Origin of the sequence: Photorhabdus heterorhabditis (genome assembly GCF_018448905.1) — a bacterium.
Taxonomy (GTDB): domain Bacteria; phylum Pseudomonadota; class Gammaproteobacteria; order Enterobacterales; family Enterobacteriaceae; genus Photorhabdus; species Photorhabdus heterorhabditis.
This window is the reverse complement of the sequence record NZ_RCWA01000015.1, coordinates 57,672-109,067: the sequence shown is the minus strand read 5'-3', so window position 1 is coordinate 109,067 and position 51,396 is coordinate 57,672. Positions and strand designations below refer to the sequence as shown.

General features: G+C 44.6%; 47 protein-coding genes (1 of these 47 cut by a window edge). 15 read left to right on the top strand and 32 right to left on the bottom strand.

Annotated elements, in window-relative coordinates:
• Positions 1-191: 191 nt before the first annotated feature.
• The 8 genes from lpdA to EAE89_RS11700 all read right to left on the bottom strand — a co-directional run bounded on the left by lpdA (position 192) and on the right by EAE89_RS11700 (position 9,582).
• A complete protein-coding gene (gene lpdA, locus EAE89_RS11735; RefSeq protein ID WP_054479257.1) occupies positions 192-1,619 on the bottom strand; it encodes a dihydrolipoyl dehydrogenase in 1,428 nt (475 codons plus the stop codon).
• 204 nt (positions 1,620-1,823) lie between these two features.
• Entirely contained in the window at positions 1,824-3,410 is a 1,587-nt protein-coding gene (aceF, locus tag EAE89_RS11730; RefSeq protein ID WP_054479255.1) for a dihydrolipoyllysine-residue acetyltransferase, read from the bottom strand.
• A gap of 14 nt (positions 3,411-3,424) precedes the next feature.
• A complete protein-coding gene (gene aceE / locus EAE89_RS11725) occupies positions 3,425-6,088 on the bottom strand; it encodes a pyruvate dehydrogenase (acetyl-transferring), homodimeric type (protein WP_054479253.1) in 2,664 nt (887 codons plus the stop codon).
• A gap of 186 nt (positions 6,089-6,274) precedes the next feature.
• Complete coding sequence (pdhR, locus tag EAE89_RS11720) at positions 6,275-7,039, bottom strand: pyruvate dehydrogenase complex transcriptional repressor PdhR (protein ID WP_054479251.1); 765 nt, start codon at positions 7,037-7,039, stop codon at positions 6,275-6,277.
• A gap of 718 nt (positions 7,040-7,757) precedes the next feature.
• Positions 7,758-8,126 carry a hypothetical protein gene (locus EAE89_RS11715; protein ID WP_054479248.1) on the bottom strand — a complete coding sequence of 123 codons (369 nt, stop codon included), beginning with the start codon at positions 8,124-8,126 and terminating at the stop codon, positions 7,758-7,760.
• 38 nt (positions 8,127-8,164) lie between these two features.
• On the bottom strand, positions 8,165-8,437 hold the full coding sequence (locus EAE89_RS11710; protein ID WP_244866379.1) for a hypothetical protein: 273 nt from the start codon (positions 8,435-8,437) through the stop codon (positions 8,165-8,167).
• A 336-nt stretch (positions 8,438-8,773) separates the two neighbouring features.
• Positions 8,774-8,995 carry a helix-turn-helix domain-containing protein gene (locus EAE89_RS11705; RefSeq protein ID WP_054479246.1) on the bottom strand — a complete coding sequence of 74 codons (222 nt, stop codon included), beginning with the start codon at positions 8,993-8,995 and terminating at the stop codon, positions 8,774-8,776.
• Positions 8,996-9,003: 8 nt separating this feature from the next.
• On the bottom strand, positions 9,004-9,582 hold the full coding sequence (locus tag EAE89_RS11700) for a hypothetical protein (RefSeq protein WP_054479244.1): 579 nt from the start codon (positions 9,580-9,582) through the stop codon (positions 9,004-9,006).
• A 1,020-nt stretch (positions 9,583-10,602) separates the two neighbouring features.
• Here EAE89_RS11700 and EAE89_RS11695 point away from each other — a divergent pair.
• The 7 genes from EAE89_RS11695 (at position 10,603) to EAE89_RS11665 (ending at position 18,182) form a co-directional block, all read left to right on the top strand.
• Positions 10,603-11,169, top strand: coding sequence for a fimbrial protein (locus EAE89_RS11695; protein ID WP_214085884.1), 567 nt, complete (start codon positions 10,603-10,605; stop codon positions 11,167-11,169).
• 128 nt (positions 11,170-11,297) lie between these two features.
• Positions 11,298-12,005 carry a fimbrial biogenesis chaperone gene (locus tag EAE89_RS11690; RefSeq protein ID WP_244866377.1) on the top strand — a complete coding sequence of 236 codons (708 nt, stop codon included), beginning with the start codon at positions 11,298-11,300 and terminating at the stop codon, positions 12,003-12,005.
• Positions 12,005-12,577: a fimbrial protein gene (locus tag EAE89_RS11685; RefSeq protein WP_054479238.1), complete on the top strand. Its 573-nt coding sequence runs from the start codon at positions 12,005-12,007 to the stop codon at positions 12,575-12,577. The genes EAE89_RS11690 and EAE89_RS11685 overlap by 1 nt, the downstream gene beginning before the upstream one ends.
• Positions 12,578-12,610: 33 nt before the next feature.
• The gene (locus tag EAE89_RS11680; RefSeq protein ID WP_214085883.1) at positions 12,611-13,345 is read left to right on the top strand and encodes a fimbrial biogenesis chaperone; all 735 of its coding nucleotides are present in this window, start codon (positions 12,611-12,613) and stop codon (positions 13,343-13,345) included.
• Positions 13,346-13,375: 30 nt separating this feature from the next.
• On the top strand, positions 13,376-14,158 hold the full coding sequence (locus EAE89_RS11675) for a fimbrial biogenesis chaperone (RefSeq protein WP_214085882.1): 783 nt from the start codon (positions 13,376-13,378) through the stop codon (positions 14,156-14,158).
• An 82-nt stretch (positions 14,159-14,240) separates the two neighbouring features.
• Entirely contained in the window at positions 14,241-16,883 is a 2,643-nt protein-coding gene (locus EAE89_RS11670) for a fimbria/pilus outer membrane usher protein (protein ID WP_214085881.1), read from the top strand.
• 147 nt (positions 16,884-17,030) lie between these two features.
• The gene (locus EAE89_RS11665; RefSeq protein WP_214085880.1) at positions 17,031-18,182 is read left to right on the top strand and encodes a hypothetical protein; all 1,152 of its coding nucleotides are present in this window, start codon (positions 17,031-17,033) and stop codon (positions 18,180-18,182) included.
• Positions 18,183-18,311: 129 nt separating this feature from the next.
• Here the strand turns inward: EAE89_RS11665 and ampE are convergent, their stop codons facing one another.
• On the bottom strand, positions 18,312-19,166 hold the full coding sequence (ampE, locus tag EAE89_RS11660) for a beta-lactamase regulator AmpE (protein ID WP_054479230.1): 855 nt from the start codon (positions 19,164-19,166) through the stop codon (positions 18,312-18,314).
• Positions 19,163-19,285, bottom strand: coding sequence for a hypothetical protein (locus tag EAE89_RS11655; protein ID WP_422615511.1), 123 nt, complete (start codon positions 19,283-19,285; stop codon positions 19,163-19,165). The genes ampE and EAE89_RS11655 overlap by 4 nt, the downstream gene beginning before the upstream one ends.
• Before the next feature lie 683 nt (positions 19,286-19,968).
• On the opposite strand from EAE89_RS11655, the gene nadC reads away from it, so the two are divergent.
• From nadC to yacG, 7 genes are all read left to right on the top strand, one after another.
• The gene (nadC, locus tag EAE89_RS11650; RefSeq protein WP_054479228.1) at positions 19,969-20,859 is read left to right on the top strand and encodes a carboxylating nicotinate-nucleotide diphosphorylase; all 891 of its coding nucleotides are present in this window, start codon (positions 19,969-19,971) and stop codon (positions 20,857-20,859) included.
• Between the two features lie 201 nt (positions 20,860-21,060).
• Entirely contained in the window at positions 21,061-21,486 is a 426-nt protein-coding gene (ppdD, locus tag EAE89_RS11645; RefSeq protein ID WP_054479226.1) for a prepilin peptidase-dependent pilin, read from the top strand.
• Between the two features lie 198 nt (positions 21,487-21,684).
• Positions 21,685-23,130, top strand: a complete 1,446-nt coding sequence (gene gspE / locus EAE89_RS11640; protein WP_054479224.1) for a type II secretion system protein GspE — start codon at positions 21,685-21,687, stop codon at positions 23,128-23,130.
• Positions 23,130-24,329 (top strand): protein transport protein HofC, encoded by a 1,200-nt coding sequence (gene hofC, locus EAE89_RS11635; RefSeq protein ID WP_214085879.1) that lies wholly within the window; start codon positions 23,130-23,132, stop codon positions 24,327-24,329. Before gspE ends, hofC begins: the two co-directional genes overlap by 1 nt.
• 91 nt (positions 24,330-24,420) lie before the next feature.
• Positions 24,421-25,044: a dephospho-CoA kinase gene (coaE, locus tag EAE89_RS11630; protein ID WP_054479220.1), complete on the top strand. Its 624-nt coding sequence runs from the start codon at positions 24,421-24,423 to the stop codon at positions 25,042-25,044.
• Positions 25,037-25,789: a cell division protein ZapD gene (zapD, locus tag EAE89_RS11625; protein WP_054479218.1), complete on the top strand. Its 753-nt coding sequence runs from the start codon at positions 25,037-25,039 to the stop codon at positions 25,787-25,789. Before coaE ends, zapD begins: the two co-directional genes overlap by 8 nt.
• 30 nt (positions 25,790-25,819) lie before the next feature.
• A complete protein-coding gene (yacG, locus tag EAE89_RS11620; protein ID WP_054479217.1) occupies positions 25,820-26,017 on the top strand; it encodes a DNA gyrase inhibitor YacG in 198 nt (65 codons plus the stop codon).
• 42 nt (positions 26,018-26,059) lie between these two features.
• Here the strand turns inward: yacG and mutT are convergent, their stop codons facing one another.
• From mutT to secM, 3 genes are all read right to left on the bottom strand, one after another.
• Positions 26,060-26,452, bottom strand: a complete 393-nt coding sequence (gene mutT / locus EAE89_RS11615) for an 8-oxo-dGTP diphosphatase MutT (protein WP_054479263.1) — start codon at positions 26,450-26,452, stop codon at positions 26,060-26,062.
• A 116-nt stretch (positions 26,453-26,568) separates the two neighbouring features.
• Entirely contained in the window at positions 26,569-29,280 is a 2,712-nt protein-coding gene (gene secA / locus EAE89_RS11610) for a preprotein translocase subunit SecA (protein ID WP_054479215.1), read from the bottom strand.
• A gap of 80 nt (positions 29,281-29,360) precedes the next feature.
• Entirely contained in the window at positions 29,361-29,888 is a 528-nt protein-coding gene (secM, locus tag EAE89_RS11605; protein WP_149616265.1) for a secA translation cis-regulator SecM, read from the bottom strand.
• A gap of 31 nt (positions 29,889-29,919) precedes the next feature.
• On the opposite strand from secM, the gene EAE89_RS11600 reads away from it, so the two are divergent.
• Entirely contained in the window at positions 29,920-30,444 is a 525-nt protein-coding gene (locus EAE89_RS11600) for a DUF721 domain-containing protein (protein WP_054479213.1), read from the top strand.
• 88 nt (positions 30,445-30,532) lie between these two features.
• Here the strand turns inward: EAE89_RS11600 and lpxC are convergent, their stop codons facing one another.
• The 19 genes from lpxC to ilvI form a co-directional block, all read right to left on the bottom strand.
• Complete coding sequence (gene lpxC, locus EAE89_RS11595) at positions 30,533-31,450, bottom strand: UDP-3-O-acyl-N-acetylglucosamine deacetylase (protein ID WP_054479211.1); 918 nt, start codon at positions 31,448-31,450, stop codon at positions 30,533-30,535.
• 98 nt (positions 31,451-31,548) lie between these two features.
• Positions 31,549-32,709, bottom strand: coding sequence for a cell division protein FtsZ (gene ftsZ, locus EAE89_RS11590; RefSeq protein ID WP_054479209.1), 1,161 nt, complete (start codon positions 32,707-32,709; stop codon positions 31,549-31,551).
• 63 nt (positions 32,710-32,772) lie between these two features.
• Positions 32,773-34,029, bottom strand: coding sequence for a cell division protein FtsA (gene ftsA / locus EAE89_RS11585; protein ID WP_054479207.1), 1,257 nt, complete (start codon positions 34,027-34,029; stop codon positions 32,773-32,775).
• A gap of 42 nt (positions 34,030-34,071) precedes the next feature.
• The gene (gene ftsQ, locus EAE89_RS11580) at positions 34,072-34,875 is read right to left on the bottom strand and encodes a cell division protein FtsQ (RefSeq protein WP_214085878.1); all 804 of its coding nucleotides are present in this window, start codon (positions 34,873-34,875) and stop codon (positions 34,072-34,074) included.
• Between the two features lies 1 nt (position 34,876).
• Positions 34,877-35,797: a D-alanine--D-alanine ligase gene (locus EAE89_RS11575; RefSeq protein ID WP_054479205.1), complete on the bottom strand. Its 921-nt coding sequence runs from the start codon at positions 35,795-35,797 to the stop codon at positions 34,877-34,879.
• A complete protein-coding gene (gene murC / locus EAE89_RS11570; protein ID WP_054479260.1) occupies positions 35,790-37,265 on the bottom strand; it encodes a UDP-N-acetylmuramate--L-alanine ligase in 1,476 nt (491 codons plus the stop codon). Before murC ends, EAE89_RS11575 begins: the two co-directional genes overlap by 8 nt.
• A 55-nt stretch (positions 37,266-37,320) precedes the next feature.
• Positions 37,321-38,388 carry an undecaprenyldiphospho-muramoylpentapeptide beta-N-acetylglucosaminyltransferase gene (murG, locus tag EAE89_RS11565; protein ID WP_054479204.1) on the bottom strand — a complete coding sequence of 356 codons (1,068 nt, stop codon included), beginning with the start codon at positions 38,386-38,388 and terminating at the stop codon, positions 37,321-37,323.
• Positions 38,385-39,578 carry a cell division protein FtsW gene (gene ftsW, locus EAE89_RS11560; protein ID WP_054479203.1) on the bottom strand — a complete coding sequence of 398 codons (1,194 nt, stop codon included), beginning with the start codon at positions 39,576-39,578 and terminating at the stop codon, positions 38,385-38,387. Before ftsW ends, murG begins: the two co-directional genes overlap by 4 nt.
• Positions 39,578-40,888 carry a UDP-N-acetylmuramoyl-L-alanine--D-glutamate ligase gene (murD, locus tag EAE89_RS11555; protein WP_214085877.1) on the bottom strand — a complete coding sequence of 437 codons (1,311 nt, stop codon included), beginning with the start codon at positions 40,886-40,888 and terminating at the stop codon, positions 39,578-39,580. The genes ftsW and murD overlap by 1 nt, the downstream gene beginning before the upstream one ends.
• A gap of 2 nt (positions 40,889-40,890) precedes the next feature.
• A complete protein-coding gene (mraY, locus tag EAE89_RS11550; RefSeq protein WP_054479200.1) occupies positions 40,891-41,973 on the bottom strand; it encodes a phospho-N-acetylmuramoyl-pentapeptide-transferase in 1,083 nt (360 codons plus the stop codon).
• Complete coding sequence (gene murF, locus EAE89_RS11545; protein WP_214085876.1) at positions 41,967-43,346, bottom strand: UDP-N-acetylmuramoyl-tripeptide--D-alanyl-D-alanine ligase; 1,380 nt, start codon at positions 43,344-43,346, stop codon at positions 41,967-41,969. Before murF ends, mraY begins: the two co-directional genes overlap by 7 nt.
• The gene (gene murE, locus EAE89_RS11540) at positions 43,343-44,830 is read right to left on the bottom strand and encodes a UDP-N-acetylmuramoyl-L-alanyl-D-glutamate--2,6-diaminopimelate ligase (protein ID WP_214085875.1); all 1,488 of its coding nucleotides are present in this window, start codon (positions 44,828-44,830) and stop codon (positions 43,343-43,345) included. Before murE ends, murF begins: the two co-directional genes overlap by 4 nt.
• Positions 44,817-46,583: a peptidoglycan glycosyltransferase FtsI gene (locus EAE89_RS11535; protein ID WP_054479195.1), complete on the bottom strand. Its 1,767-nt coding sequence runs from the start codon at positions 46,581-46,583 to the stop codon at positions 44,817-44,819. Before EAE89_RS11535 ends, murE begins: the two co-directional genes overlap by 14 nt.
• 29 nt (positions 46,584-46,612) lie before the next feature.
• Positions 46,613-46,933 carry a cell division protein FtsL gene (ftsL, locus tag EAE89_RS11530; protein WP_072161878.1) on the bottom strand — a complete coding sequence of 107 codons (321 nt, stop codon included), beginning with the start codon at positions 46,931-46,933 and terminating at the stop codon, positions 46,613-46,615.
• Positions 46,930-47,874, bottom strand: a complete 945-nt coding sequence (gene rsmH / locus EAE89_RS11525) for a 16S rRNA (cytosine(1402)-N(4))-methyltransferase RsmH (protein ID WP_054479192.1) — start codon at positions 47,872-47,874, stop codon at positions 46,930-46,932. Before rsmH ends, ftsL begins: the two co-directional genes overlap by 4 nt.
• A 2-nt stretch (positions 47,875-47,876) precedes the next feature.
• Positions 47,877-48,335, bottom strand: a complete 459-nt coding sequence (mraZ, locus tag EAE89_RS11520; protein WP_054479189.1) for a division/cell wall cluster transcriptional repressor MraZ — start codon at positions 48,333-48,335, stop codon at positions 47,877-47,879.
• 583 nt (positions 48,336-48,918) lie between these two features.
• Positions 48,919-49,926 (bottom strand): catabolite repressor/activator, encoded by a 1,008-nt coding sequence (cra, locus tag EAE89_RS11515; RefSeq protein ID WP_054479188.1) that lies wholly within the window; start codon positions 49,924-49,926, stop codon positions 48,919-48,921.
• An 86-nt stretch (positions 49,927-50,012) separates the two neighbouring features.
• A complete protein-coding gene (gene ilvN / locus EAE89_RS11510) occupies positions 50,013-50,504 on the bottom strand; it encodes an acetolactate synthase small subunit (RefSeq protein ID WP_054479187.1) in 492 nt (163 codons plus the stop codon).
• Between the two features lie 2 nt (positions 50,505-50,506).
• On the bottom strand, positions 50,507-51,396 hold the 3' portion of the coding sequence (ilvI, locus tag EAE89_RS11505) for an acetolactate synthase 3 large subunit (protein ID WP_054479186.1). It continues 838 nt past the right edge of the window; the window shows 890 of its 1,728 coding nt (coding positions 839-1,728); its start codon lies beyond the right edge, outside the window; it ends in the stop codon at positions 50,507-50,509.

The window sequence follows — 51,396 nt, the reverse complement described above, 5'->3', positions numbered from 1 at the left end:
CCTTGCCGTTCAGCTAACACTTCCCCTCACCGGGTGTGTGGAGGACTTTCACCTCTTAGTCGCTCTTTGGCCACCACAGCTAAAGAACAGCGCCTGTCACGGCGCTACGCGCCATGCCCGGCGCACATATAAAAAAACGGCTCCCATAAATGAAAGCCGCCTCGTCAAATTACATCGGTCGATTTAAGAAATTATTTCTTTTTCTTCGCTTTAGCATTTGGCAAATCAGTAATACTACCTTCAAAGATTTCAGCCGCCAGACCAACAGATTCATGCAGCGTTGGATGAGCGTGGATAGTCAACGCGATATCTTCTGCATCACAACCCATTTCAATTGCCAGACCGATTTCACCTAGTAGTTCACCACCGTTAGTACCCACAATAGCACCACCGATAATACGGTTACTTTCTTTATCGAAAATCAGTTTGGTCATACCATCAGCACAATCAGAGGCGATTGCACGACCAGAAGCAGCCCATGGGAAGGTTGCTGTTTCATAGCTGATGCCTTTCTCTTTCGCTTCTTTCTCCGTCAAGCCAACCCATGCAACTTCTGGTTCAGTGTAAGCAATGGATGGAATAACTTTTGGATCAAAGTAGTGTTTCTTACCGGAAATAACTTCAGCCGCAACGTGGCCTTCGTGAACACCTTTATGAGCCAGCATTGGTTGACCAACAATGTCACCAATCGCAAAGATGTGCGGTACATTAGTACGCATTTGCTTATCAACATGGATAAAGCCACGGTCATCAACTTCAACACCCGCTTTACCCGCATCCAGCATTTTACCGTTAGGTACACGGCCAATAGCAACCAGAACCGCGTCATAACGCTGTGGTTCTGCCGGTGCGTTTTTGCCTTCCATCGTGACGTAGATACCATCTTCTTTGGCTTCTACTACAGTCACTTTCGTTTCCAGCATCAGATTGAATTGCTTGCTGATACGTTTGGTAAATACTTTCACCACATCTTTATCAGCCGCAGGAATAACCTGATCCAACATTTCAACAACATCGATCTGAGAACCCAAAGCGTGGTAAACGGTTCCCATTTCCAGACCGATAATACCACCGCCCATCACCAGTAGACGCCCAGGAACCGTTGTCAGAGCCAGTGCATCTGTAGAATCCCATACGCGAGGATCATCATGAGGGATGAATGGCAATTGGATAGGACGGGAGCCAGCGGCAATAATGGCGTTATCAAAATTAATCGTTGTTGCGCCACCTTCACCTTCAACAACCAATGTGTTAGCACCCGTAAATTTACCAATGCCATTGACAACTTTAACTTTGCGGCCTTTAGCCATACCAGCCAGACCACCGGTCAGCTGATTGATAACTTTTTCTTTCCAAACACGGACTTTTTCAATATCAGTCTTTGGCTCACCAAAAACGATACCGTGATTTGCCAAAGCTTTAGCTTCTTCAATAACTTTTGCTACGTGAAGCAATGCCTTAGAAGGGATACAACCAACGTTAAGACAAACACCACCTAAGGTAGAGTAACGTTCCACCAGGACGGTTTCCAAACCTAAATCCGCGCAACGAAAAGCAGCAGAATACCCTGCTGGGCCTGCCCCAAGCACCACAACCTGGGTTTTAATTTCAGTACTCATCATGACCTCTTAATTGTTTGTCCGGCGGGTCAGACGCCAAAAAACGATATATTCCACCGGGACCTACATACCGCGAGCAGTTTACAGAATTGTTAATAACCTGAAAAGCGCGTTAACGTGACAGAACTCGCAACAAACCAACCAGATGCAAGCTACCCTGCCACAGCAATAACAATCAGGCCGGCATATGGCCGGCCTTTAAGATTACATCACCAGACGGCGGATATCGCTCATTGCATGATTAATAAATGTAATGAAACGTGCACCATCAGCACCATCGATCACACGATGATCGAAGGAAAGTGACAGAGGCAGCATCAGGCGTGGTACAAATTCTTTACCATTCCAAACAGGCTTCATCGACGAGCGAGATACACCCAAAATAGCCACTTCCGGCGCATTGACGATTGGCGTAAATGCAGTACCACCAATACCACCCAGACTTGAGATAGTGAAGCATCCACCCTGCATATCAGATGCAGTCAGTTTGCCGGAACGCGCTTTCTTAGACATCTCAGTCAACTCGCGGGACAATTCGATGATGCCTTTCTTATTAACGTCACGGAACACTGGAACCACCAGGCCATTAGGTGTATCAACTGCTACACCAATGTTGATGTATTTTTTCAGCGTCAGTTTCTGACCATCTTCCGAGATAGAACTGTTAAAACGCGGCATCTCTTCCAACGCTTTTGCTACCGCTTTCAGGATGAACACCAGTGGGGTGATCTTCACACCAAGCTGTTTCTTTTCAGCTTCCTGATTCTGTTGTTTACGGAAGTTTTCAACTTCAGTGATATCCGTTTCATCGAACTGCGTAACATGCGGGATCATCACCCAGTTACGGCTCAGGTTAGCACCAGAAATTTTCTGGATACGACCCAGTTCAACCTCTTCGATTTCACCAAACTTGCTAAAATCAACTTTCGGCCAAGGCAACATACCCGGCAGACCACCACCAGCTGATGCAGGGGCGGATTCGGCACGCTTAACCGCGTCTTTCACGTAAGCCTGAACGTCTTCACGCAGAATACGGCCTTTACGACCCGTACCTTTCACTTTAGCCAGGTTAACACCAAATTCACGAGCCAAACGACGGATTACCGGTGTTGCGTGAACATAAGCATTATTTTCAGTGAAGTCGTTTTTATCTTCTTCTACGAAACTTCTGCTCTCTATAACTGGCACCACTTTCTCTGGTTCAGCCGCTGGCGCAGAAGCCACAGGTGCAGGCGCTGCTCCCACGACTTCAAATACCATGATCATAGAATCGGTTTTTACTTTATCACCGACCTTGATTTTAATGTCTTTAACGATACCGGCGAATGGTGCAGGCACTTCCATCGAAGCTTTATCACCTTCTACGGTGATCAGTGACTGCTCCGCTGTAACCGTGTCGCCTACTTGAACCATCACTTCGGTCACTTCAACTTCATCACCGCCGATATCCGGTACATGAACATCCATGGCCGCAGAAACCACTGACTCCGGCTCTGCCATACGAGAGGACAGTGTCATAGCTGCCGATTCTTCAGCTGGTGCTGCTTCTACAGCACCATCAGCCGAATCAAAAATCATAATCAGTTTGCCAGTTTCAACTTTATTACCAACTGCAACTTTGATCTCTTTAACAACACCCGCTTGAGGAGACGGGACTTCCATCGAAGCCTTATCACCTTCCACTGTGATTAGCGATTGTTCAGCTTCCACTGTATCGCCAACTTTCACCATGATTTCGGTGACTTCAACTTCATCTGCACCGATATCCGGTACCTTAATTTCGATAGCCATTGGTTCTTTACCTCTTATGCCAGACGCGGGTTAACTTTCTCTGGGTTAATGTTGTATTTATTAATCGCTTCTTCCACAACATTCACGTCGATTTCGCCGCGTTTAGCCAATTCACCCAGAGCAGCAATTACCACGTAGGAAGCATCAACTTCAAAGTGATGACGCAAGTTTTCACGGCTGTCGGAACGACCGAAACCGTCAGTACCTAATACGCGGAATTCGCTTGCCGGGATGAAGTTACGAATTTGTTCTGCGAACAGTTTCATATAGTCAGTAGAAGCAACTGCTGGTGCTTCATTCATAATCTGAGCAACATAAGGTACGCGTGGAGTTTCTGTTGGATGCAACATATTCCAGCGCTCACAATCCTGACCATCACGCGCCAGTTCAGTGAATGAAGTTACGCTGTATACATCAGAACCCACACCATAATCGTTAGCCAGAATCTGCGCAGCTTCGCGAACATGACGCAAGATAGAGCCAGAACCTAACAACTGAACTTTACCTTTGCTACCTTCCAGACTTTCCAGTTTGTAGATACCTTTACGGATACCTTCTTCTGCGCCTTGTGGCATTGCTGGCATATGGTAGTTTTCGTTCAGCGTGGTGATGTAGTAGTAAATGTTTTCTTGTTTCTCACCATACATACGCTCCAGGCCATCATGCATAATCACAGCAACTTCATAAGCAAATGCTGGATCATAAGAGATACAGTTAGGAATAGTCAGAGACTGAATATGGCTGTGACCATCTTCGTGTTGCAAACCTTCACCGTTCAGTGTGGTACGACCTGAAGTACCGCCAATCAAGAAGCCACGCGCCTGTTGGTCACCTGCTGCCCAGCACAGATCACCAATACGCTGGAACCCGAACATAGAGTAGTAAATGTAAAACGGAATCATCGGCAAGTTGTTAGTGCTGTAAGACGTTGCCGCCGCCAGCCATGATGAACCGGCACCTAGCTCATTGATGCCTTCTTGCAGGATCTGGCCTTTCGCATCTTCTTTATAGTAAGCAACCTGCTCACGGTCCTGCGGGGTATACTGCTGGCCGTTAGGGCTGTAGATGCCGATCTGACGGAACAGACCTTCCATACCAAAAGTACGCGCTTCATCAGCAATGATTGGCACCAGACGATCTTTGATTGATTTGTTCTTCAACATCACGTTCAAAGCACGAACAAAAGCGATAGTGGTAGAAATTTCTTTGTTTTGTTCTTCTAGCAACGCACCAAAATCTTCCAGCGTTGGCAGTTCCAGCTTCTCTTCAAAATGAGTACGACGGCTTGGCAGATAACCACCCAATGCCGCGCGACGCTCATGCAAATATTTGTACTCTTCAGAATCTTTATCGAAAGTCACATACGGCAGGTTTTCGATTTGGTCATCTGCAACAGGTACATTGAAACGATTACGGAAATGACGAACCCCTTCCATATTCATTTTCTTAACCTGATGAGCGATATTTTTACCTTCCGCAGTATCACCCATACCGTAACCTTTGACAGTCTGAGCCAAGATGACGGTTGGTTTACCGGTAGTTTCCTGCGCTTTTTTCAGTGCAGCAAATACTTTCTTCGGATCGTGACCACCACGGTTCAATGCCCAAATCTGGTCATCAGTCATGTCTTTGACTAATTCTGTCGTTTCTGGGTAACGACCGAAGAAATGCTGACGGACATAAGCACCATCTTTGGATTTGAACGTCTGGTAATCACCGTCCAGTGTTTCGTTCATCAGTTGGATCAATTTACCGCTGGTATCTTTACGCAGCAGTTCATCCCAACGCTCACCCCAAAGAACTTTAATAACCTGCCAACCTGCACCACTGAAAATACCTTCCAGCTCGTTAACGATTTTACCATTACCCGTAACTGGCCCGTCCAGACGTTGCAGGTTACAGTTGATAACAAATACTAGGTTATCCAGTTTCTCACGAGTTGCGATCGTGATCGCACCTTTAGATTCTGGCTCATCCATCTCTCCGTCACCCAAGAATGCGTAAACGGTTTGTTTGGATGTATCTTTCAAACCACGGTGTTCCAAATATTTCAGGAACTTAGCCTGATAAATAGCACCGATTGGCCCCAGTCCCATTGAAACAGTTGGGAACTGCCAGAATTCAGGCATCAATTTTGGATGCGGGTAAGAAGACAGGCCGTTACCATCAATTTCCTGACGGAAATTATTCATTTGCTCTTCAGTCAGACGACCTTCAAGGAAAGCACGAGCATAAACGCCCGGCGAAATGTGGCCCTGGAAATAAACCAAGTCACCGCCATCATTTTCATTGCGGGCACGGAAGAAGTGGTTAAAACAAACTTCATACATGGTTGCTGAAGACTGGAATGAAGCCATGTGACCACCTAATTCCAGATCTTTTTTGGATGCCCGTAAAACAGTCATCACAGCATTCCAACGAATAGCAGAGCGAATACGGCGCTCCAAATCCAGATTGCCAGGGTAAGCAGGCTCATCCTCAACAGCAATGGTATTGATATAATCGCGGTTAGCAGCACCAGCCGCAACATTCACGCCACCTTTACGTGCTTCGTTCAGTACCTGATCAATCAAGAACTGGGCACGATCAACACCCTCTTCACGGATGACCGATTCGATCGCCTGTAACCAGTCGCGAGTTTCGATCGGGTCCACGTCATTTTTCAAAATGTCTGACATGGTGTATTCCTTATCTGTTATCTGTTTCTAATGGTTATTTGGAGCCTATCTTCCGGTCATACCTTTGACGTTCACCCGGTCATGACCGGAAGATAGGCCCTCACTGTTGTTGCCGCTAGCGCCCTCAGTCAAGGGACTCGACTAGCCATGCAGACGCAGCAAACTTCAGGATCTGCACAGCTAATTTTATTGTGGATGTTGTTGGAGACGCCGTAATGATCGCTCGCAGCGGGTATGCTCACGGCTGAGATCCAATAAAACATCTTCAATAAAAGCTAAATGGCGATGGGAAGCTTCGCGGGCTTTCTCCGGTTGTCTTGCCATTATAGCTTCAAAAATTTTTGCCCGATGATCACTGACAGCCATCAGCATTTCTCTACGGGTATAAAGAAACTCAAAATTCTGCCGGATATTTTGTTCCAGCATAGGTGCCATACAACGCAATAAATGAAGGAGAACCACATTATGGGCAGCTTCAGTGACAACGAGTTGATATTGCAGAACAGCATCAGATTCAGCATTGACATCACCACTTTGCTGAGCTTGTTGAATAACAAGGTGATGTCCCCGAATACGCTCAAAATCTTCGTCAGTCCCACGCAATGCTGCGTAATAGGCTGCAATACCTTCCAAAGCATGGCGAGTTTCAAGGAGATCAAACTGAGATTCTGGATGGCCTGCCAACAATTGTGCCAATGGATCGCTGAAACTTTGCCAGAGATTATTCTGAACAAATGTTCCACCACCTTGACGGCGAAAGAGAAAGCCTTTAGCTTCCAACCGCTGAATAGCTTCGCGCAATGAAGGCCGTGACACATCAAATTGTTTCGCCAACTCACGTTCAGGTGGCAACTTCTCTCCTGGACGCAAAGACCCTTCAAGGATGAGATGCTCAAGACGCTGCTCAATGACATCTGATAATTTTGGTTGGCGGATTTTGCTATAAGCCATATTTACTATAAGCCAGTTAGAACCTATCTCATTAGGCTATTTTATTTGTCAAATTTGAACCTAGGATGGAACTCACACAAAAACACTCACTTTTGAATGCATTTTAATGCGACCCGAAGGATGAATGAAGCGAGTCATCCTCACACACTATTTTTGCATACTCCAGTTTTATATGCTCCGGGTTTTGTGTGCTGTCCATGTTCAAACTGCCTGCATCAATACTTCCTACTATCAAGATAGGCAATTAATGGGTAAACATTGTTTCGGCCTATGCCGGAGTCAATTGGTAATACCAATTTAAACCACAGGTCCCTAAAAGTAACAAAGTATTCACCAACTGTCCATAAAGACCTTGTGCTAAATCATAAAAACCTGCAAATTTTAACAATTTTTTTTAAAAATTAGTAAAATTTGATAACCAACAGGCTAAAAAACTCGCTACAACAATATTTAACTTAACCTTTTTTAAAGGTATAAATAGACATATTGAATCGTTACAGCAATAAAATAATAGAATATTCATGCTAACATTATAAATATTTAATCATCTATTATTAACTTCAAACACAGCTATTATCTCATTAGGTTATAAATGTATCTCAAATCAGGAAAACCGAGTGGCTAAAAACGGCGATTAGAAAGGAATAATTACAAATATGTGAGGAACCACCAGCAACAGCTCCATAGAACTGCTGTCGGTGGAAAAAAATGCGCGCCACTAAAACCAATAACGTGTTTCTTCATGCCACCCTTTTTCATACATACAGGAAGAAATCACCCAACGCCTTGCAGATTCATTCTTATCCCAGCGTTCAACTTCCGCTTTTGGCACAGTGATATAATGCCCGCAAGATTTGTCTTTTTTCCCGTCCTTATCTTCACAAGGGAAATGTTTCGTCTCAAAAGAATGAACAACTTTGCTGTCCCAGTCTGGTGGAAAGCGAAAATAACCCTGCTCCTTACATTCAGAATAATCTCTGTCTCTATCAAACTGAGTTGATCCCGGTTTTTCCCAAGACGTACAACCACTTAATAAAGTAAATAAAATAGATAAAAGGATAACAACTATTCTTTTTGTAAAATTCATACAAAAATTCCTACAAACAAATAAAATAACTAATAAAATTAAAAACCAATGGACATTCCAACACTATAACTTTCTTTTTCAAAAGCTGGCCGTTCACCTGATTGGATAACTTGTCTATCCTGGATTGGTGTGTGTTCATCAAAATTAGGGGGGGAATTCTTAGTATTTACTTTAATTTTGGCACCTGAAATTATATCCTTAACATTACATTCAGAATAACCACATGCTGAAACATAACTACTATTAAGCGTTGGCCTGGAACATCCGGTAATAATAAAGACTAATAATGAAATGATGAACAATTTATTCATTGTTAATATCCTTGAATTGCTGTATAAGTTAAAAAAATTAATATAAATAAGAACCATGTATAAATAAAGACTATTTCTTACGGTCTATTAAATAATATCTACATATGCATTTTATCTTTCTGGCACCCCATGGAATATCAGAACAATATCTCCCCATGGAAAAAAACATCCCTTCATCACAGGGAGAAACCTTTTTTATTAATGCTCCATTGACACCCAGGAATAACAAGCCAGATAAAAAACATGAAATAAGTGATATTTTCATGCAATTAAAATGAGTTAATTAATGTTAAGTTCCATCTCTAACAAGATATCAAAAGACACACAGTAATTTTATCAGCTGTTATCCTCTTGATCTTCCACATACTCTAGTATATCTCCAGGTTGGCATTGCAAATATTTACAAATCTTTTCTAATGTATCAATACGAATACCTTTTATTTTACCATTTTTCAGCAATGATAAATTTTGCTCAGTAATACCGATAATTGCAGCTAACTCTTTAGACTTTACTTTCCTTTTTGCTAAGATCACATCCAATCTTATTATAATACTCATGATGATTCTCAGATAAAATAACGTTGCTCATCGCTTATCTTCTTAGACTCACGCATAATTAAGCTAAATATCAGGAGGAATACACCAAACATAATAATAAACAGAGATTCTGAATTAACACCAAGCGAGAAACTAAATACCCGTTGTCCTTTTCCTAAATCTATAGATAAGGCCATTCCCTGTAATGTATCAATCACTGGATAAAGAAGTTGTTCTAGAATCATCAGGAAACCAATAATAAATGAACCAAAGATATTACGATCACTCCATATTTCACCTTTAGCAAACCGGAAAAATAGAATTCCGATTAATAGATAAGAAGCGGTTGATATGATTCGTGGTATCGTATCCAGCGATATGTAAAGTATCTGACTTAATAAAGACTGCTTAAATCCCTTTTCAATCAATGCGGGCATAAGATCACTATATGCCTGAAGGACGGCCTGACGAGTGGTATCATGCCATAACGACCAAGAAACGATATGGAACCCCATATCAGCAATTGCCATAACGGAAGCAATAATAATAGCCAGAAAGCTGAGTAGCCTGATCCTGGGATTAGTTACAAACTCCTGTTTATCACACATCTTATGTCATTCCATTACATGCTCAACTAAACTGTCGTTAAATTACTTTAAAAGTTATCGTATGACAATAATTTTTTATCACTAAATAGACAGAACACGATTCAACATAATAGATAAATCATAGTGATAATCATTGAAAACTGTCATTAATTTATTGATAAAAAGGAAAAAGTAATCATTTACCTGAGTATGCAGACCTTCCCTCCCAAAGCGGCTTATCCGCCACAGCAGTAAATGCCGCTAGTGATTATTTATCATCCCGCATCACATAGCTTACAGCGATAGTTTGTTGTGAAGATTAAATAACAGACACAGTGCCGTTTACGCCGGGCACCTTTTCAAAGCGCAGCGTATCTGAACAACGCCAGTCAATTTCAATACCGAGTGCATGGAGGATGATCTTAAAACAAACCTAATATCAGGCTTAGTCAATCCCCCCTAAATACCGAAAAATTTATAAGCGTGATTAATACATTTTTTTGGAACGTTCAGAGATCTTGGTTTTTGGACAATACCAGAGAGACATAAATGTAGGGAAAGTACTGTCTAAAGCGGCGAGGTTGTTTTCGATGAAGTCAGTTTTTGATGTAAGGTAAAAAACCGAACATTTAGAGTTATTTTGTTCGGTTATTTTCAACCGCCGGGGCGGTATACGGAAAATTTCATCACTTAAAAGATATTTTTTGTGTTTTTTTGTAAAAAATTACTTAATTTTTTGATTTCAAATAGAAATTATTTCTTGCATTACGGATATTACGGCTTGTTAAGAGATCATTTATTGAGCGATTTGATATTCATTTTCTCATCCTAAAGGCAAAATTCCTCAAACCAAATGGTATAAGCCGGAAGTGGTTTCATTTGGTTAATATTTTTATTGATATATTTCATTAAGTTAACAACTGAACAAAATAACTCTAAATGACCAGTAAACGCACCGCCTTGGCGGCCCAGCTGTTTAATCTGTCATGGTGTTGTTTTAGACAAAATGTATTAAGTAGATATAGATAAGGAATAGATGAAATGAAAAAGCAAATTTTGAAAACCAGCGTATTAGCCTCAGTACTCCTGAGTATGGGGATGGGAATGGCACATGCTGCTGATATTGGTAAAAGTGCGAATGTGAACGTGTCAGGTTCTGTAGCAGCGCCAACTTGTGCACTCAACATTGACAAGACCGACATCAACCTAGGCACTGCTGCAAAAGCCGACTTTATTGCCACAAACACTTTAGTCAAGCCTCAGGATTTCACTATTTCACTAACAGGCTGTGATGCTGAAATCAACCAAGCAGACAACAAGATGAAGCGAAACGTTGATTTGAAAATTACAGGAACACAGACCTTAGATGGGGATGGTTATTTTGGTGATTCTAGTGCCGCTGTCGGTAGCCTGGCAGTAGGTCTGGTGGAAAAGAGTAAAACAGTGCTTCTGGCAAACAACAGTAAGATTAACTTTGCTGACCAAAATACTTTAAGTACAGCTGCTACCAAAACCTTTAGCGTGGGGCTGGTTGCCAAGAATCCTTCGGCTGTTACAGCGGGGACAAGTGTCAGTGCACCACTGACTTTTCAACTTGTTACTCGATAATCAAATTTATAGCTAATCAACGCCGTTAGGCACCAGGAACACATAGCAGTGGAATTGGACAGGGAGGTCCAATTCTTGCCTACGCAATACCAAAACAGATATTTTCAGGTGACTCAGTGAAAAGATTGATGACAACGATAATAGTGGCCGGTCTGCTAGGCTCATCGGTCACCGCCACAGGGGCTGGGGGAGTGAGTATTGATACTACCCGCATTATCTACCCGGCTGACAGCCATGCGGCGGCAACCTCGGTACGCAATAGCAGTCAAGAGGCCGTTTATCTGATGCAGATGACAGTCAGTACCACCCCTAAGGGGGATAAAGCCGCTCCATTTCTCGTAACGCCGCCCCTGTTTCTCATGGAACCCGGCGGCCAGAATCAGGTTCGCATTATCAAAACAGGCCAGGCCCTGCCAGCTGACCGGGAATCCCTATTCTGGTTTACCGCGCAGGCCATCCCGTTAAGCCTCAAACCTGACAATCCCTCCGGTAAGCAGGTCACCGGGGGCGTACAAATTGCTACGGCCAACACAATTAAGCTGATGTATCGCCCGTCAGGGTTGCCGGTTTTGCCAGAGCAAGGATTTGGTTCACTACGCTTCAAACCGACAGTCTCAGGGATAACGGTCACGAATCCGTCACCTTATTACATTACCTTCACCTCCCTGAAAGTGGGCGGACAGGAACTGATGACGCAGCAGCAGAAAGAGGACATGGTCTCTCCGTTCTCGGTTCTGTTTTTCTCCCTCAAAGGGATACATTACCCGGCCAAAGTCAGCTGGACGGTGATTAATGACCTCGGCGGAAAATCATCCTATCAAGGGGAGATACCGTAATGCGAAAATCGTGGTCTCTTATCAGACGGACAACACTGGCCAGTCTGCTTTGTACTGCCTCCCTGCCCGGAGGAGCAAGTTCAAACACGGCAGAACTGACGCTGGCATTAACGCTGGAACAGCCAACCTGTGAACTCAATGTACAGACATCCCATGTCGAGTTTTCATCCATACCGCTTAATGAAGTACAGCGTAGTGCGGAACATATCGAAGCGGCAGACAACAAGCCTATTACGCTGGCGTTGTCAGGCTGTGCGGGATCAGCCAGAGCGGGCCGTACCCCGGCCATTAAAATAGCCGGCCCCACGCCGGAAAACCACCCGACGTTATTTCGGGATAAGGCTTCCACTGTGGCGGGAAATGTGGGATTTGGCCTGCGCTATCAATCACCGGGAGGCGAGCTGGGGAGCTACCTGAAAAATGGCGATTATGTGGATTTAGCGTCACCGGGTAACGCTGTTAAAGACAGTCAAATCACCTTCCAGATGGATATGCGACATGAATCCGGCACGGCTGTACCCACCCCCGGTGAACTGACCGCGCATATTCAATTTCAATTTAACTATCACTGAGTGTCTCTCAGGTAACAGGTTTCAGGAGGCGTTGTGGAAACAGGTCGGGTACGCACAACGCGATACAGACTGATGTCACTGTTGTTCTGGCTGGGGCTGAGCATGACCGGCACAGTACCCTGTCAGGCAGCCGGTATCAGCCTGAATAAAACCCGGGTGATTTTTACCCAAGGGGAGCGGGCGCAGACACTAACGGTAGTCAATACCACGCCTCAAGCGTGGCTGGTTCAGGTGAGAATCACTGAAAATCAGGAGAAAACCGCACCAGCGTTTGTGGTGACACCGCCGCTGTTCAGGCTGGAAGCCAATAGTCAGAACAGCCTGCGTATTTTGCCGACTTTTAATCTGTCGCCCTTTCCGGTGGATCGGGAATCGCTGGGGTATGTACAGATAAATACTATCCCCACCTCCCATCAGATGGCGAATGAGCACATTCGGGATCAGGCGTCGATGAGCGTGGGAATGCGAATTAAGTTTTTCTGGCGACCGCATGGCCTGCCGATGTTGCCGGAAGAGGCGTACGGACAGCTCCGCTTTCAGTCGCAACCGGATGGCATTAAGGCGTGCAATCCCACGCCGTATTTCCTGTCGCTGGACAGCCTCACGCTGGACGGACAGGCGCTCGATCTGAATCGCTATCCCTCCATGATAGCGCCGCAGGATTGTGTGACCTATGTCGGACAGAAAGGCAAAAAATCGGTGAGCTGGTCGATGATTAATGATTACGGCGGGGCTTCAAACCTATTTACCGCCAAAGTGGTGAGTTAAATTCGCCCTTGTTTTATCCAGAGGTGGAAAGTGAAGAGAGTCAGTAACGGGAATGGGCGAGAACACGGTGGATCAATGATTTACCCCTTCTGTCTTGCCCTGCTGCTAGGCGGCCTATTAAAAGCGCAGGCGGCGGAGAATCAGGGGTTATCGTTCTCCCCGATGCAGTTATCGTATGTCGCCAAAGACAGCCCGGGCGGAGTGACCCTTAGTATGACCAATCATACGGCGCAGGGCTATCTGGTACAGGGTTTTGTCAGCCCGATGGACCCCGATACCGGGCGCTTTGACACCCAAACCGGGCTAGCTCCTCCTTTTGTTGTCCTGCCGCCGTTAAAACGGGTCGAAGCTGGCGGGAAATTTTTGTTCCGTATTCGCCAGCTTGGGGGGCAGTTACCGCCGGATCGGGAATCGGCCTTTGTGGTCTCGCTGCGGGCTATTCCCGGCGTTGCCGTACCGGACACTAGCACACCTGAGCGCCAAACTGGCAAGAACCCGCAAGTGCAAGTCGCCTTACAGATGAATATTCGGCTGTTTTATCGTCCTCAGGGAGTCCCCGCTCGGGATAACGCCACGGTGGCTAAACAGGTGAAATTTTCCCTTCAGGGAACGCAGTTGCGGGTAGAAAATCCTACACCTTATTTTCTGACCTTCTCTGTCCTGAAAGTAGGAACACAGCATGCGGATGACCACACACGCCAAACGATGGTACCCCCGAAAGGCATACAAACCTATTCGTTTACCGCCGGGACGCCGGACCTCTTGGTCTGGCGTTTTCCCGGCGACAGTCAGGATCGCCACACCCCGTTATAAACCCGCCACATCGGCGGACAATGTACCGGCAGAGTGACCTCAAGATTAACAGCATAAGCTTAATTAGAAGCAGAGATGAGCTATGGCAATAAACACTTTATTTCCGTCTGCACTGCGGACGGGTAACCAACGTGCGCCCGGTCAACCGGGCGGTTTCCGGCCCCGTCCGGTATACATATGTCTGCTGTGTTCACTGACGGCAACGGCCTTGCCCGCTTCGGCGCGGGAATACTTTAATCCCGCATTCCTGATGGGCGCTAACGGTGAACACAGTCATGTTGATCTCTCGGCGTATGAAAACGCGGGGTATGTCGCGCCGGGACGCTATCTGGTCGATGTCTACATGAACCAGAATAAGGTTGACAACCGAGAGATTGAATTTAGGCTGGTTAACGGCCATCTCCAACCGGTATTAACCGTCGCACAACTGGAAGAATATGGGGTCAATACCCGCAGATTACCGGCTTTTCAGGGTAAAGCGGACGACAGCCTCATCACGGATCTGACGAAACAGATCCCGCACGCCCGCTCAACACTGGATTTCGCCCGTTTGCGCCTGGATCTCAGTGTCCCACAGGTCGCCATGCAGCCCCATTATTCCGGGATGGTTGACCCGTCACTGTGGGATAACGGGATACCGGCCTTTTTGATGAATTACACCGTCAACGGCTCGGAAGGGCGTTATGACGGTCAGAGAAACTGGGGAGGATCACGTTCTCGTAATCTGTTTGCCTCTTTTCGTAACGGATTGAATCTGGGGCCGTGGCGTCTGCGCAGCACGCAAACTTACAGTTACAATCGTCAGCGCAACGAGGGCGCCTCCCGTTTTTCTCCATCCGCGCAGACCCAATGGCAGGTGAGTAATACCTACCTGCAACGTGACATACCAGCACTGCGCAGTGAGTTCACGGCGGGTGAAACTTATACCGGCGGCGACATTTTTGACAGTATCCCATTTCGTGGCATGAAACTGGCCTCTGAGGAGGCCATGTTACCCGACAGTCAGCGCGGTTTTGCCCCGGAGATAACCGGTGTGGCAAACTCCAATGCGCAGGTGACCGTATCCCAGAATGGCAATATCGTATATCAAACCACAGTGGCGCCGGGGCCGTTTCGTTTCACCGACCTCTATACCACAGGGAGTGCTGGCGACCTGACGGTGACTATCAAAGAGGAAAATGGCCGCACCCGCGTCTCTACAATAGCCTCATCGTCCCTGCCGGTGATGCAACGTCCCGGAGGCATTAAATATGAATTGACGACCGGTCAATATCATGGCGGCAACCTTACCGATGGTAGCCGTTCCCCGGTCTTTGCTATGGGCACATTGGTCTATGGTTTACCCAACAGTATCACCCTGTACGGCGGGGGACTGTTCGCCGGCAACTACCAATCGGGTGTATTAGGTTCGGGGGTTTCGTTGGGTGCATTCGGCGCGCTGTCTGCGGATGTGACGCTGGCCCGTGCACAGTTGCAGGGGCGCAAGGATCAGGAAGAAAGCGGGCAATTCGGCCAATCTTATCGCGTGAAATACTCCAAGAACTTGCTCAGTACCGGTACCGGCATTGATCTGGCCGCCTACCGCTATTCCACTCAGCATTACTACAGTTTCAGTGATGCTAACAGCATGGGGTACAGCCTGAATGAATATCAGGTGCCGTGGGCGCTTGACCGGCGTCAGAACACCTGGCAGGTGAACCTGCGTCAGACACTGGGACGTTGGGGCAGTCTTTACGCCTCCGGGACACGTAATAATTATTGGAATGGCCGTACCGACAACAACCTAAGTCTGGGTTACAACGCGATGCTGATGGGGATCAGCTATAACCTGAGTTATAACATTTCTCGTATAAAGGGCGAAGGCCACTGGCCGGAAAACCGTCAGGTATCATTCAATATGCAGATCCCGCTGAGTCTCTTTGGATCATCGTCGGCGTTACGGGGCGTTTACACCCGCTATACGGCCTCGCGCGACTCGCAGGGTAACCTCTCTCAACAGACCGGCATCAGTGGCATGTTATGGGATAACCGCCTGAGTTATAACCTCCAGCAAGGCTGGAGGCACAACGGCCAGCAAAACAGCCGGACCCTGTCGCTGGGTTATCAGGGCAGTCAGGGGAGCGTTAATCTGGGTTACAATGACAACGCAGACAGCCGGCACGTCACCTATGGCATGTCCGGCGCCCTTCTAATCCATCCTTACGGGATAACGCTGTCACGTTCGCTGGGAGATACTGCGGTATTAGTCCGCGCGCCCGGAGCGAAAGGGGTGACGGTTAGCAACGGCAACGTACAGACCGACTGGCGTGGCTACGCCGTATTGCCAGGCGGATCGGTCTACCACAAAAACACCATCAACCTAGATCCGTCCACCCTGCCGGAAGGGGTCGATATTGACCAGACTAGCCGCAACGTTTACCCGACCAAAGGTGCAGTGACGCTGGTCAATTATCAGGTTCGGCTGGGCAGCCAGTTGCTACTGACCCTGACACATCATGGCAAACCCGTGCCCTTTGGCGCCACCGCAACGCTGGAAGGAAACGCAACCCAAGTCGGCAACGGCATTGTAGGCGATAACGGCCGAGTTTATCTGAGCGGCATGCCGTCCGCCGGTCATGTGAAAGTTAAATGGGGAAACGGGGCAGATCAACAATGTACCACCCGTTATCAGGTGTCGTCCGATACCCTAGGGAAACTGGTGCAGGCCGATGCCGTGTGTCTATAAGCGTGACCCTCATATGGGCAGCCTAACCGGGGTGCCCATATGAGATATCACCGGTATCGCTTTTACGTCCGGGACACCACCAAAAGCGAGGTTAGCCCCGGCAGCGAAAGAGCAATGTAAACAGATAAGTAATTTGGAGAGAGAAGGATGTTAGACACTGAACGTTTGTGGGGCAGTCATGCAGCAAACCCCATCCCAACCATCATGGGGCTGGGGGCGTCACTGTTCTTTTTATTGACCGCATTACCACTCCAAGCGGCAGAAATTTATCAGAACTGCGAGACTGAACTGGTGAATAAAGTTAGCAATGTTACCGTAACCGGCTATGCCATGATGCCGAACAACAAAGATAAGCGTGATTATTCACGGGATGAAATAGTGGGTTATACCACCAGTGGCCCTCTTGATTGGTCGACAACCTGCCGCGTCCCCGCCGGGACGCAGCTGATGACTTACACCGTGGGATCGGGAACAGGCTCATCGATCTCTTCGTCGTCACCGAGTAGCGTCCGGGTAGGAAAGGCTGGTGACTTTATGGTTGATATTGGGCAATCTTCACTCTCTTGCCAGACGCATGGTTCACCCAATACCTATCAATCAACCAGTCTGGTCAAAGGGAATACCAGCGTTAACATTCCCTGCGTCCCGGATGCCAACGGTCTGGTTGATATCAGTGTCCGCTCGGTAACCGGGGCAATTTACCCGGACAGTGACGGCAATTTCAATGCGAAACCGGGGGGAAGTCATTTGTCAGTAGGCTCGATCAGTTGGGTTCCAGCGGCAATATCGGGTTCTAACGGCATGCTGAACCCCCTGTGGACCACAGTCATCCTTTCATCCGTTAAAAAACCGTCCACCTGTGCCGTTGTCCTTACCCCGTCATCGGTGGATTGGGGAACAGTGAAAAGAGCAGGTAAACAGGTGGGAGATACACTGGAATCAGCGAGACAAATAGGGATAAGCAGCACCTGTTCCGGCGATGATGATGTATTTCAAAATTCACACTTACTCTACCGGATCGATGGGCCATTTGTGCCGGGGAAACCGAATGCCCTAGCCTCTTCAATAGAGGATGTCGCCTTCATGTTTACTGATGCGGCCAACAAACCCTTATCACTCAGTACCGGCCACCGAGGTGAAGGAGAGAACTCAAGATACCTTAAACAAGGGAACGATAACTATACGGCATCAACGCAAGTGTCTGTGGTACCGGTTCTGTTGAAGACTGACGGCGCCGGAGGGCTAGCCAGAGCCGTCGCGGTTATTTCCGTGTGGTCTGATGTTCAACCATCTGCTTAGTTGTTGCGGCGATTGTTGCAGCGCCAGTCGGCGCTGCATAAACCGGCTCTAATAGCTAAAGGTAAGTCAAACAATTCCATACACGGGATAAATAAAACCCAAATTGGTCAGAGTCATTAAGCCAACGACTCAAACCAACGCCCCATAAATTGTCAGTAAGGCAACAACTACAATGATAGAAAAAGTCACCTTTTTCGCCAGTATCACCGCTGCAACAGGTGTTTGAATTGAATCAAGATGTGGTTCACGGCTTAATGAAAACTGCGCAAGCTGACACACTACTTTATATTGCGTAGTTCTCAAATCACTAAGAGAAGCAACCCACGCGGGTAAAGCTCGCTCACCATGCCCTAACAAAGCATAAGCAACTCCTGCCAACCGAGCCGGAATCCAGTCCAACCAGTGCAACAGGCTATCAACGCCAGACTGTGCACGCTGAATTGGCGTACCATATTGTGCTAACCAGCCTTGATAAGCTCTTAAGAAACAATATCCCATCAAAGCAACCGGCCCTAATTTACCGGCAACGATTAACCAAAAAATCGGTGCCAAGTAATAGCGAAAATTTATCCATAGAAGAGCATTCTGCATCTCTCGCAATTTATTTTCTTTACTAGCATCAGAGGGCAAACCATGAATGACGACAAGACGAGCAAGATATTCTCTTCGTTGCTCTCTGTCATCCTGATGAACAGCACGAAAATATTCACGATAATCAAGCCGTAAACGCCCCGCACCTATACACAGCAAACAAATGAACACCCATAAAATCAGTTCAAGAATTCCAAACATAAAATCATCAAGTATTACAATGAATAGCCATGTAAGCAGCATCACAGCTAATGTCATCAATAAGCTTTTCCATAATGAAAAAGACTTTATGTTGGTAAAAATTGGTTCAAGACGGTGATCCAATTGCCAATGGTCACCTAATTTAAATAACCTTTCCCACGCCAGCACTAACAACAGTATAAAGAGGGTCATTCTTTCTGCTCCTGCAACAATTGCTGATAATGTGTCCAATCGAAATAAGGTTCTGGATCTGTCTTTCTTCCCGAAGCAATATCATGGCGGCCAGTGATATGCTCTTTTATACCCGTCATCTTTCAAGTTGTCTCTTTGTTGGCTGCACTCACTCACCCCGGTCACATAGTTGGCTATGCTCCCGGGGATTCGCTCCCTTGCCGTCGCGATACATCTTGAAATCCATTGGGTATATATCCATATCCGAATACGCCTGCATAATCCATTGTGTCAGCACAACAAGGTTCATATGTATCAGGTAAGTGACTAAATATATGCCCCCTCCAGTTCTACCCCATGGAGAAATCATTGCACTTTTCCCATCCTTTTCCCCACCCTATATAGCAGGACATGTCAGCATGCCATGACCGCCTATTAAATGGAATATGCCAGACAATTTCACTATCACAACGGATAGGGTAACAACAATAAGCAGAAACTCTCAACCCTGCCACTTCCTTGAAAAAAACGTCATCTTCTACGTTCCATGTCCCAGTACAGAGCTGCTCAATGTAAAGGCTATCAAACTTCCCTTGAAGTGAACTCATTTATGAATAACGAGCAGTAATGGTAGCTCACCTCGAAGACGCAAATCACGATGAGGTGAAAGAATCTTTCTAACTCTATCAGTCCAACCCTTATATAACCGCATTTTGTCATCCTTAAATCTGATGACAAAACCAAGATAGTAGTCGTTCACTGCACAACAAGGTAGCATGCTAAAACCATCAATATTGTTATCAATCACTTATGGAGCTTTTCAATGACGACACGAAATTACGATGCAGATCAACGCCGGGCTATTCTGATAAAACGCTTGCAGAATGACATTCCGGCCAGTGTCACCCTTGCCTTAAAAGAAGATTTGGGCGGAAACACAGATTTAGCATCTGACATTACTGGTCAGTTAATTCCAGCAGATAAACAAGCCACCGCAATAATTATTACTCGGGAAGATGGCATTTTCTGTGGTCAGCAATGGCTGAAAGAAGTCTTCACTCAATTGGGCGATCAAACCTCCGTTGAATGGCTGGTAAAAGATGGCGATTCAATTATAGCCAACCAAAAACTCTGTGTATTACAAGGCTCAGCACCTGTATTACTGACCGGCGAACGCACTGCTCTTAACTTTATTCAGACGCTCTCTGGTGTCGCAACAGAAGTCAGTCATTATGTTCGCCTTCTTACCGGTTTAAAAACCCAATTACTTGATACGCGTAAAACGCTACCGGGATTACGCACAGCCCTAAAATATGCCGTACTTTGCGGAGGTGGTAATAATCACCGCCTTGGATTATTCGACGCTTTCCTCATCAAAGAAAACCATATTATTGCCAATGGCTCTATTAAACAGGCAGTAGATAAAGCTCGTTATTCTCACCCTGATGTTCCTGTTGAAGTCGAAGTAGAAACTCTGGATGAGTTGATCCTGGCTCTGAAAGCTAATGTTGATATTATTATGCTGGACAATTTTACTATTCCAATGATGAAAGAAGCCGTCGCTATTACATCAGGTAAAGTCGCTTTAGAAGTATCAGGTAATATCACCCTAAATACCCTGCGCAGCTATGCTGAAACAGGTATTGACTTCATTTCTGTTGGAGCACTCACCAAACATATTAAAGCATTAGATCTCTCAATGCGCTTTCAGTAATTAACAATAATGATATTGATGGTGGTGTAAATTAGCAATGGGTAGCTAGAAAATTTGCGAACACCACCGTAAATATTTTTGCAAACCTTGCAATTAAGAAATCTTTTTTCGAGTCAATTCCATAACCTTCATACATCTTGTTTCATTTTTTTCTCTTTCCTTCATTCTCTATATCGCAATACCACAATACGGAGGAAAAATATGAGACAACAACAAGGATTTACTTTAATGGAGATCATGGTTGCTATTGCTATCATTTCCATCTTAAGTGCCATTGGCATTCCCAGTTACCAGGGATATATTCAAAAAGCAGCTTTAACAGATATGTTACAAGCTATTGTACCTTATAAATCAAGTATAGAGCTTTGCAGTTTTGAAACTGAAGATTTTAAAGGCTGTAATTCAGGAGCAACTTCAATTCCTAATAGTCACAATAGCAGATATATTGGAAATATTTCAGTTAAAGAGGGAGAAATTACTATTAATGGACAACAGAGCCTTAAAGATCTTAACGTTATATTGATTCCAATGAAAAATCCACAGACAGATACAATTAAATGGATTTATAAATGCGAATCTGCAAGTAAATCATTAAAGAATCGTTGTCAGGAAATATTCAAATTCTAGAGCCAAATAGATGTATACCCAATGAATTTCAAGATGGATCGCGACGGCAAGGGAGCGAATCCCCGGGAGCATAGATAACTCTGTGACCGGGGTGAGTGAGTGCAGCCAACAAAGAAACAACTTAAAAGATAACGGGTATAATAGAATAGACAGTTAATTTATCGTCCTTATAAATATATATTGACTCAGGAAAAAATAATGAATCCACTTTCAGCAGCAGAAAACACATTGATGGAAAGAGAAATTCATGATATTTGTCAGCGACATCAATCTGTTGTGATAAAAAAAGAAGATAATACGATAACAATTGCAAGCAGTGAATTACCCAATGATGATCTATTAGCGGCATTACGCTTTATTTCCGGGCGTATCGTTAATGTAGAAATTTGGCCGCTGGCACGAATTGAATCAATATTACACCAAAACATTTCGCTAAGTCATTTACCAGAGGAAGAATCACCTTTATTACCACCTACGACTGATATTAATGCAGATGAAAATGATGTACCAGTCATTCAGCTTATTAATCAAACTTTATTAACTGCAATTCAACGGCGTGCATCTGATATTCATTTTGAACCATTTCAACAAGGTTATCGTATTCGTATCCGAGTTGATGGAGCATTACACCTCTTATCATCTCCATCTCCTCAAATGAATGCCAGCATTGCCGCACGCCTTAAGATCATGGCGAAATTGAATATTGCCGAAAAACGCTTACCTCAAGATGGACAATTTGATTGGTATGACGCACAACATAACTATGCTATCCGTATGGCCACCTTACCAACAATACACGGAGAAAAAGTTGTACTCAGAATATTAAATACAATGCGGCAACTGTCACTGGATCAGTTAGGTATCCCTGATCAGTTATTAAATCAACTACGACAAAAATTAGCATTACCACAAGGGATGATTTTAGTGACAGGCCCAACAGGTAGCGGAAAAACCGTAACTTTATATAGCTGTTTACAATATCTGAATCAGAATAAAAAGAATATTTGCAGTGTAGAAGACCCTGTTGAAATCCCGCTCAATGGTATTAATCAGACACAAATTAACAGTAAAATTGATCTCAATTTTGCCAAAGTATTACGAGCATTATTACGACAAGATCCAGATGTTATTATGGTAGGAGAAATACGTGATAGTGAAACAGCCGAAATCTCAGTAAAAGCAGCACAAACGGGTCATCTGGTTCTTTCTACACTGCACACCAATTCAACTGTAGATACATTATCTCGCCTACAAAATCTGGGTATTTCAGGTTATATGTCTGCGTCTTGTATCAAATTAATTATCGCCCAACGACTTGTCAGGAAATTATGCCCTCATTGCCGTAATCAGCAAACGGATGAAACAGTGATTAATATTGGAAGTAATTCTGTATTTATCAGGCAATGGCTAGCAGTTGGTTGCAAGCATTGTTTCTCTGGTTATTATGGCCGAACTGCTATTTATGATTTTTTGGAAATAACACATGAACTCCAGCAAGTATTATCACAGCAAGCTCCTCAAGATTTACAAAGAATTATTATTTCTCAAAGAAAAGAGACCTTATTTTCATCCGGCATTCTATTAGTAGAACAAGGAATCACTACACTGGAAGAAATTTATCAAGTTACAGGACAAGAAGAATAATGAAAATCCATTATATTTATCATTGGCAAGCAATTAATAATAAAGGTGAAATATCAAAAGGAAAATCACTATGTGATAACCGAAAAACTTTATACCAACAGCTTATCCATGTTGGATTGCAACCTTATAATATAAAATGTGACAAATGGATATTTTACCACCATCAACAAATTGCCTACCGGATAAATTTCATTCGTCAATTGGCAACACTATTATCATCAGGAATGCCATTACTCAATTGCCTGAATATTCTTATTCGAGAGTGTGTTAATCCATTATGGCATTGCGTATTGTCAGATATTAGCAAAAACATTACCTGCGGAGAATCACTCTCCGCTTCATTAAAAAATTACCCACTTCTATTTCCAACTCTATTTTATCAACTCATTGCTATTGGTGAGTTAACTGGGCAATTAGAGAACTGCTGCCAATTATTGGTTAAACAACAGGAACAACAAGACAAGTTACAGAAAAAAATAGCCAAAGCATTGCGTTATCCTCTGATTATTACCGTTGTTGCCAGCATCATTATTTTATTAATGCTGATTTTTGTCTTACCTGAATTTGAACACATTTATCGTTCATTTGATGCACAACTCCCTTTGCTGACCCATAGTTTATTAATAACTTCCAACTGGCTTATTCAATATGGTGGCTATGGTGCTATTGGATTAATAGTACTACTCCTATCTTATCTACAGTTACGCCAACGCCACATAATATGGGTTGTCCGTGAGAAAAATCTGATATTACGTTTACCGATTATTGCGAAATTAATTAGCTGCCAACAATTAGGGCAACTTTTCCATATCCTATTTATGACACAAAAAGCTGGCCTGACACTCACAGCCGGGTTAGACAGTGCTATTGCATCAATAAATCATCCGGTATTTTTGAAAGCAACGAAATTCTTACGAACCCAAATTAATCAAGGAATACCAATGAGCGAAGCACTGAAACAACAACCTTGTTTTCCTGCACTGTGCCAACAATTCATCAGTGTTGGCGAAGAGTCTGGCAATTTAGAACTGTTATTGGAGAATCTAGCCGAGTGGTATCAACAACAGGCCCTGGAAATTTCCGAGAATATGGCTCAGCTACTGGAACCAATACTTATGGTTATAATCGCTATTATTGTTGGCATACTATTACTCGCAATGTATTTGCCAATCTTTCAGCTAGGTACAATACTCACTTGAAATAAAAACAATTCCATAGTTTTGCTCTAGGTCATCTGCCTCCCTTTCGGTTACAATCCCAAAATACTATCAAGTAATGTTAAGGGATAGGATGACTTATATTATTGCACTCACAGGTGGGATTGGCAGCGGTAAAACCACTATAGCCAATGCTTTTGCAGCTCTTGGTGTTCCTCTTGTTGATGCAGATATTATCGCCAGAGAAGTCGTAGCTCCTGGAACTCCTGCGTTACAAGCCATCAAAGAACACTTTGGATATGAAATACTAACGCCAAATGGTAGCCTGAACCGAACACTGTTACGCCAGAAAATTTTCACAAATCAACAAGAAAAACAATGGATTAACCAACTCCTTCACCCTCTAATATATAAAGAAACCAGACGCCAATTAGAGCAGATAACTGCACCTTATGTGATTTGGGTTATTCCATTATTAGTCGAAAATAATTTGGGACATCTGGCAGATCGGATTCTAGTCGTTGACGTTTCACCTGAATTACAAATCAACCGAGTAGCCACTCGTGATGGTATTAGCAACCAACAGGTTGAAAATATTTTGACTGCACAGGTATCCCGTAGCGAGAGGCTGGCTTATGCCGATGACATTATCTCAAATCATGATAACGTACAGGCAATTGCTCCTCGTGTTGCCGAACTACATCAACAATATTTAAGATTAGCTGGATCAGCCAGACAGGATAATCATGATGAGTGACCCAACTTCTACAATTATTTTTGAACACCCATTGAATGAAAAAATGCGATCATGGTTGCGAATTGAATCTTCTCTGCAACAGCTCACCAGTCAACGCCATTTAAACTCATTGGCAAGTAGCCTTGCCTTTTTCCGTACTGTTGCTGAACTCCTTGAAGTTTTAGAACGAGGTGAAGTACGTTCAGAACTATTAAAAGAATTAGAACGCCAACAAGCGAAATTAAAACAATGGGCCGAGATACCTGATGTTGATATTAATATCGTCAATAATTTCAGATTAAAATTAAAAGAACGAGCTGTTGCACTAAGCAAAGCACCACGGCTAGGGCAATCCCTTAAAGAAGATAAAATCATTAGTATGGTACGCCAGCGCCTCAGCATTCCAAGCGGCTGCTGTGGTTTTGATCTACCCACCCTGCATCTATGGCTTCACTTGCCACAATCAGAAAGAGATAAAATGGTTTCATTCTGGATTGATAGCTTGTTGCCACTCCAACAAGCCCTGGAAAGTATTTTAGAACTAATACGCCAGTCTGCTACCTTCCGTTCAGAAGTCAGTAAAAACGGTTTTCACCAAGATACAGCAGAAGGTTCAGATTTACTAAGATTACGGTTACCATTAAAACCTTTATTGTTCCCTCAAATCTCTGGTCATAAGACCCGCTTTGCTATCCGTTTTTTACCTCTGGATAGTGAAAAAGGCTCTATACCTGCTCATTTGCCATTTGAACTGGCATGCTGCTAAGATTACAAACTCATTATCCGGAGAGAGATTATGTCTGAGTTATTAACCATTGAATGTCCAATATGTGGTAAAAGTGTGGTTTGGGGAGAAATAAGCCCATACCGACCATTTTGCAGTAAACGCTGTCAGTTGATTGACTTAGGCGAGTGGGCAAATGAAGAAAAACGGATATCAAGCCAAAGTGAAGACTCCGATAGCGACGATTGGAGTGAACAACCTGAGCAATAATAAATAGCCGCGTTATTCATTATTAATGCGGCTATTAACAATTCAAGTAGTCAATAATGCGACAATGCTGCGATTAGCAGGTGGGAATTCATCTGCAATTAAATCTTTCTGTAATACCCACCGAGAAAGCTGACCCTCTTTGCCAAAAGGCTCATTTTCCCATTCACCTACCAAGAAAAAATAAAGGGTAATTAGTCTATCAGGAAAATCATGTTCAACCGTTTTTACCAACTCATAATGAGTAACAGTAATACCGATTTCTTCCTGTAGTTCACGAACCAAAGCCTGTTCAGGTGTTTCCCCTTTTTCGACCTTCCCACCAGGAAACTCCCAGAATCCCCCCATATGAGTATCAGCATGACGCTGAGTAATAAAAATTTCATATTGTGAGTTTCTAATAATTCCAGCAGCTATATGCAGGTGTTTCTTTTCCATATCACTATTATCTTCATCTATTTTTTGGCTGCTTAAACAACCAATAGTCAAATATCGTTTCCAAAGGAGGTAGATTAAGGCTGACAGTAAAAAGGCGGTTTCCCGCCTTTTCATCATTACTGCAAACGCCCATGGCAATGTTTATATTTCTTACCTGAACCACAAGGACAAAAATCATTACGGCCTACTTTACGAACACCACTGGCAATCTGAGCCTCTGTTTCAGACATCAAAGCACCTTTTTCAACTTCATGGCTTAATTGCTGTTGTTTTGCCAGACGTTCAGCTTCCATACGACGTTGCTGTTCTAATGCCTCAACCTCTTCCGGCATTCTCACCTGAACTTTGCTTAATGTACTAATCACTTCATATTTCAGTGATTCCAACATGTTTGCAAACATGGCGAAAGATTCACGTTTGTACTCCTGTTTTGGATCTTTCTGAGCATAACCACGTAGATGGATACCCTGACGCAGATAATCCATTGCAGCCAGATGTTCTTTCCACAACATATCCAGAGTCTGCAACATGATACCTTTTTCAAAGTTACGCATCATTTCAGTGCTAACAATCTCTTCTTTACGTTTATGGACTTCAATAGCCCGTTCAAGAATACGCTCACGCAAAGTTTCTTCATGTAGTTCAGGCTCTTTATCCAACCACTCTTTGATCGGTAGCTCCAAATCAAAATCAGCAATTAAACGCTGCTGCAAACCTTCTATATCCCACATCTCTTCCAGAGATTGAGGGGGAATATAAGCATCAATGGTTGCTTTAAATACATCTTCACGAATGCTACTAATAGTTTCGCTAACATCACTGACATCCAGCAAATCATTGCGTTGTGTATAGATAGCACGACGCTGATCATTAGCAACATCATCATATTCCAGCAATTGCTTACGTATGTCGAAGTTACGGCTTTCTACTTTACGCTGAGCATTGGCAATAGCTTTAGTTACCCAAGGGTGTTCAATCGCCTCACCAGGTTTCATACCAAGTTTACGCATCATACCCGTAACACGATCAGATGCAAAAATACGCATCAGTGAGTCTTCCATTGATAAATAGAAACGAGATGATCCAGCATCCCCTTGACGACCGGAACGCCCACGTAACTGATTATCAATACGGCGGGATTCATGACGCTCCGTACCGATAATATGCAAACCACCCGCAACCAGAACAATATCATGGCGCTCCTGCCATGCAGCTTTAATCTCTTCAATCTGCACTTCTGTTGGTTCTTCCAGTTTAGCAATTTCTGCCTGCCAGCTACCTCCCAGCACAATATCGGTACCACGACCAGCCATATTAGTCGCAATAGTTACTGCACTCGCCTGACCAGCCTGCGCAATAATATCTGCTTCCATTGCATGGAATTTAGCGTTAAGCACGTTGTGCTCGATACCCGCTTTAGTCAATTCATGGGAAACCAGTTCAGATTTTTCAATAGAAATAGTTCCCACCAATACCGGCTGCCCTTTACCGGTACGTTCGCGGATATCTTCAATGATAGCTTCAATTTTTTCAGCTTCAGTCATATAAACCAGATCCGGCAAATCATTACGGATCATTGGTCGGTTTGTTGGCACCACAATGGTATCAAGCTTATAAATAGAACTAAATTCAAATGCTTCTGTATCTGCCGTACCGGTCATACCCGCCAGTTTTTCATACAGACGGAAGTAATTTTGGAAAGTAATCGAAGCAAGAGTTTGGTTTTCGTTTTGAATTTCTACGCCTTCTTTGGCTTCAACAGCCTGATGTAGCCCATCAGACCAACGACGCCCTTGCATAGTACGGCCAGTATGCTCATCAACAATAATGACTTCACCATCTTTCACGATGTAATCAACATCACGGGTAAATAAAGCATGAGCACGTAACGCAGCGGTAACATGGTGCATCAACATAATGTTAGTGGGTGAATACAGGGATTCACCTTCTTCCATCAATTTGGCATCCACCAGTAATTGTTCAATCAGAACCAAACCGCGTTCTGTCAAGTTAACCTGGCGAGACTTCTCATCAACAGAAAAGTGCCCCTCTCCCTGGAAAGTATCTGAATCTTCTTTTTCCTGACGGATCAGTTTAGGAATCAGCTTATTAACTTTAATATAAAGCTCAGAGCTATCTTCAGCAGGGCCGGAAATAATCAATGGAGTACGGGCTTCATCAATCAGAATGGAATCAACTTCATCCACCAGAGCATAATGCAGTTTACGTTGAACACGTTCTTCTGGACTAAATGCCATGTTGTCACGAAGATAGTCAAAACCATATTCATTGTTAGTGCCGTAAGTAATATCCGCTGCATATGCCTGACGTTTAACGGGTGCAGGCATACCTGGCAGGTTGACACCAACACTCAACCCCAGAAATTCAAACAGTGGACGGTTATTTTCAGCGTCACGTTGTGCCAAATAATCATTCACCGTAACTACGTGAACACCACGGCCAGTCAATGCGTTCAAATAAGCAGGCAAAGTAGCTGTCAATGTCTTACCTTCACCGGTACGCATCTCAGCAATACAACGCTCATTCAAAACCATACCACCCAGTAACTGAACGTCGAAATGACGCATAGCAAACACACGCTTACTTGCTTCACGTACTGTCGCAAATGCTTCAGGTAACAGATTCTCCAGCGATTCGCCTTTTTCCAAACGAGCACGAAATTCAACCGTTTTACCTTTTAATTCGTCATCAGATAGCTTTTCAAATTCTGACTCCATACAGTTGATTACATCAACTACCTTACGCATACGACGCAATGTACGATCATTACGACTACCAAAAACCTTAGTTAATAATTTAATCAGCATAATTAGTTACATCTCAGATAAGGCCGTTATCTCGCAGCCAACAAATAGTTATTTATTAGAAACTTGTAAAAAAATGAAGATCAAAGGTAAGCAGAAGGACCTGCCCGAATACCCTGGGCTTTTGCAATCCAAAACACCGTTGTATGAGAAGATTGTGATGCGGTAATCAGGAACTGTGTATCTGAAACCGGTTCAGGTAGCTGGGGCTCCCGAGTTAACAGTGCATTCAGCGTTTCCAGCACAAGCTGCTGAATATTGGAAGAACTTAACCGAATACTTTGTTTTGCTGTTTCATCGTTCATAGGTTGGGAAACAAAAAAAGCAAAAGAAAGCTGCCGGATCATATTACGTACAGCATGTTGTTGCCAGTAATTAGCACCATTATTGGCAGGCTGACGCTGAACATTTTGCTGTGAGAATAGGTTATCAAAAGCCGATAAAGCCTGATTTTGCCAACGCTGACTGGATGATATATTGGCTTGTAAGATATTATCCGTAACACCCACTAAGATGGTAGGAACACCAATACTTGCCGCGACCATCCCTAATAACAGATGTGGCCAGAAATAACGTCTACCAAATTGTCGCCAAAGATTTAGAATACCCATTAATCCTTCGTTATATCGGAACTACTTTTATATGCGCGACAGTCGCCCACAATCATTAGATGTTCTTTTTGAAGACGCTTCTACCGTTGAGAAAAGCCCGCTTCAGGTTATCCAGCAACGTGCTGTCGCTTTATTAAAACTAAATCGGGCAGTTATTAGCCTACTCCCCGCACAATTACATCCGTGGTGCCGGGTCGCCAATTATCGCAAACAAATTCTGGTACTGGAAGCAGGAAACGCCAGTTGGATGACCAGATTACGTTACGAGTTGCCAACGCTGCTCTCTACATTAAGAAGTGAAATTCTACCATCATTGTCATCGATCGACATCAGGATTAACCCATCACTAATGGTTAAGCATGACAATAATGCGCAGAGCCTCGCAAAAACAATGAGTATCAGTCACAAAACCTCACCGATACGTCGGTTAAGTCAAGAGAGTGCTAAGGAATTAATAGTATTGGCGAACCGTAGTCCGAAAAAATTAAAGGAAAGATTGGAACGATTGGCTGCACTAGCCGGAGAGGGTGCCAGCACAGCCAACAAGAAGCGCTAACGCTGAGTAAAAAACGTCAGCGAAAACAAAATCACAGATAGCATAACCCACTGATGTATCATTGAGTTATCTCTTGCATACCCAAGAGTTATGCCATTACAGTTGATGGAGTACGAAAAGCCTGTGGCATTTCAGCTTCATCTTCGAAAGTGATCAGTTCCCATGCACTTTCTTGCGCCAAAACTGCCTGCAACAGTTTATTGTTCAATGCATGACCAGATTTGAACGCAGTAAATGCGCCTATGATGTTATAGCCACACATAAATAAATCACCAATTGCATCTAGCATTTTATGGCGAACAAATTCGTCTTCAAAACGCAAACCATCTTCATTAAGCACACGATAGTCATCAACAACAATCGCACAATCAAAACTACCGCCTAAACACAAGCCTTTAGATTGTAAGTACTCAATATCACGCATAAAGCCGAAAGTGCGTGCACGACTGATTTGGCGAACAAACGCGTCTGCTGAAAAATCCAGGCAGTAACGTTGAGAACTTGAATCAATCGCAGGATGATTGAAATCAATAGTGAAATCCAGACTGAAACCATTATAAGGTGTCATCTCTGCCCACTTATCGCCATCTCCCACACGAACAGCTTCTTTAATACGCAGGAATTTTTTAGATGTGTTCAATTCTTCAATACCAGCATCCAGCAGCAAGAAGACAAACGGGCTGGCACTGCCATCCATAATAGGAATTTCTGGCGCATCAACTTCGATAACAATATTATCGATACCCAACCCTGCAAGTGCTGCGTTCAGGTGCTCAACTGTTGAGATTCGCACATCATGCTCATTTACCAGGCAAGTACAGAGCATAGTATCACGCACAGATTTTGCATCTGCCGGAAAATCAACCGGTGGATTCAAGTCAGTGCGACGATAGATGACCCCGGTATTAGCCGGTGCTGGGCGCATTGTCAGCGTGACCTTCTTACCGGTGTGCAAACCGACGCCAGTCGCCTGAACAATACGTTTAAGTGTCCTTTGTTTGATCATCGTTTTATCTCGCAATGTTATCCATCCTGCCAACCACTATACACTATGGTTGGCGGGGGAGTTTAGCACAAAAAGCGGAGAATCCAATCTTTTAGCTATTAATCGGCCTGTTTACGTAAAAATGCAGGAATATCCAGATAATCTGGTTCCTTGTTTGTTTGTGCGTTTTGGTCATTCACCACTTTTGCCGCAGGTTTATTCTCTTCAGACAATGAGGACAGACCACCAGACAACTGCTGATGGCGGTGCTCCATTGCACTTGATTGAGATACCTTGTTGGTAACTAGCGTAATTTCAGGACGCTTATCCATGCCAATACCAGTAGCAACCACAGTCACACGCAACTCATCATTCATGTCTGGGTCCAAAGAAGTACCGATAACGACAGTTGCATTATCAGACGCGAATGCCCGAATAGTGTTACCCACAGTTTCGAACTCATCCAAACGCAGATCAAAGCCAGCAGTAATGTTAACCAAAACACCACGAGCACCAGACAAGTCGATATCTTCTAGTAACGGGCTGGAAATTGCCATTTCAGCGGCCTCTTCTGCACGATCTTCACCCTGAGCAATACCAGAACCCATCATCGCGTAGCCCATTTCGGACATCACGGTGCGCACGTCAGCAAAGTCAACATTCATCAAGCCTGGACGTGTTATCAGTTCGGCAATACCCTGAACTGCACCTTTCAAGACGTCATTAGCTGCACCAAAAGCATCCAGTAGTGAAATACCACGGCCAAGAACTTTCAACAACTTGTCGTTAGGGATAGTAATCAATGAATCCACATGTTTGGACAGTTCAGTGATCCCTTGTTCAGCAAATGCCATACGTTTCTTACCTTCAAAATTAAAAGGTTTAGTCACAACGGCAACTGTCAAAATCCCAAGTTCTTTTGCAATTTCAGCGACCACAGGTGCTGCGCCAGTACCGGTACCGCCTCCCATACCGGCAGCGATAAATACCATATCCGCACCATCAAGAGCAGTACGCAATGAATCACGATCTTCTTGTGCAGCCGTACGACCAACTTCTGGGTTTGCACCAGCCCCCAAGCCTTTAGTAATACCATTACCAATCTGAATAGTCTGGCCGACAGCAGTTTTACGCAATGCCTGAGCATCCGTATTTACTGCGAAGAATTCAACACCTTCGATGCGCTCGCGCACCATGTGCTCAACAGCATTACCGCCGCCACCGCCGACGCCGATGACTTTAATCACCGCGTCATTGGTTAATTCTATTGGTTCAAACATAGTTTCTCTCCGCTTTGTGCCTTTATATCGAGACCAAAAAACAGATGTAGTCTCTGTATAAAATTAAAACTCTTTTTTCAGCCAGCTACTGACTTTCTTAAACCAGCGACTCACTGAAATATGTTTTTCAATATCCGCATCACCATTAAGGTGAGAGGCTTTTCCGTAATGCAACAACCCTACTGCTGTTGAATAATAGGGTTCCTGCGCATAGTCCGTCAGGCCAGTAATATTAAGAGGTTGACCAATACGCACTTGAGCGTGGAATACACGCTGAGCACATTCAGCCAAACCATCAATCTGGGCACCACCACCGGTTAAGACAATACCCGCAGCCAAATGGTGTTTAACACCTTGCTGACGTAACTGTTCCTGCAATCGCAGGATTTCATCATTCACTAAATTCAGTAATTCGATGTAACGTGGCTCAATCACTTCAGCCAGCGTTTGGCGCTGTAAGCTACGCGGTGGGCGCCCACCGACACTCGGTACCTCCACACTTTCATCCTTGCTAACCAACGAACCCAGCGCACAACCGTGACGTACTTTTATCGCTTCGGCATCGCTTGGTGGTGTACCAAAGGCATAAGCAATATCGCTGGTAACGACGTTCCCAGCGTAAGGGATTACTTTGGTATGACGTAGCGCTCCGCCGGTATACACCGCAATATCCATCGTCCCACCGCCAATATCTACCACACAAACGCCTAGTTCACGCTCATCCTCAGTCAAAACCGCATAGCTGGCAGCCAAACCGGAAAAAATAAGCTGATCGACTTTCAAACCACAGCGCTCAACGGCTTTTGCGATATTTTTCGCCATATCGTTATGGCAGGTAATCAGATGAACTTTCGCCTGCATACGCACTCCGGAAAGCCCTACCGGATTTTTGATGCCTTCCTGATAATCGATCGCATACTCTTGAGGAATAACATGGAGTATCCGGTATTCATCGCGTACACGAACCGATTTGGCAGTATGAACGACATTGTCTACATCTTCCTGGGTGACTTCCTCTTCAGAAATGGGAACCATCCCAATCTCATTCTGACAACTGATATGTTTTCCAGATAACGCCAGATAAACAGAAGAAATTTGACAATCCGCCATCAATTCAGCCTGATCGATAGCCCGCTGTACACATTTAACAACCGACTCCAGATCGTTGACACCACCTTTATCCATGCCGCGGGATGGACAGCTTCCCACCCCGATAATATTAACCATACCATCGGGCAGAATTTCACCAACAAGGGCAGATACCTTTGCTGTGCCAATCTCAAGGCCAACTACTAATTTTCTGTCCGTCGATTTGATCATTGTTATTCTGCCTGCCTCTATATTATTGCCAGTAACTGTTTATTACCCATTGACCGGAGCATCAGGAGCACCAATTAGTAAAGGAGCCCAACCTACCGCGGCACCACTGTCATAACGTAAATCCACATAATCCACTCTTTTCTCTGTGTTCTGCTGTAATAGTGGATAAAGCTCGATAAAACGTTTAATACGACCTGTTGTATTCATTCTTCCCAGCTTTAGTCGGATATCATTATCCAGTGTCAATTGCCAAGAACGACGATCAGTCATTGCCGCAGCTTTTAATTTCAATTTATTGGCAGCGAGAAGTTTAGCCATTGCCCGGTAGCTATCAAGCACCTCTTTCTCACTACCTTGTGGGCCATAAAGCATCGGGAAATGACCTTTAGCTTCCCATTCAACCGGTATACTGAACACCAGCCCTTCGGCATCCAGCATTTGTGTATCATTCCAACGCACATAAGGAACATATTCTACCAGATGAATTCTCAGCTCATCAGGCCACTGTTTACGGACAGTGACTTGCCTTATCCATGGCATTCGTTCAATCTGTTGCTGAATGATATTCACATCTTGCGTCATGAAAGTTCCCGGCTGCCCTAATGACAAAATTGCCTGCCGAATATCATCGTTGGTGGTGTAATGACGTTCACCCGTTACCACCAGCTTTGAAATAGGCAATCTGTTAGCATCTTTCATCCAGTTAAGAACTGCCCCCCCCCCCCAAATAATGATCCCAAGTACCATCAGGAAGAAGATAAGTCCTGCCAGATAAGAGCCGTTACTAGGGCGGGAACGACTATTTTCACTATCCCGCCCTTTTACTTTCAGGGCCGCCTGAGACATATCAATCAGCCAACTCCAAAATCTTTACTACCAATTGTGAGAAATTTAACCCTGCTTGACGTGCTGCCATTGGTACCAAGCTATGGTTGGTCATCCCCGGAGATGTATTCACTTCTAACAGATAGAAACCACCATCAGTGTCCATCATGACATCTACCCGCCCCCAGCCACTGCATCCAACCGATTTGTAGGCTTTTAGTGCTAGTTCTGCCAGTTGTTGCTCTTTTTCATCACTTAAGCCACTCGGACAAAAGTACTTCGTTTCCTCAGACCAATATTTTGCATCATAGTCATAAAAAACAGCAGCGGGCTGAATACGGATAGAAGGTAAAGCCGTCTCATCAAGAATAGCGACAGTGTATTCTGGGCCGTACAACCATTTTTCTACCAACAAGTCAGTGTCATAACGAAATGCTATTTCCAGTGCGCCACGCAACTCTGAAATCTCATTAACCTTAGTCATACCCACACTGGAACCTTCCAGACTTGGCTTAACAATTAATGGTAAACCTAAATCTGCTACATATTCTTGGAGTTGCGAATCAGTAAATTGTTCAAACTGCTGAAAATTAATTGCAACATATGGCGAGACAATTAACCCTATCCCTTGCCATAACTGCTTTGTACGCAATTTATCCATCGACAATGCAGAAGCCATCACACCACTTCCGGTATAAGGCAGCTGCAAAAATTCCAATACGCCTTGCAAAGTACCATCTTCCCCGCCACGACCATGAAGAGCGATAAAGACTTTCTCAAATCCTGCCTCTTTAAGTTGCGTTACAGGAAAATCTTTTGTATCAACTGGATGAGCATCAATACCTGCTTCTTTCAATCCAGCTAGCACGGCATGTCCCGATAACAGTGAAACTTCACGCTCAGCAGAAGTTCCTCCCAACAATACCGCGACTTTCTCAGCCATGGTGTTTTTCCTCATTCAAAGATGGCTGTAATTTGGTTTCAGCCAGATTGCGCGCTATTTTGCCTATATTCCCGGCCCCTTGAACCAGAACTAAATCATTACCGTCTAGTACCTGGGCCAACACAGCGGCCACTTTTTCTGGCTCAGATACCAGAATCGGATCTAACTTACCTCGGCTACGGATAGTACGGCACAACGAACGGCTATCCGCCCCCGGAATAACCCCTTCGCCAGCAGAGTAAACGTCCAGCATTAGCAATACATCCACCTGATTCAATACATTGGCAAAATCATCGTACAGATCACGCGTCCGAGTATAACGATGGGGCTGAAATATCATCACAATACGTTTATCCGGCCAGCCAGCACGAGCGGCTTTAATGGTTGCATCCACTTCCGTTGGATGATGACCATAATCATCAACCAACATTGCACTACCACTTTTGCGGTTAACATGCTCCAGAGAAAAATTCCCCAGAAAATCAAAACGGCGTCCGGTTCCCTGAAAACCGGCTAACGCAGCCAGCATATCACTGCCAGAAATACCTTCTTCAGTTGCCACAGCAATTGCTGCTGCCGCATTTAGCGCATTATGGCGACCCGGTGCATTCAAGACGACTTTCAAATCAACCATATCTTGGCGACTAACAGTAAAATACCCTTGAGCACCTTTTTGCTCATAATGGGTGATACGTACATCTGCTTCCTCACTGAAGCCATAAGTCGTGATATAGCGTCCCACACGAGGGATTAACTCTTTGACGACTGGATCATCAATGCACATGACTGCACGCCCATAGAAAGGTAAGTTGTGCAGGAAGCTGATAAACGTCTGTTTCAGTTTTTCAAAGTCACCATGATAGGTATCCATATGGTCTGCTTCGATATTAGTAACTACTGCCACCATGGGTTGCAAATGCAGGAAAGAAGCATCGCTTTCGTCCGCTTCAGCAATTAAATAGCGGCTACTACCGAGACGGGCATGTGTTCCTGCTGCTTTGACTAAACCACCATTAACAAACGTTGGGTCTAAACCAGCTTGTGCATAAATGCTGGAAATCATCGCCGTGGTAGTTGTTTTGCCATGAGTACCAGCAATAGCAATACCATGACGGTAACGCATCAGTTCTGCCAACATTTCTGCTCTGCGAATGACCGGAATCCGAGCTTCACGAGCAGCAATAATTTCTGGGTTATCTGCTAAGATTGCAGTTGAAGCCACAACAACACTCGCATCCAGTACATTTTCAGGACGATGGTTAAAATAAATCTGAGCACCCAACTTAGTTAGTTGCCGAGTTACCGGATTTGGCGCCAAATCAGATCCGCTAATCTGATAACCTTCATTGGCCAACACTTCGGCGATCCCCCCCATGCCAGCACCACCAATGCCGACAAAGTGGATATGCCTGACTTTTCTCATTTCAGGCACGAAAGCTCTTAATTTCGCCAGTTGTTGTGTATTCACGTTTTCTTCTTCACTGTGTATGTTTACTTCACCACCCTTTTTCAGGTGGTCTGAATCATTTTTTGGCTGCATCGATTAATGCCGCCGATACTTGCTCAGTTGCATCAGTAATTGCTGCTGAACGGGCTTTTTTTGCCATTTCCAACAATTGTGGGCGTTGCCACTGAGTTAATAATTCCACCACTGCATCAACCGTAAGTTGTGGTTGTTCCAGTATTTTTGCTGCACCAGCTCTTTCCAGTGGCAGCGCATTCCAGTATTGCTGACGATCTTTATGCTGAAATGGTATAAAAATCCCAGGTAATCCAGCTGCGGCCACTTCGCTGACTGTCAACGCACCAGAACGACAAACCACTACATCAGCCCAAGCATAAGCTTGCGCCATATCGTCAATAAATTCAGTAACCTTATGTTCACACTTAACTGAATTGTTATAGGCATCCTGAACACTTTCTTTAACCCCTTTGCCAGTCTGATGCCAAAGGGTAATTTTATCACCCATACGGGCTGCAACTTCGGGCATTATCTGGTTGAGAATTCTCGCGCCCTGACTACCACCAATAACCAGAACCCGAACCGGGCCTTCACGCCCTGCCAAACGCTGTTCAGGTATGGGTAATGTCAGCACATCTTCACGAACAGGGTTCCCAACAATAGGCGCTTTTGGGAATGCGCCAGGGAATGCCTGTAAAACAGTTGTAGCGATTTTTGCCAACCAACGGTTTGTCAGCCCGGCAATACCATTCTGTTCATGCAAGACAACCGGAATACCGCACATCCACGCAGCAATACCGCCAGGGCCAGAAACATACCCCCCCATTCCGAGCACTACATCTGGCTGATAGCGGCGCATAATCGCTTTTGCCTGACGAATTGCTTTGAAAATTCGTGCTGGCGCCGTTAGTAGTGCTTTAATTCCCTTACCTCTCAAGCCAGAAATCTGAACAAATTCAATTTCAATACCATGTTTCGGCACTAAATCCGCTTCCATACGATCCGCTGTTCCCAGCCAACGAACTTCCCAGCCTTGGTTTTTTAAGTGATGAGCTACAGCCAAGCCCGGGAAGACATGTCCTCCGGTTCCACCAGCCATCACCATCAAACGCCGGGTCTTACCACTCATCGAGAACTCCTTACAAACGCCTGTGCTTTTGCCAAACGTGTTTCAAAATCAATTCTTAATAGCAATACGATAGCGGTCGACATAATCAACAAACTTGAACCCCCATAACTAATCAGAGGTAAAGTCAGACCTTTGGTCGGTAACATGCCTGCGGCAGCCCCGACATTAACCAAGGTTTGAAAACTGAACCAGATACCAATCGAACACGCTAAAAAACCAGAAAAACGCTGATCCATCTGCAACGCACGACGACCTATAGTCATCGCACGAAAAGCGACGAAGAATATCATTAACAACGCCAAAACCACACCTACGTAACCTAATTCTTCTGCCAAAACAGAGAAAATAAAGTCAGTATGCGCTTCGGGTAGGTATGCCAGCTTCAGTACTGAATTTCCCAATCCTTGCCCCAAAAACTCCCCGCGACCAAAAGCCATCAAAGATTGTGTTAATTGATAACCTTTGCCATACGGATCTTCCCAAGGGTCCAGAAAAGAAGTTACACGGCGTATACGATAAGGTTCAGCAATAATTAATAGAACTACTGCAAATATCCCCGAACCAATAATTGCCAGAAACTGCCACAATTTTGCTCCCGCTAGAAATAACATAGCCAATGTTGTTACAAACAGCACTACCACAGTTCCCAAGTCAGGCTGAGCTAAAAGTAATACAGCCAACACCACCATGACGCCCATTGGCTTACAAAATCCCCAGAAGTTATTCCGTACTTCTTCCACTTTACGCACCAGATAACTGGCGAGATAACAAAATAGAGAAAGTTTGGATAACTCAGCTGGCTGAATTCTCAAAGGTCCAAACGCAATCCAACGCGAGGCACCATTTACCGAGCTTCCTACCGCCAAGACAACCAGTAGTAGAATAACAGAGACAAGCAACATCAGGTTGCTATAGCGCTGCCATAAATCCATTGGAATACGCAGTGTTATTAATGACAATCCGAAAGCTAGCAACAGATAAATCGCATCACGTTTAGCAAACAGAAATGGATCTTCTGCAAGACGCTGCCCAACCGGCATTGACGCCGAAGCCACCATAACAAAGCCGATAATACCTAATCCGAGTGTCAGCCAAATCAATGTACGATCATACAACACTATATTAGTAGCATCGGTTTCACGGCCATCAATAATCCAGTCTTTTAATCTACTGAACCCGGAAATAAACATCAGCCCAACTCCTCAGCCAGACGAGCAAACTCATGACCACGCTGCTCAAAATTACGAAACTGATCAAGGCTGGCACAAGCAGGAGATAACAGCACCATGTCGCCGGCAACCAATCGCGGCGCAATATCACGCATCGCCTGTTCCATAGTTTCAGTCAATATAGCTATTTCCGGGCGTAGTTGCGCTAACCGTTTACCATCACGACCAAAGCAGTAAAGCCGGATTTTATTTCCGCTAAGGAAAGGTTTGAGCGGAGAAAAGTCTGCCGATTTACCCTCTCCACCCAACAGCAAATAAAGCATGCCATTCAGCTCCAAGCCATTAAGAGCCGCTTCCGTACTACCAACATTGGTTGCTTTAGAATCGTTAATCCAGCGTACCCCCTTGTTCAGATGAACAAGCTGGAAACGATGCTCAAGCCCTGGGTAAACCGCCAATGCTGCCAAGCTGGCTTTACGGGGAATATCAACCGCATCAGCTAACGCCAGTGCAGCCAACCCATTAACGTAGTTATGCCACCCTGTCAGTTTGATTTCATTTGTCGCTAACAATGATTCATTGTGAACTTTCAAAAACGCATTTTTACTGTCAAGTTGGTAGTCGCCACAATCGACACCAAAACTAATACAACGATTATCGGTACCCGTTTCCGGCAATGTTAAAGCGTCCTGAGCATTAACAATGCATGCCTTCGCTTGATGATAAACCCTCAATTTAACTGCCCGATACTGAGACAAGCCTTGAGGATAACGATCCATATGATCTTCAGTTACATTCAGCACAGTTGCCGCTGCTGCCTTAAGACTATATGTAGTTTCCAACTGGAAACTGGAAAGTTCCAAAACATAAAGCTGACAAGATTGTTTCAATAGTTCTAACACAGGAAGACCGATATTACCGCCGACACCCACTTGCCAATCAGCCGCTTTCGCCATTTCTCCGACAAGACTAGTCACGGTACTTTTACCATTAGAACCGGTGATTGCGATTATCGGGGCTGTTGCTTCACGGCAAAATAACTCGATATCGCCAACGATTTCTATACCAGCATTAGCCGCGGCCTGTAATTCGGCTGTTGCCAGAGCAACTCCGGGACTTACAACAATCAAGTCAGCATCCATCAACCATTTGGCATTCAAGCTACCACTATGACATTCAACCTCATCAGGCAGCTTGCCCCTGCCAGGTGGCATTGCACGGGTATCCATCACGCGAGGAATAACACCCCGCGCCATAAAAAAATCAACACAGGAGAGGCCCGTCAGCCCTAGCCCAATAATGATGACTTTTTTACCCAAATAATCCGTCATGATTAACGTACCTTCAATGTTGCCAAGCCAATCAGCACTAACATTAGAGAAATAATCCAAAAACGCACGATAACGCGCGGTTCTGGCCAGCCTTTCAATTCATAATGGTGGTGAATAGGTGCCATGCGAAAAATACGTTGTCCTCGCAGTTTAAAAGAACCTACCTGCAAGATAACTGACAAGGTTTCCACCACGAATACACCACCCATAATCACCAGTAGAAACTCCTGACGCAGCAATACAGCAATGGTCCCAAGCGCACCACCTAATGCCAAAGAACCAACATCTCCCATGAAAACCTGAGCCGGATAAGTGTTGAACCACAGGAAACCTAATCCAGCACCAACAATTGCAGTACAGACGATGACCAATTCACCGGCATGATTCAAATAAGGAATATGCAAATAATTGGCAAAATTGACATTACCTGTTGCCCATGCAACCAGTGCAAAACCAGCCGCAACAAAAACCGTCGGCATAATTGCCAAACCATCCAACCCGTCAGTTAGATTCACTGCATTGCTGGTTCCGACAATCACAAAATAAGACAACAGAATGTAAAGCACCCCCAGTTGCGGCATCACATCTTTAAAGAATGGCACGACCAATTGTGTTGCCTGGGTATCTTTACCGACACTATACATCGCGAATGCTACGCCCAGCGCCAAGACTGACTGCCAAAAATACTTCCAACGAGCAATCAACCCCTTAGTATCTTTACGCACGACTTTACGGTAATCATCCACGAAACCAACAATGCCGTAACCAATCAGGACAATTAGCACACACCAGACATATGGGTTATTCAAACGCACCCACAACAGTACCGAAATTGTGATTGAAAATAGGATCAGCAAACCACCCATAGTCGGCGTGCCACGTTTACTGAAATGAGATTCTGGCCCATCATTGCGAACAACCTGCCCAATTTGCAATTTTTGCAGGAAGGCTATCATGCGCGGCCCCATCCATAACGCAATAGCCAATGCAGTCAGCAGGCTGACGATAGCCCTAAACGTCAGATAAGAAAAGACGTTAAAGCCAGTGTGATACTTGACCAAATATTCGGCCAGCCAAACTAACATGTGAAGCTCCCCTGTAATGCGCTCACGACATCTTCCATCGTGGTACTGCGCGAACCTTTAACTAAAACTGAAATGACTTTGTGTTGCTGTAATAGTGGAACCAATGCTGCAACCAATGCGGTTTTGTCCACAAAATGCTGACCACAACCACTCGCTTCGCTAATGTGCATACTTGAGGTGCCCACACTGAATACTTTGTCGATACCACTAGCAGCGGCGGCTTCCCCCACTTGACGATGGTAATTCTCTGCCTGTTCACCCAACGCCCCCATATCGCCAACGACCATGACTCGATACCCAGGCATCTGTGATAACACCTGAGCCGCAACAGTCATCGAACCGACATTGGCGTTATAAGTATCATCAAGCAGCAATTTTCCTTCCGCCAAATTGATTGGAAATAACCGGCCCGGAACAGCCCTCAATTCAGACAATCCAACACGGATATCTTTTAGCGTTGCACCAACAGAAATTGCCAACGCACTGGCAGCTAAGGCATTGGCAACATTGTGTTTCCCAGGTAATGGCAAAATGATTTCTGTGCTGCCGATGGGGGTATGCAAATGAAAATGAGTGGTCAGCTGCTTAACCTGAATATTTGTAGCATAAAAATCAGCATCCGATGCCTGTTGCATGGAAAAACGCCATACCGTTTTGTTGCCAGTAATCTGTTGCCAATTCGCCCAATCATTGCTTTCCACGTTGATAATGGCGATACCTTCTGCTGGAAGACCAGAGAAAATCTCTCCCTTGGCTTTTGCAATACCAGCCAGAGAACCAAAATCTTCTAAGTGTGCAGTGGATAAATTATTGACCAGAGCTGTTTCTGGTCGGGTCATTTCTGTGGTATAGGCAATCTCACCAATATGGCTTGCACCCAATTCAATCACGGCAAACTCATGCTGTTCTGTCAACCTAAATAATGTCAACGGTACACCAATCTCATTATTCAGATTACCCGCAGTATAAAGCGTGTTACCACTCTGACGCAAAATCGCTGCGGTCATCTCTTTCACCGATGTTTTGCCGGAAGACCCCGTTAGCGCAACAACTCGAGCTTTACTCTGTTGGCGAACCCAACCAGCTAATTTCCCCATTGCTAAACGGGTATCTTTGACCACGACCTGAGGACAATTAACCGCTAATACACGGCTCACCAGCAAAGCACCGGCACCCGCTTTTACTACATCATCAGAAAAATCATGGGCATCAAAACGTTCACCTTTCAATGCAATAAACAGACTACCATTTTCAACCTTACGGCTATCAGTAGTAACATCACGGATATAGATATCTACTGCCTGCCGCTCAGTCACCTGATTTAGTACCCCGTCAGTAACTTGTGCCAACTGTTGCAAGGTAAGGGAAATCATGCAATTACCCCCAGTAACCGGGCAACAGTCAAGCGGTCTGAATAATCCAAACGACGATGGCCTACCAACTGATAATCTTCATGGCCTTTACCCGCCACTAATACAACATCATCTTCTTTTGCCTGCATAATGGCACTGGTCACCGCTTCAACACGACCATGAATCGCCATTGCTCGCCCCGGATCAATGAAGCCAGTCAAAATGTCAGCAATAATTGTCTGTGGCTCTTCACTTCTCGGGTTATCATCGGTAACAATCACATAGTCGGCCCACTGTTCTGCCACACTCCCCATTAAAGAACGTTTGCCTTTATCACGATCACCACCACAACCAAAAACACACCAAAGTTTGCCTTTACAATGCAGACGTGCAGCCGATAGAGCTTTCTCTAGTGCATCAGGTGTGTGAGCATAATCAACAACGACTGCTGGCTTATCCGGTGCAATGAACACTTCCATTCTCCCGCAAACAGGTTCAAGGCAGGAAGCCGTTTCAAGCAGTTTTTCCAATGGATAATCCAGCGCTAATAAGGTAGAAAGTGCTAACAGCAGGTTGCTGACATTGAAGGCTCCCATCAGGGGGCTGTCAATTGTACCGCCTCCCCAACTGGACTCAAAAGTAATCGATACGCCTTTATCGTAATATTTTATTTCACAGGCCGACAACCAACGCCCTTGCCAATCTTCTGGCAAGCGGTTTTCCATCGTCACAGCCACCGCTTGCGGTAAACGGGATAACCATTTCAGACCAGTATCATCGTCAGCATTAATGATTTGTTGTTTCACATTGTGAGAGGAAAACAGTAGCCACTTAGCTGCTTCATAGTGTTCCATATCACCATGGTAATCAAGATGATCACGGCTCAGATTGGTAAACACCGCCGCCTCAAATGGTAATGCGGCCACACGCCCCTGCACCAGTCCATGGGAAGAGACTTCCATTGCTGTAAAAGTAGCCCCTTGTTGAACAAGTTGTTGTAAATCCAGTTGGATATCAACAGCTGAGCCAGTGGTGTTTTCACTTGGCGCCACATGCCCCAATAAGCCATTACCTACTGTTCCCATCACTGCGCTGGTTTCACCCAATCCGAAAGCCCACTGCGCAAGTAATTGGGTCGTAGTCGTTTTACCGTTGGTTCCGGTCACGCCAATCAGGTGTAATTTATCACCAGGGTGGTGATAAAACTGACTGGCTAACTGTGACAACTTATTATTCAAATCGCTCACATAAACAACTGGAACACCATGTATAACCTGCACAATCCCGTTATCGGCCTCGCTTTGGGCTTCTGCAATAACCGCCGCGACTCCTTGCGCGATAGCCTGAGGAATGTAGTGTCGACCATCTGCCTGATGCCCTTTAATAGCAACAAACAAATCTCCGGCAGCCGATTTACGGCTGTCCAATGTCATTTCGCGTAATGCACGCTCTGGGGCATCAATACCCAATGGAGCGAGTAAACCGCGTAGATTACGATCTGCCACCTGTATCCTCTTTCTTATTAATCACAAATTCGTTTTTATCACCTGCTGCCAAAGCATCCGGCTCCACATTCATGATGCGCAGAACACCCCCCATAATGGTGCCAAATACCGGCGCAGAAATCGCACCACCGTAATACTTACCTGCCAGTGGATCATTAATGACTACAACCAGTGCAAATCTTGGATTACTTGCTGGAGCAATGCCTGCGGTGTAAGCGATATACCGATTAATATATTTGCCATCCGGCCCAAGTTTCTTGGCTGTGCCAGTTTTGATGGCAATTCGATAACCTTTTATCGCAGCTCGTGTTCCGCCGCCGCCGGGCAGAGCCACACTTTCCATCATATGAACGACAGTACGCATGACTGGTTCTGGAAATACTCTTGTACCTGGCACGGGTGGATCAACTTTAGTAATTGACAGTGGGCGATAAATGCCCAAGCTACCAATCGTTGCATAAACCCGCGCTAACTGTAACGGTGTTACCATCAGCCCGTAACCGTAAGAAAAAGTAGCTCTGTCAAGATCTGACCACCGTTGCCTCTTTGTTGGATATAAGCCACTGCTTTCTCCGACCAATCCCAGATTGGTTGCTTTTCCCAATCCAAAGCGTGAATAGACATCCACTAATTCTGTCGCGGGCATTGCTAACGCCAGCTTAGAAACACCAACGTTGCTTGATTTCTGTAAGATACCGGTGATGGATAATTCAGAATAACGGGCCACATCTTTAATTTCCTTGCCGCTGATTCTATAAGGTACTGTATTAATAACTGTATTTTCTTTGATAATACCATCATTCAACGCAGCCATTACCACCATCGGTTTCACTGTGGAACCCGGTTCGAAAATATCGGTGATCGCACGGTTACGCATTGCTTCTTTTGGCACATTAATGCGATTATTCGGGTTATAAGATGGACTATTTGCCATTGCCAGCACTTCACCAGTATTAACATCTATCAGTACAGCTGTACCGGATTCCGCTTTATTAAAAGCCACTGCATTTGTCAGTTCGCGGTAAACTAATGACTGCAAGCGTTCATCAATACTCAATACCAAATTGTGTGCAGCCAGACTATCAACAGATGAAATATCTTCGATGACACGACCAAAGCGGTCTTTACGTACAATCCGTTCGCCCGGCTGACCCGTCAGCCAGCGATCAAAACTTTTTTCTACGCCTTCAATACCCTGACCATCAACGTTAGTCACACCAATAATATGGGCGGTTACCTGACCTGACGGATAATAACGCCGAGATTCCTGACGTAAATAAATTCCCGGCAATTTCAGTTTATGAATATAATCGCCAACCGATGGATTAACCTGACGCGCCAGATAAACAAAACGACCTTTGGGATTAGCACTGATTTTGCTAGTAAGTTGCTCAATAGGCAGATTAATGGCATCAGACAAAGCTTTCCAGCGGGTATCATCCGTCATCCCCCCTTTTTCAAATACCTCTTTCGGATCTGCCCATACAGCATTAACCGGAACACTGACAGCCAAAGGTCGCCCCATGCGGTCGCTGATCATACCGCGGGCGGTAGGAACTGACTGTACGCGCAAAGAACGTAAATCCCCTTCTTTAACCAATTGATCCGGATTAATAACTTGCAGGTAAGTAACTCGCAATAGCAAGCCAACTAAAGCAAGGGCAATTCCCCCGCATAACAAGGCAAAACGCCAGCTGACAAAGCTGGCTTTATCTTCTTGCCGTTTTGACTTCGCAGAGCGTGCCACTTTCATCACTTACCTTATTAATTAATCAAATTAACTCACTGTAAAACAACAACGTTTTCCTGTGCAGGATTAACATGCTGCATATGCATTTTTTCAACTGCTACTCGCTCAACCCGGCTATGCTCACTAAGCGCATTTTCTTCAAGGATTAAATTACGCCACTCGATATCTAACGCATCACGTTCCAATACCAGATGCTCCTTTTCAGCAATCAACAAACGAGTTTCATGCGTTGTGGTCACAACAACTATGGCTGAAACCACCACAGCCACTAGAAGAATCAATGGTATTTTGGCATTTCTGAGCAAATCGCTGCCGATAATGCCGGCTAATCCGTGACGTTCACCTGCCATTATTCACTGACTTTTTCAGCAAAACGCAAAACCGAACTACGAGCTCGTGGGTTATCAGCCACTTCGTTCTCTGAAGGTTTCATCTTGCCAATAGACTTTAGGCTACGCCCGCCTTGTGCTTTCAGTTGCTCTTCTGTCAGTGGTAATCCTGCCGGTACTTGTGGCCCACGACTGTTATGACGAATAAATCGCTTAACAATGCGATCTTCCAGTGAATGGAAACTGATAACTGAAAGTCGTCCATGTGGGGCAAGCACCTGTAATGCACCATCCAGCGCTTGCTCAATCTCTTCCAATTCACTGTTGATATAAATCCTAATCGCCTGGAAGCTCCTTGTTGCTGGATGCTTATGCTTCTCTTTCACCGGACTGGCTTGAGCAATCAAATCCGCCAACTCTTTTGTTCGGGTAATGGGTTGTTCCTGATTACGTGTAACAATTGCTCTGGCGATACGTTTGGCAAAACGCTCTTCACCAAATGTTTTTAACACCCATGCAATATCATCCGCTTCCGCTTTCATCAGCCATTCTGTAGCTGACTGCCCGTGAGTCGGGTCCATCCGCATATCTAGCGGCCCATCACGCATAAAAGAAAAACCACGTTCCGGATCATCCAATTGAGGTGAAGAAACACCTAAATCCAGTAATACACCATCAATTTTGCCTGTCAGACCGGCTTTTTCTACATAGTGTGCTAACTCAGAAAACGGTCCATGGACAATTGAAAAACGCGGATCTGTAATCGATTTTGCAGTTTCAATCGCTTGCGGATCACGATCAATTGCGATTAAACGACCGGTCATACCCAGTTGTGACAAAATCAGGCGTGAATGCCCGCCACGCCCAAATGTGCCATCAATATAGATTCCATCTTCACGAATATTCAGTCCGTTGACTGCTTCATCCAGCAATACGCTGGTATGTTTAAAATGACTGTTTGCCATGTTTATAGTGATAAGTCCTGTAGCCGTACTGATAAAGGTTGTTGTGTGGATTGTTCAGTTGCAATGTCATCCTTAACCTGTTGATACCAAGCCTGCTCATCCCACAATTCAAATTTGTTGAACTGACCAACCAGCATGACTTCTTTGACTAGCCCTGCGTGCTGACGCAGAGTATTGGCTAGCAAAAGACGTCCAGCACTGTCCATCTGGCATTCACTGGCATGACCTAAGAGCAAACGTTGTACCCGACGCTCTGCCGGATTCATACTGGATAAGCGGGAAAGTTTTTCTTCGATAATTTCCCATTCAGATAGTGTATAAAGCAGCAGGCATGGCTGATGAAGGTCAATGGTACAAACCATTTGCCCTTGCGATTCCTCGTTTAGCATAGCTCGATATCGGGTAGGTACGGCAAGCCGTCCCTTGCTATCGAGATTAACCAACGTTGCTCCACGAAACATCCTCAAGTTGCCTCAGACAATTCAAAATTACCACTTTATCCCACTAATCCCCACAATAAGGAGTTTACGGATGGGACGAAAACCTTGTCAAGCCAGAGCCGATGCGCTTTAGCTATATTTAGTAAAAGGATTTTGGAAGTTGGCAGCACAATGATTGAATTTAGCAATATCAATAATAATTAACACTATGATAATTTTGAATAATTTTTCGAGCAAAGGGAGAATGAATGTTTACGATAAAATAATGAAAAAATAATTGTGTTATTAGTTTATTTACATAATTTACATTTCATTACTATCCAACCATCATACAATAATATTTATCATTTAATGGGTACATTCGATACTAAAACCAACAATGATAATAAAATCATCAAAAATAACATCATTAAAATCGATTTAATATATAAATAAAACAACGAGATAAGATAAAAAGCAAAAAATTCCAAATCCGAATAAATTCATATTCATGCCTTTTTTCTGGTAAATAATTTAAGCATTGTTCTAAAGTTGTCTTCTGACACTTTTTTCTACAAATCTGGAGTAAAAGCCCCCCACCCAAAAATTAATGAGGGGGCTTTTATCATAACTTTCGGTTCAAGCTTCCTCTCCGGCATAAGTCACGGTGTATCCGTGTAATACCTGGGCTTGGTTTTTGCTTTTCATCCAAACTGGCTAGTACTAGTTCTAATACCTGATCCGCAACTTCACGATGGCGCTGCGCTACAGAAAGCACCGGACATTCAAGGAAATCCAATAATTCATGATCACCAAAAGTCGCAATAACCAATTGATTAGGTAACCGGCCACTGTGTTTAAGCGTGACATCCATTACGCCCTGTAAAAGAGCAAAAGAAGTCGTGAACAACGCTTGTGGCATCGGGTAAGTTTCCAACCACTTAGCGAACACCTCAGCCGCTGCATCACGTTCATAGCTGTTTGAGTAAAGATACATAACTTCGCGAGGGTCATCTTTCCAGGCTTCACGGAACCCCTGTTCACGCAGAAAGCTAACGGATAGCTCAGGTAATGCCCCAAGATACAGCACAGACTCAGCGGGGAATTGACGAAACTCTTGTGCCAACATTTTTGCATCTTCAAAATCATCACCCACTACGCTGATAAAGTGTTCATTTTCCAATGCGCGGTCGAGCGCAATAATAGGCAAAGAACGATTTGCCCAGCGCTGATAAAAAGGATGTTCAGGAGGTAATGCAGTAGAAACAATTATTGCGTCCACCTGACGTTGTAACAGGTGTTCAACACAGCGCATCTCATTATCAGGCTGATCTTCAGAGCATGCTATCAATAATTGATAACCACGCTGACGAGCTTGACGCTCTAGATAATTCGCAATACGGGTATAGCTGGTATTTTCTAAATCTGGAATAACCAAACCAATAGAACGGGTGCGTCCTGCACGGAGACCCGCTGCCACAGCATTCGGATGGTAATTATGCTCTCTAACCACAGCCATCACTTTCTCTACCGTTTTATCGCTGACCCGGTATTGCTTAGCTTTACCATTAATCACATAACTGGCCGTTGTGCGCGAAACACCTGCAAGGCGGGCGATTTCATCCAGTTTCACATTAACTCCTCATAAATCCAGAAAAGGCCCTACTTTATCGCAGAGCCTCGTAAATGTATGTACATTGTCCCGCAGTTTGCGATTTTTCATCGCATAATTTTATCCCCACGCGATACACCGACAATACCGGAACGGGCCACTTCTACAATTTCAGCAGCCTCGCGAACGGCATCAAGAAATGCATCCAATTTATCGCTGGTTCCTACCAGTTGTACGGTATATAGGGTAGAAGTCACATCAACGATCTGCCCGCGAAAGATTTCAGTACTGCGCTTGATTTCCTCACGTCCATATCCGCTGGCCTGTAATTTCACCAGCATAATCTCACGTTCTACATGAGAACCTGATACCAACTCGCTAACCCGCAATACATCCACCAGCTTGTGCAGTTGTTTTTCAATCTGCTCAAGTACCCTGGCATCACCTTTAGTCTGAATGGTCATCCGTGACAATGTCGGATCATCCGTTGGAGCCACAGTCAAACTTTCAATGTTGTAGCCGCGCTGGGAAAACAGACCAACAACACGGGACAAAGCCCCCGATTCGTTTTCAAGTAATACAGATAAAATCCGGCGCATAATCAGGTTCTCTCCGTTTTGCTTAACCACATCTCATCCATTGCCCCTCCACGGATCTGCATAGGATATACGTGTTCAGTTTCATCCACTGTGACATCAACAAATACCAGCCGCTGGTTTTCAGTCACCTCTTTCAAGGCTTCTGCTAATTTACTTTCCAGTTCATCATAACTCTGAATAGAAATACCAACATGACCATAAGCCTCTGCTAGTTTGACAAAATCAGGCAAAGATTCCATATAGGACTGAGAATGACGCCCGGCATAAATCATGTCCTGCCACTGTCTTATCATCCCCAGGAAACGGTTATTTAGATTCAGAATCAATACTGGCAGGTTATATTGCAATGCTGTGGACAGTTCCTGAATATTCATCTGAATACTGCCATCCCCGGTAACACAGACTACCGTTGCTTCTGGTTTCGCCAGTTTGACACCCAAAGCAGCAGGTAAACCAAATCCCATGGTTCCCAAACCGCCAGAACTTATCCAACGCCTTGGCTTATCAAATGGGTAATGCAATGCAACAAACATCTGGTGCTGCCCAACATCCGAAGTGACATAAGCTTCGCCTTTAGTCAGACGATAAAGAACCTGGATAGCGGCCTGAGGTTTAATCTTTTCGCCATTACGATCAAAATTGAGACATTTACGACTACGCCATTGCTGAATAGATAACCACCAATCTTTCAATGCATCCGGGTCCTGCGTATCTTCCATTTTTTCCAACAATTCCAGCATTTGCCTCAGAACCTGTTTAGCGTCCCCAACAATAGGTACATCTGCGGAAACGGTTTTCGAAATTGATGTTGGATCAATATCAATATGTAAAACAGTTGCTTCTGGACAGTATTTTTCCAGATTATTAGTCGTTCGATCATCAAAACGGACAC

What these genes read in the sequence shown, in the direction of transcription:
- zapD (WP_054479218.1), top strand. Translation starts at nt 25,037, where the DNA reads ATGAGTGACCCAACTTCTACAATTATTTTTGAACACCCATTGAATGAA.
- hofC (WP_214085879.1), top strand. Translation starts at nt 23,130, where the DNA reads ATGAAAATCCATTATATTTATCATTGGCAAGCAATTAATAATAAAGGT.
- ilvN (WP_054479187.1), bottom strand. Translation starts at nt 50,504, where the DNA reads ATGCGCCGGATTTTATCTGTATTACTTGAAAACGAATCGGGGGCTTTG.
- rsmH (WP_054479192.1), bottom strand. Translation starts at nt 47,874, where the DNA reads ATGGCAAACAGTCATTTTAAACATACCAGCGTATTGCTGGATGAAGCA.
- EAE89_RS11700 (WP_054479244.1), bottom strand. Translation starts at nt 9,582, where the DNA reads ATGTGTGATAAACAGGAGTTTGTAACTAATCCCAGGATCAGGCTACTC.
- ftsZ (WP_054479209.1), bottom strand. Translation starts at nt 32,709, where the DNA reads ATGTTTGAACCAATAGAATTAACCAATGACGCGGTGATTAAAGTCATC.
- lpdA (WP_054479257.1), bottom strand. Translation starts at nt 1,619, where the DNA reads ATGAGTACTGAAATTAAAACCCAGGTTGTGGTGCTTGGGGCAGGCCCA.
- EAE89_RS11535 (WP_054479195.1), bottom strand. Translation starts at nt 46,583, where the DNA reads ATGAAAGTGGCACGCTCTGCGAAGTCAAAACGGCAAGAAGATAAAGCC.
- EAE89_RS11665 (WP_214085880.1), top strand. Translation starts at nt 17,031, where the DNA reads ATGTTAGACACTGAACGTTTGTGGGGCAGTCATGCAGCAAACCCCATC.
- ppdD (WP_054479226.1), top strand. Translation starts at nt 21,061, where the DNA reads ATGAGACAACAACAAGGATTTACTTTAATGGAGATCATGGTTGCTATT.
- EAE89_RS11670 (WP_214085881.1), top strand. Translation starts at nt 14,241, where the DNA reads ATGGCAATAAACACTTTATTTCCGTCTGCACTGCGGACGGGTAACCAA.
- murG (WP_054479204.1), bottom strand. Translation starts at nt 38,388, where the DNA reads ATGAGTGGTAAGACCCGGCGTTTGATGGTGATGGCTGGTGGAACCGGA.
- ftsQ (WP_214085878.1), bottom strand. Translation starts at nt 34,875, where the DNA reads ATGTCTCAGGCGGCCCTGAAAGTAAAAGGGCGGGATAGTGAAAATAGT.
- ampE (WP_054479230.1), bottom strand. Translation starts at nt 19,166, where the DNA reads ATGACCCTCTTTATACTGTTGTTAGTGCTGGCGTGGGAAAGGTTATTT.
- EAE89_RS11655 (WP_422615511.1), bottom strand. Translation starts at nt 19,285, where the DNA reads ATGACGGGTATAAAAGAGCATATCACTGGCCGCCATGATATTGCTTCG.
- EAE89_RS11575 (WP_054479205.1), bottom strand. Translation starts at nt 35,797, where the DNA reads ATGGCTGAGAAAGTCGCGGTATTGTTGGGAGGAACTTCTGCTGAGCGT.
- mutT (WP_054479263.1), bottom strand. Translation starts at nt 26,452, where the DNA reads ATGGAAAAGAAACACCTGCATATAGCTGCTGGAATTATTAGAAACTCA.
- lpxC (WP_054479211.1), bottom strand. Translation starts at nt 31,450, where the DNA reads ATGATCAAACAAAGGACACTTAAACGTATTGTTCAGGCGACTGGCGTC.
- EAE89_RS11685 (WP_054479238.1), top strand. Translation starts at nt 12,005, where the DNA reads ATGCGAAAATCGTGGTCTCTTATCAGACGGACAACACTGGCCAGTCTG.
- secA (WP_054479215.1), bottom strand. Translation starts at nt 29,280, where the DNA reads ATGCTGATTAAATTATTAACTAAGGTTTTTGGTAGTCGTAATGATCGT.
- aceE (WP_054479253.1), bottom strand. Translation starts at nt 6,088, where the DNA reads ATGTCAGACATTTTGAAAAATGACGTGGACCCGATCGAAACTCGCGAC.
- ftsW (WP_054479203.1), bottom strand. Translation starts at nt 39,578, where the DNA reads ATGTTTATTTCCGGGTTCAGTAGATTAAAAGACTGGATTATTGATGGC.
- murD (WP_214085877.1), bottom strand. Translation starts at nt 40,888, where the DNA reads ATGACGGATTATTTGGGTAAAAAAGTCATCATTATTGGGCTAGGGCTG.
- EAE89_RS11715 (WP_054479248.1), bottom strand. Translation starts at nt 8,126, where the DNA reads ATGAATTTTACAAAAAGAATAGTTGTTATCCTTTTATCTATTTTATTT.
- nadC (WP_054479228.1), top strand. Translation starts at nt 19,969, where the DNA reads ATGACGACACGAAATTACGATGCAGATCAACGCCGGGCTATTCTGATA.
- murF (WP_214085876.1), bottom strand. Translation starts at nt 43,346, where the DNA reads ATGATTTCCCTTACCTTGCAACAGTTGGCACAAGTTACTGACGGGGTA.
- mraZ (WP_054479189.1), bottom strand. Translation starts at nt 48,335, where the DNA reads ATGTTTCGTGGAGCAACGTTGGTTAATCTCGATAGCAAGGGACGGCTT.
- ftsA (WP_054479207.1), bottom strand. Translation starts at nt 34,029, where the DNA reads ATGATCAAATCGACGGACAGAAAATTAGTAGTTGGCCTTGAGATTGGC.
- EAE89_RS11710 (WP_244866379.1), bottom strand. Translation starts at nt 8,437, where the DNA reads ATGAATAAATTGTTCATCATTTCATTATTAGTCTTTATTATTACCGGA.
- yacG (WP_054479217.1), top strand. Translation starts at nt 25,820, where the DNA reads ATGTCTGAGTTATTAACCATTGAATGTCCAATATGTGGTAAAAGTGTG.
- aceF (WP_054479255.1), bottom strand. Translation starts at nt 3,410, where the DNA reads ATGGCTATCGAAATTAAGGTACCGGATATCGGTGCAGATGAAGTTGAA.
- gspE (WP_054479224.1), top strand. Translation starts at nt 21,685, where the DNA reads ATGAATCCACTTTCAGCAGCAGAAAACACATTGATGGAAAGAGAAATT.
- EAE89_RS11695 (WP_214085884.1), top strand. Translation starts at nt 10,603, where the DNA reads ATGAAAAAGCAAATTTTGAAAACCAGCGTATTAGCCTCAGTACTCCTG.
- EAE89_RS11690 (WP_244866377.1), top strand. Translation starts at nt 11,298, where the DNA reads ATGACAACGATAATAGTGGCCGGTCTGCTAGGCTCATCGGTCACCGCC.
- EAE89_RS11705 (WP_054479246.1), bottom strand. Translation starts at nt 8,995, where the DNA reads ATGAGTATTATAATAAGATTGGATGTGATCTTAGCAAAAAGGAAAGTA.
- EAE89_RS11600 (WP_054479213.1), top strand. Translation starts at nt 29,920, where the DNA reads ATGCGCGACAGTCGCCCACAATCATTAGATGTTCTTTTTGAAGACGCT.
- pdhR (WP_054479251.1), bottom strand. Translation starts at nt 7,039, where the DNA reads ATGGCTTATAGCAAAATCCGCCAACCAAAATTATCAGATGTCATTGAG.
- mraY (WP_054479200.1), bottom strand. Translation starts at nt 41,973, where the DNA reads ATGTTAGTTTGGCTGGCCGAATATTTGGTCAAGTATCACACTGGCTTT.
- coaE (WP_054479220.1), top strand. Translation starts at nt 24,421, where the DNA reads ATGACTTATATTATTGCACTCACAGGTGGGATTGGCAGCGGTAAAACC.
- secM (WP_149616265.1), bottom strand. Translation starts at nt 29,888, where the DNA reads ATGGGTATTCTAAATCTTTGGCGACAATTTGGTAGACGTTATTTCTGG.